The organism is Dyadobacter sp. CY312 (assembly GCF_021390535.1).
Taxonomy (GTDB): domain Bacteria; phylum Bacteroidota; class Bacteroidia; order Cytophagales; family Spirosomataceae; genus Dyadobacter.
In genome coordinates this window covers 115,344-173,014 of sequence record NZ_JAJUXG010000011.1, presented here as the reverse complement: position 1 = coordinate 173,014, position 57,671 = coordinate 115,344, and the positions used below count along the sequence as shown (strand labels likewise).

Sequence of the window (57,671 nt, the reverse complement as noted above, 5' to 3'; positions counted from 1 at the left end):
ACGTTCAAAATGGCAAACTGGTAATTGACTCTCCGGGAGGAGTGAGTGTTTGGTTTAATAAAAAACTGACGGGTGATCTGGTGATTGAATATGACTGGAGGGTGATCGTGGCTGGTGGTACAAATGACCGCTTATCAGATTTGAACCAGTTTTGGATGGCCACCGATCCTAAAAATGAAAACCTCTTTACCCGGAATGGAAAATTTGAAGCCTATGATTCGCTGAGTTTATACTACGTAGGTATGGGTGGCAATACCAACTCCACCACAAGATTCCGAAAATACCATGGAAATGGCAGCAAACCACTTTTACAGGAACATATAGACGAAGCTCATCTGCTGAAAGCGAACCATACTTACCATATTAAAATTGTTGTTGAAAATGGTACAACCAGCTACTGGGTCGATGGCGGACAGTATTTTTCCTACAAAGATCCTGAGCCATTGACAGAAGGGTTTTTCGGATTTCGGTCCACCTGGGCGAGGCATGAAATAGATGACTTTCGGGTGTATAGGCCATGATTATGGTCTGGTGCTGAATTTTTTAGCTATCAAGTGTTCAATTATATAAGCGAATTAAGAATTCTTTGACGAATTTCTATCAGGCTATTGTTAGTGTAAATTCTATTTGTTTATTTTGTCTATCTATTAAATAGATTTATTAATTCGAAATAGCTCTTACAAGTTTTAACATATCCTTTACTCGAACGAATTATGAATTTCTGATACCCTAACGATAGCTTACGCCAGACATACACGATTTTCGGTGGTTGTCAATCAGGTTTGTCTGGCAAGGCTGTCAAGGGGTATCAGGAGTAACTCGTCACGATTGCATGTCGGTCGGTGGTTTTAAAAATTCTTCCCTTTCCTCTGTTACAATTCTGCTCTCTACTTTGTATCACAATCTTGCTTTGAAACATCTATTGGATAAATACTTGTCCTATTGTTTGAGGAGACAAATGGCTTGTTTGCCTTATTAGGGTACACATTTGAAGAAAAAATGAAAGTCAACCAAATACGTTTGTTCCTGTTTCTCAGCTTTGTTCTGCTAAGTCAATTCACAGCTTCTTCACAGACATCAAAAGCAAAACGCCCAAACATCATCTTTATCCTGGCCGATGATCTGGGTTATGGTGATGTTGGATTTAATGGGCAAAAACTGATCAAAACACCGAATATTGACCGTCTTGCCAAAGAAGGTGTGAAGTTCAACCAGTTTTATGCCGGAACCAGCGTTTGTGCTCCTTCCCGTTCCTCGCTGATGAGCGGAAAACATACAGGACACACTTACATTCGTGGAAATAAAGGCGTGGATCCGGAAGGACAGGAACCCATAGCCGACTCAGTGGTGACCATTGCCGAAGTTCTGAAAAAAGCAGGATATGCAACCGGTGCTTTTGGTAAATGGGGACTCGGACCGGTAGGCTCAGAAGGCGACCCGAACAAACAGGGTTTCGATCAGTTTTACGGATACAATTGTCAAAGCCTTGCTCATCGATATTACCCGAATCATTTGTGGGACAATCAGAAAAAGGTGGTGCTGGAAGAGAATCAGAACTTGCTTTACAACAAACAATATGCGCCCGATCTGATCCAGAAACAGGCACTGGATTTCGTGGATTCGAAAAATGATAAGCAGCCTTTCTTTTTGTTTTTACCCTACATATTACCTCACGCAGAATTGCTGGTACCCGAGGACAGCATCTTCCAATATTACAAGGGTAAATTTCCTGAAAAAGCCCACAAAGGTTTGGATTATGGTCCGGATGCGACAGAAGGAGGCTATGCATCCCAGGAATATCCGCACGCTGCTTTTGCAGCGATGGTATCAAGGCTGGACCTTTACGTCGGTCAGATTCTGGATAAACTAAAAGAAAAAGGGTTGGATGAAAATACGCTGGTGATCTTTACCAGCGACAACGGACCACACTTGGAAGGTGGCGCGGATCCTAAATTTTTTAACAGTTCGGGCGGTTTTAAAGGTGTGAAGCGGGATTTGTATGAAGGAGGAATACGCGAACCTTTTGCAGCGCGTTGGCCGGGTGTTGTGAAACCCGGAACAACCAGCGAATACATTGGTGCATTCTGGGATTTACTTCCAACGTTCGCACAGATTGCCGGCACCAAAGTTGCTCCTTCGTCAACCGACGGCATTTCTTTTTTACCATCACTAACAGGTAAAGGCGCTCAGCAAAAACATAACCACTTGTATTGGGAATTTCATGAGCAGGGTGGAAGGCAGGCCGTTCGGCAGGGCAATTGGAAGGGTGTACGTTTGAAAGCTGCCGGTAATCCCGATGCTCCTTTGGAGCTTTATGATCTGACAAAAGATCCGGCAGAAACGAAAGATCTTGCAGCTCAGTTTCCGGATAAAGCCAAAGAACTAGGAAAAATCATGAATAGCGAACATGTGCCATCCACAATTTTCCCTTTTGGCAAAACCGAAGAAAAGTAAGTCGCATTAAGGTTTTGATGCACCTTCAAAACCCAATTTAAGGGCTTGCTTATATTCGTTTTTGTTGTAAACCCCGCTGGGTTGGAGCACAATGTTCCTTGCTTTAAAATAAATAAATTCACCGGATTTGGTGACAGTAACCGTACCTGCGCCATCTTCGGCAGTCCAGTTTTTAATTGCTTTGTTTGCTACGTCTGAGAAAGAAACAATCACTTTTTTGCCAGCCTGATCTGCCTTCTTTCCAACCTGATAGGTCCCGGGGGCAGGTTCCTCCGTGCCAAAATCCAGGTTTAGTATTTGAAGTTTGCCAGATTCGTTGAGTGAGAAAATGTCACTATTGGTGGACAGTCCTCCTTTGTAGGCATATTTAAGTGTAGGAGTTGAAACACCTTCCGCACGAACCTCTCCAAAATTCCACCAGCCATTCGGTCCGGCGTACACGGCGCTTTTGGGGTTGGTATATCTGTCGTCCTGCGATTTGGGCACATTAGACCATGTATCCGCAACTGGTTTCTGAGCCAGACAGGTTATTGAGAAGAGAAGTAAAACACTCAGATTCAGAGCGATTTTCATACAGGTGATTTAGTTAAAGTGTGAATTTTAATGGGTTTGTTTTTAGGTCAGAAAGTTACTGGTTTTGTGGTTAGTTTGTGAGCCGTTGGGTAAAAAATTAAAGCAGATTATGAAGTCACTAGTGGTTGCATAACTAGCTTACAAACAACGCAATGACTTTGTTTCGTAAGTTCATAATCAGGTACAATTTTTGTTTTAATATTCAAAAAACAAAAACACTATGGAACACTCCCATTTTATTGCCTCTGCCAGCAAAGAACTGGAAGCGGAATACAGGGCAACAAGAAAATGTCTTGAGCGTATTCCGGAATCGCTTTATGAGTTTAAACCGCATCCTAAATCGATGAATCTGGGTTATCTGGCCTTATTGGTTGCAGAAATACCAGCTTGGATCACTTACATGATTGAGGAAGGTGAAATTGATGTTGCTACTTATCCTCATTTTGAATTGTCGACAACGCAGGATTTGACGGATCATTTTGAGGAGAATTTCGCCAAAGCGAAGGAGTCGTTGAAAAATGCAACAGAGGAACAGTTAGGCCGGACCTTTGTCATGAAAAACAACGGACAGGAAGTATTTTCGATTCCAACTATTGAGAATATCCCCGAAACTTTGAATCATTGGGTGCACCATCGCGGGCAGCTGACCGTTTACATGCGGTTGAATGACATAGCCGTGCCATCAATTTACGGTCCATCTGCGGATGACAGGAATTTTTGAAACCAAAAAACGGAGACATCGAAAGGTGCCTCCGTTTTTTTGATAATTGTGAGGCTGGCTACCAGCCGGGATTCTGCATTCCCTGTTTTTCGTATGTTGTTAGCGGTCGCCCGCTTTGCTGGATTGCATCTTGCTTCCGACATCTGCACCCGTAATCGGAACTGTTGGTATATAGCCTTTGGTGCCATCAGGCAACTGAATCCGGTAACCTTTGGTAGTTTCTGCCAAGAGTTTTACCGTACTCTGTGCAGGCAGTGATGTGATTTTTCCAGAGGAAAGGAAGAGTGGAGATGTGAACATATTGGCCTGCTTTCTCAAATTTACACTGTCTCCAAGCCATTTTGATTGTTCGGGCAATCCGGGTATTTTTTCTTTTCTGTCATTGACAAATGGCAGCGGATTCACAGCGCCGGAACCGCGGGCATATATCCCAAAATGAAGATGTGGTGAAGTTGTAATCGCATTGCCTGTATTGCCAACCAGTCCCAAGGTATCTCCTGCAATTACCCTTTGCCCGGCAGATACCAACTGACTGTCAAGATGTGCGTAATAAAGTGAATAGGGACTGTCTGCGACGGAGAGGAACACGATTTTGCCGCCAAGGTTATTGGTGCCAACCTGCGTAATGAGGCCACTTTTAGCAGCCACTACCGGTGTCCCTCTTTTGGCACGGATATCTATGCCCTCATGAGAACGCGCACCGGCGTCGCGCTCAGCACCCCAGGCACTGATCACATCGGACATGTTGTGATTTGCTACGGGGAAAATCAGGCTTGGTAGCGTAGTGAGCGATAGGGTGGCTATCAACCTTTCTTTTAAGCCCGTTTGCAGGCGGATGAGTAAGGTGTCATCGTTTTGATTTGTGTATATAAATGGAGCTTCACCGTCTTTCATGTAGTCGATGCGTTGGTGTTTTCCACTTGTTTTGACGCGGTATATTTCAACAAAGAGTTTTGAAATAGTGTCGTTTTGCTCCCGCATTGGTGTGATAACCAGTTTTCTGCCTTCGGGAATTTTGAACCTGAGTGCCTGAGCAGGCGCGGTGCTATCCAGTACCAACCTTTCCTGATACGGAGCTACTGAAAAAAGCGTATCATCCAACACTGTTTTGCCAGCCTGAAACCAGCTTTGTCCGGCCTGTGTTTTTTCGAGTTTTGCCTGATAAAGTTCTTTTTCATAATGTTCCTGAGGTGTCACCGGAAACCAATGCGAGACCGGGACTGGCTTGCAGGAAGTCAGATATATAAATCCATATAATGTAAGTATCAGTCGGGTAGCTTGTTTCACTTGGTTAAACTGTTTAGAATGAACTCGTTTAACAAAGTTGTGCCATGAAGTACTTTTCTGTGTAATAGTTGATATCTTGAAGCTAATTTTTAGCTACTCAGGCTCCTTATACAATGAAAACAATACCTGCTGTTTTAGCAATAATGTTTATTCTAACCTCTTGTAATTCATTCAATAAAAAGCAAAAGGACATAATTTTAGAAATAGAAAGACAAGGGACCTTATATATATCAAAAGATTTATCCAACGATCTCAAAAACAATTTTAATGGACATCAAGCTATGGATCTTACGGGACACGATAATCCCTACGTCCGTTGCCTATTTTTCTCTCTCATAGCTGATCATTATCCTCAAAGTATTTATCAAACGGTAATCAACCATCTTAGCGATACAGCACGAGTCGACGTACAAACAAGTTATGATACAATGGAATATATGACCATAGCTGATTATATGATTTGGAAAACGCAGAAGAGCAAATACATTAGTGAGCAACAGCGAGAAAACTTGAATGATTCGATTATATTCAATTATGATAGGTTCTGGTATTTGAATGACAATGCTTTGACCATATTAATGTTAAGTAAGGAGGCAAAACCTAAATACTACAACTTTATCAGAACAACAGTAATAGAAAAAAGTAAAAATTTTAACATTAATGATTATTATCTACTGTATTATTTGGCAAGGTTTAAAAAACCTGAGGATATAAACATTATCAGCTCTGTTTTGGAAACAATTTTTAGCAATGAATCGATTGGAAACATTTCCGAATCTCCTTTTCTGTTTAATCTGATAAGAAAATATCCATCAGATGAATACTTGCCAATTTTGCTGGATTTTTATTCTAAAAAACTTAGGAATAGGAAAAGCAGGTGTGATGAATATTATTGCGAACTCGAACAATTTATAGAAGCGTTACTTGCTTTTCCTACCCCAGAAACAGAGCAGACCTTATATAATTTGTCTGATAGTAAATTATTTATTAGTCAATGTAATTCAGGGGCAATTACAGAATATATCTGTTTTTGGGCACGGAAAACTGATAATAGTTACTATCAACCCTTACTTGAGAACTTAGAGAAGAGGATTAACAGGAAGGTTTATAACAAAATCTCAAAGACAAATGAAAATCTGAGGGAATTGTAATTTTTACCGGAATGACAGTCTGTGAACTTAATACTACCTTCTTACACGTTACTTACTTCTTCAAAAACTCCCCAATCATCCCAGCAACGAACTCCGGCATTCTGCTTCCGGGAACTGCCGTACAAATCTCCCCAAGCATAGCACCATGCACTCCGGGTAAAACCATCAGCTCGGAATTGGGAATAAGTCGGGACATTTCTATGGTATGCTCCAACGTTATCACATCTTTATCGGCAACGATCAGCAACGTTGGTGCTGTGATGGATTGAATATCACTATCTCGCCAATCCGTAAAGTTGATCATGCGGTCACGGTCTTTGTCGTGCATGATTTGCAGGTTTTCAGGATTTGGTGCCACTTCCAGATATGCGTCTTGCAATGGCTGAGGCATATTTTCCAAAGAAGCAGTTTGCATAAATTCGAAGAACCCCGGAATTAATCCATCTCTTTTAAATACTGCCGAAACGGGAATTAATTTGTGTACAATTTCTACGTGTCGAATGGCGATTTGCAATGCGGTGCTCCCGCCATTGCTGAAACCAAGGAAACTGGCTTTTGCTATGTTTAAATGTGTCAATAAAGCTGCTACGTCATCGGCATCCTGTGCAAAAGTTTCCTGTTCCGGTCGGTCGCCCGAACGTCCATGCGCCTGTAATTCGACTGCGATAATCTTGCCGTCGGCAGCAAGGAATGGAAGGATATTACCAAAAGTGGTGCCTATTGTGGAACCTCCTCCATGAATCAGAACCAGAGGTATATCGCCATCGCCATGGATTTCATAATACATATTCAAGCCGTTCACAACGGCGTAGTCACTAATTTTCTCTGTCATTGTCTTAACTCAATCTGGTGTAAATAGTTTCGGTTGCTTTATCTTCCTGGCCTTCCGGTGAAATGTTGTAAGCCGTTATTACCAGTGTATCCGGTGATTTTAGTTCTGTAACGGTTCGCCATCCCCACGGAACCGGAATGCCTGGTCCGCCGTAGCTTCCCAATACCGATGAACCATTTTCGATAGCATTTCCATTGGATAACATAATGCCCGTTCCCATGTGAAAACTGTCTATCCAGGAACATTGAAATGTATCGTTTGGAATGTCGTAACCATAAATAGCGATTCCCTCGAAAGGCTTTCCGCTCAGGCTACCGCTGTACTCATGCATCACAAACCGTCCGCCAAGCACAGGCCGGAATGTCCCCAACATTTCCGATTCGTCTGCGACAACGCCGGGCTCAAACCAGGTTTTGGTAGTGCCTTTCCAGCTTCCGATTAAAGCGGATAGTTTTGCATGAATGCCGGATTCGAGGGAAGTTTCAAATTTACTTTTGCTCATGGTGTTTGTGTGAATTTTAGCTTTTATCTATGCAGTTTCTTGTAAGTCGTTTTCTTTCAGGAGCTCCATAGAGCTGATTACTGCGCTCCATTCTTTCCCCGTAAAAATAAACCTGATCCACTTATTGTTTCTATTTTCATATTTGATGTTGAAAAATAACCAAACTGCAACGTAAGTAAAAATAGCAGTAATCATTAATTGCAAAACCAGCAACGGCAGAGGGGACGTTTTAAGCATGTTTCCGCTCAGATAGAACGTGGTCCATACCGGTAGTTGTAAAAATAGCAAGCGGTCGATCCATAAGGTAGATAGTTGTAAGTCAACTGTTTTTGCCTTCGCATTAAGTATCGGCTCTGTGATATCGACTTGATGAATCAGGATCAACTGATACAGATAAATGCCGATCGCCAGAGAAGTTAAAAATGACTGAATACCTGCGGAAGCCAGGAAAAACGGACTGGCAACATGCCACAGGTTTACGATTAATACATCCAGAAAACCGACCCACAAAATGCCGCAAACGATGGTAAATATTTTCAGGGGAGTCATGGAGCCTAACAAAGACCTGACCTTTAATTTGGTAATGTCTTCAAGATTCTTCCGGTTTACCAACAGGCTTTCATCCAGTTTCTTATCGTACGATTTCCAGATGTTCAATATTTCGAGATCTTCCATTGTTTATGATTTTATGGTTGAAAATTTCTGTTTCAATGATTCTTTAATTCTGAAAACTTTGACGGAAATGTTTTTGACTGATAATCCAAGAATATCGGCAGTTTCCTGATAACTTTTCCCTTCCAGATACAGGAGAATTACTGCTCGATCTATTTCCTTCAATTCCTTTATAAAACGTTGAAGATGGTAGAGGTCAGCCGTGGTTTTGCCATCGTCATTTTCCTCATACAAATAGACCACTTTGTTCGATAATGGCTGATTGAGTGTTGTTCTGCGGTGTTCTTGCCGGTAAAAGGAGATCGAAACGTTTAGCGCTATACGGTAAATCCAGGTGGTGATTGCGAATTCTGGCCTGTACTTTTCAAATGCCAGCCACAATTGTATAATAATTTCCTGAATCAAGTCTTTCCGGTCTTCTGCATCACGACAGTATGCATTGGCCACCTTGTAAATGATTCCTTTATTGGTCTGAATCACTAAAAGGAATCGGTCTTGTCTGTCTGGTGGATCCATTTTCAGTAAGCTTCTTGTGATGTAAATGATGTTTTTCTAATTATTCGCAGCGGGTGAAGAAAAACTACAGTTGTAGGAAAACTTATTTTGAAATGGTGGAATCCGGTCTACGCAGACCGAGTCACGCAGACCGGTTGCTTTTTATCTTTCCTTTTTCTGATAATGCGCCCAGCGAATTGCGTTTCATCGTTTTTATTTTGTCAACGTTTTTGAATCTCAACGCACTCCAGTCTTCATCAATGGCCACCATACGCACGGGTTCCAAATCAAATTCACCCATAATTTTCCATCCCGTGTCCCGGTTGAAATCACATTTGTATTTTTTTGAAGTTCCTTTTGGATAACACATCCAGAGCACCGCATCTTCTGTCAGTAAGGGCGCTATTGCCGGAACCTGGGCATCAATCTCAGCTTGCTTTGTAGCGAAAATCATGCAAAATCCGGTTTCATCCAAGCCATCCGTGGAGGTGACGATCACAGCCTCATCGCGGATACTATCCAGATTTACATTAAAAGACTCAGGGGCATTGATAACCAGTACTGATTTATGTGCTTTGAAGTTAATTTTTTTGAAAACAGCATCCATGTGGTTTGTATTTTAGGCTCAACCAAAATACGAAAATATAAGAATAGAAGTAAAATATGGTTCTATGTGTAGTGATCAATAAGGGGGAATCAGGACAAAAATATTAACTTGTGGATTCTTTGATGAGAGCTTATTTACACACAAAAAGTTAACGTTACGAAAATGGTACAACTCGCATTATTGGTTACAAACAAACACCGTATGCTCAGCGTGGTGGCTATTTTGGATGTATTTGAGTCGGTTAATCGTTTTTATAAAAGTGATGGACAATCTGATTTTTTTGATATCAGGTTGTATTCACCCGAAGTAACTCCGCTTTCGTATGGAAGCTATATGGTTAGCCCGATATCCGAAGCAGGCGAGCCAGACCTTATTTTTATCCCGGCATTTGCGGCCGAGGACCTGGCTTCGGCAATTGGTGAAAATGGCGTTCTCATTCCCTGGCTTCATAAACAATATGGTCGGGGGGCAGAAATAGCAAGTTTTTGTACGGGTGCATTTTTGCTGGCCGCAACAGGACTATTGAACGGCAAAAGGGCAACTACGCATATGAACGCAACGATACCTTTTTCTGCATCTTTTCCTTATGTGCTGCTCACTGCAGACGCCGTGGTTACTGACGACAATGGGACCTACACCAGCGGCGGAGCTACAAGCAGTTTCCATTTGATGCTTTATCTGATCAGGAATTATTGTGGAAAAGAAATGGCGACACGTATTGCCAAGATGTTTGCGATTGATATGGATCGTGAGAATCAGATGTATTTCGGGACTTTCGAACCGGCTCTGAACCACGGCGATGGCATTGTGAACATGGCGCAGCAGCGTATTGAAAAAGAATATCAAGACGGGCGTACGATCGAAGAACTCATACAGGATATTCCGGCAAGCAGGCGGAATGTGGTGCGCCGTTTCAAACAGGCAACTGGCGTCACACCCATAGAATATCTACAAAAAACAAGAATTGAAGCCGCTAAAAAATTGCTCGAACAAACCGATCAGAGCGTATTGGAAGTGATGCTCAATTCGGGTTACAATGATCTGAAATCTTTCAGGCAGTTATTCAAAAAAAGCGCAGGGCTGACACCGAAAGATTACAGGGATAAGTTTAATGTTGCTAAAATGGATATGAAGCGGAATAACAGGATGATGGCTTTAAACAACACCCTGCAAAACTGATCAGAGGCATTGCAGCATTGACTCCCGAAGTAAATCGTATCTTTGCAAAAAAGTAAAACGTTATCATGCTATTCAAACAAAAACACCTGGAAGGGATAAAATCAGGTACTATTTCGCTGGCTTTTCGTAAATGGAAAAAGCTTTCCGTTGCAGAAGGCAGCCTGATTAAAACGAGTGTGGGTGTACTTAAAATCGTTTCGATTGAAGAAACGGCTCTTTCCAAAATCACGGACGAAGAGGCTATAAGTGCTGGTTTTAAATCCGCTTCGGCTCTTGTGCAATTATTGGAAGAACAAAAGGAAGGAGCTATATATAAAATTGCTGTTGCGTTCGACTCAGAAGATCCACGCATCCAGTTGAGAGAAAAATACGACCTGAGCGACGAGGATTTCGAAGAGATTAAAGAGGCTTTGTTGAATCTGGACAAACACAGTAAAATTGGGAAGTGGACCCTGAAAACTTTGCAGGTAATTCGTGAAAATCCCGAAATGAAAGCGGCAGATCTTGCCGTGAAAGCAAGAAAAGAAAAAGAATGGCTGAAACTGAATGTGCGTAAACTGAAAAATCTCGGTCTGACGATCAGTCACGAACCGGGCTATTCATTGTCACCAAGAGGTGAAGCCTACCTTGAAATGCTGGCATTATAAATGGAAAATGGCCTCAAAAGTTCTTATGCTTTTGAGGCCATTTTTTATTCTTATTAGATTGGATTCGCTGCTCAAACAGAAGAGATTCTGTTTACTTCAAACTACTCCCTGTTAACTCAACCTTAGTTCGCCTTCACAATTTTGCGGAACGCACGATCATTTCCCTGCTTCACTTCAATAACGTAAACACCTGTTGGCAATGACGAAATATTGATCTTTTTCAATAACGTATTGTCAGGTTTTGAAATGGTTTCCTGCTTGTAAAGTCTGCCTGCCCGTGCGTCGAATACCTTTAATTCCACATCGTTTACGGATGTGTTGGCCAGGTCGATGGTGATGTGATCCACAGCCGGATTAGGGTAAACTTCCACCGTTTTTTGTAACGGTACAGCCTCTTCTGCAATCAATACAGTCGGAGTTATAGCGACACTTGCCGCCTTTCGGGCATTGGAAGCCCCAGCCGCTACCACAAACATCGGTGTTTCGCTTGCCGTAACAGTTATTTTCCCATCTACAACAGGTACTTCTTCCAAAGACATATTATCGCTTCCCACCACCGGACGGTATACTTGAGCAAGACCCGCACCTGGTAAATTGAGGGAATAATTTACGGTTCGCCCTACTTCGTCCGGTACTGTTAAAATGAACAATGAGTTTCCATCCAGTTCATACCGATCCACAATCGGGTCGTTGTTTGTGGTTTCCTTATAGCGGTAGTTACCAAACAGTTTATTGATCTGAAACATGTAGTCCGCAGCCGGTCGGCGGGTTTGGTTGGAGTTGAGCAAGCCCGATGACCCAAACATACCGCCTCCTGAATTGTCGTCATACATCTGATAAAAGAATACTTTGTCAATTCCTTTTCTTGCAGAAAAAAGAGAAGTTCTCAGAATCCAGTCGCCCTGTGTTTCCAGCGCAGACTTGTTTCCGATTGGTATTGCTTTAATAGGGCTATCCTGATGTACATCAAACCCAGTTTCGGTAATCCACACAGGCATATCATAACAGATATCATGTGCAACTTTTACAAAATCCTCCACAATAATGTTGGCAGGAGTCATTTCAGCTGACATACCGCGTGTAGACGTCCCGCTTTGGGAAGAAGAGGTATTGTCGGTATACAAGTGGAAGTTGATCACATCCCAGCACAGATTCACCGAGCCGTCCGGATTGTAGCCACGGTATTCCTTACACCAGTCAACCATTCCTTTAATGTAATCGGGACCAGTAACCAGTCCTGCAATTACTACCTGCATTGTAGGATCAGCATTTTTAACACCAACACCTATTCCCATAGTATTTTTGTGACCGTCGTAAAAAGCCGATAAGTTGGCAGCATATTCACGGGCAGTCTGGTAACCCATACGGCCTTTCCACCATTTGTCTCTTTCGTTGTCACATTCGAGATACTTCACCAGATCCAAGCCAATTTTAATGGTGTTTGGATTGTCGCCTGGCCATCTAGGTACACTGTATACGCTTAGTAATGACGGGTCAACGGAAGTATTACGCCCGTAACGAGCCGTAAACTGGAACGCCAGCTTCGCCTGTTCTATGTAAGATAGCGGATCGGCGAAATCCTTACCGTAACGTACGGGAACAAATTCACTTTCACGTTCGCCCACAGGGTAGGTGTTCTGCATCCATGTTGGCTGGGTTTTGATACAGGTCAACACATCAATGTTTTCCAGTTTGCAGCGTTGGTACATCAAGTCGAAATGCCAGCCGCCAGCCATTGTGGGGTTGTATGTATATTGTCCTTCGTTGGATTCCAGTTTGTCCCAATCCAGATAATGCCTCACGCCGGTAAAACTTTTGGCAACGCTGATCATCGATTCGTCATTTTGCCAGGGCGTACTGCCGTGCTGGAAATTCCATTCATAACCATTTACGCCAAACATATCACCGAGCCTTACTGACTTAGCAGGGACAGGAGTTGGTTGAACCGTAGCCGGTGTATGCGTGCCGTAAACTTCCATCTCGGTTGGCATAATTCCGCGAACATCCCAAACCAGATACCGGATGTCACCAACGAGGCTGTCGAGTTTAAACTGTGCCTGACCTGATAGATTCCGATCAGGATAAGGGCCTACCCAGCTATTATAACTTACTCCCGTGAATGTGGCAATCGGGATGCGCTGCCATTGGCTGTTGATAATGGAAAGCACTGCCGGATTGTCGGCAGTTGAACCTTCAAGATCAAAAAATTTAAGACTTTCAATGGTCATTTCTTCGCCTTCCAGCAAAGGATAATAAGCTTCGTATTCGCTGATCACTTTTCCCCAGCCCGTTTGAAGTGATACTTGCGTGTTTCCATCAAAGAGTGCATCTAAACCACTGGTTGCGTTGGTGAGCTGATACCAGCGTTTTGGATCCAGGGTAATTTTCACGGCTGTTGACGGGGCGGTTGCTTCTTGTACTGTAATTGTTCTGGTAACCTGCTGAGCAGCCGTAAATCCTGTGCTTCCTTCCTGAGACGCCGTAATGTCCGCATTCCCGGTTGAAAGAATGGTAGCAACCCAGTTGCCATTCACATTGGCTACCGATACAACACTGGAATTGGACGAGGTATATGTTATTGGTGTTGATGAATTATTGCTGGTTGCAGCAAGATTGAAGCTGTTGTCGCCAACGGTATAAACAGGGAATTCGGGAAAGCTGATTACTGATGCAACGAGTTGAGGTGCCAAACCGCCTTCATTTACCTCAAACCAATTGAAATTAAATGTTCCTTTTTTTGTAAAAAGCCTGATCACCTGATCGCCTGCTGTAAGATTTACAGTGGTACTGGCTGTGGCGTAAGTTTGCCATCCGCCAGTTCTGGGAACGTCAACCTGCCCGAGAATGACGCCAGTTTTATCTTTTATCTCAATAATTCCATTACCATAACTATTGGCAACCCTGAAACCAAATGTATGGAGCCCCGTTGAGGCAACCGATACGTGGTAATCCATCCAGTCTTCGTCATCAATATTGCTTACGTTGATTCCGCCATCTGTATCTCCGGCTGATTCAGTTCCGACATTTGATGCAACATCAAAATCTTCGGCTTCAATCCGGCCTGCAAGTGGTCTGGGTAAAACACATTCAAACCAGTTGACACTGAAAATCCCTTTTTGTGCATAAATTCTAACCGTCTGATTGCCTGCCGGAAGCTGTGCAAAGATGGAAATGGTTTGCCAGCCCTGCATACCACCGGTACGAGGGACAATTCTACTATCTAAAACATTACTTCCGGATCTTATTTGTATTTCGGCATTGTCACTGAATCCATTAGCGATTCTGAGTTTGAAAGTGTATCCGCCGGCAGTTGGGACATTGACGCTGTAGTCCATCCAGCTACCGTCATTGATCCAGCCAATGTCGAGTCCGCCACCTACATCTTCACACGTTTCCGTGTTGGCACCGTAAATAGCACTATAATTTTCGGCTTCTACTTTACCCGGAAGTTGAGTGAAAGTTTGGGCTGCTGCACTGAATGTTACCAATAAAAGGCAATAGAAGAGCAAAAGTTTTTTCATTTAGTATATTGAGCAAAGATGAAGAAATGATGTTATTGTGCTAAATGTAGAAATAATACGGTAGATAAATCGCTATAATATTACTCAATTTGAAATTTATTTATAGAACAACTTTCCATTGAACTCCATTTTGGTGTTGGTTGGTTTTCTAAACAGAAACAGCGGTTGGTTTTAGTTAAAATATGTTCTGTTCAATTTAAATTACTGGCAGATGCAGATCGGTCATGGCGATACCTGAGAGATTATCGTCCAGTCGCAAGGATTCTTAGCAAGATTTGATTTTGGGAAGCAAAACGGGTAGGTGGTATATATATCTTATCCACCACAAAATGTGTGGCTAATAATTTTAGCTCGATGGTAACTGGTTGATGTAGAGTTAATCCAAATCGTTTATTTAAATGCTGGTATTTCCGGCTCTTCTCCGGGAAATTGTATAGGCTCAACTTCCGGAACCACAGGCTCCACGGGTGGAAGTTCGGGCTCTGGTTCTATCGGGGGAGTTTCGGGCTCCTTTTCATAAGGCGGAGTCTCTTCCGGTACATTGGGTACGGGAACTTCCGGACGAGGGTCAAACGGTGGCGTTTCGTCTGGTCCGGTGGGGGTTGGTGATGGAGATGAAACACCAGGCGCGTCGTAGCTCGTGTTGTCATAGCTGTCATCCCAGAAAGCGGTTGCTATTTGATATATATCCATGAGGTTGAGACGTTGATTTATATAAAACGTTACATGTTGTAGAATAAAATAATTGTGCCGCGTTTCCACTCTTAATTTGTCAGTATGTATTTTTCCCGATTCTTTCCGGTTTTGCTTACTAATTTTAAGGCCTATGAAAATATTAATCATTGAAGATGAGACAGATCTGCTGGAAGTAATCCGGCAGTCACTTGAAATAGAAAACTTTCTTGTGGAGTGTGCAAGTACTTATGATTCTGCACTGGATAAGATCATTTCTTTCGATTATGATTGCATTTTGCTTGACATCATGCTTCCGGGGGGCAATGGACTCGACCTGTTACAGGAATTGAAGAATCTGGATAAATCCGATAATGTGATTATTATTTCGGCCAAAGATTCGCTGGATGATAAATTAAAAGGGTTGAATCTTGGAGCAGACGATTATCTGACCAAACCTTTCCACATTGCCGAACTTACCGCAAGGGTGAAGTCGGTGTTGAGAAGAAAATCATTCAAAGGAAAAAATATCATTGAAATTGGAAACCTGAAACTAGACGTCGAGGAAAGGACTTTATTGATCAATAATGAACCTTTAATGCTTAACAGGAAGGAATTTGATATTTTAACTTACATGTTGGTCAACAAAAACAGGCTCGTGAATAAGACTTCCCTGGCGGAACATGTCTGGGGCGATCACATGGACCAGGCTGATGATTATGAATTTATTTATTCACAAATAAAAAATCTTCGTAAAAAGCTGAAAGACAACCAGGCCGGGGTGGAAGTGCAGGCGGTATATGGGATTGGGTATAAACTTGTACAACTATGAGCTTGCTCAACCATACATTAAAATATCTGGCTTTTGCACTGTTTGGTATCATCAGTGTTTGGGCGGTGATATTTTACGTCAACATGTTGGATGAGGTATATGATAGTCTGGACGACGGGTTGGATAATTTCAAAATGCTTATCATTGAAAAGGCGCACAAAGATTCTACCATACTTTTCAGGAATGAATTTGCAGAGGGGAACTACGAGATTTTCGAGGTGAGCAAGGAACGTGCGAAGAGCATTAAGGATGTTCATAAAGACACACTGATGTACATGCCTTACGAAGAAGACCTCGAACCGGTTCGCCTGCTTACCACTGCCTTTAAAATTGAAGATCGTTATTATGAATTAAAGATCATTTCGTCCATGGTGGAAGAAGATGACCTGATTGAAGATCTTTTTTATTCGCTGATCTGGCTATATGTTGCTTTGATTGCCAGTATATTGATCGTTAATAATTTTCTGCTGAAAAAAGTATGGAGGCCATTTTATGATTTGTTGGATCAGCTCAAGAAATTCCGGCTTGGGAAAGACAATTCTATTAAGGCAATTGACACCAATGTAAAGGAGTTCAAGGTGCTGAATGAGTCTGTGGTTTCACTGATAAACCATACTCTGGAAACTTTTAACAGTCAGAAGCAATTTATTGAGAATGCTTCACACGAATTACAGACACCAATTGCGATCAGTATCAACCGATTGGAATTACTGGCTGAGAAGAACGACCTGACGGAAGCGAACATGGAGACGATCGGGCAGGTGATCCAAACTTTGGAGCGACTTACGAGGCTTAACAAGTCACTTTTGCTTTTGTCTAAAATCGAAAACCGGCAGTTTGAGCAAACCGAACCAGTGCTTTTCAACAGCTTATTTACTCAGTTGAAAGATGAGTTTACGGATTTCGCAGAGTATAAAAACGTTGCCATTTCAATAGAAGAAAAAGGGCAGTTAACGCACCTAATGCAGAAAGATCTGGCGATTATATTGATCTCCAATCTGATGAAAAATGCGATTGTACACAACCATACAAATGGAACGGTTGAGGTAGAAATCGGAGATGATTACTTCAAGATTTCAAACTCAGGATCGGCAACTCCGCTGGATCAGGACAAAATATTCCGTCGCTTTCACAAAGATTCGGGAGACAAAAATAATACCGGACTAGGATTGGCTATTGTCAAGGCCATTGTTGATTTGTATGGTTTGTCGGTGAATTACGCGTTTGACGGGCGGCATGAAGTAAAGGTTTTGTGTAATAAAGACTGAAAGATGACCAACTATTAATCCTTTCCCATTTTCTTCCAGTTTTGACTTCTAACATTGTATCAAAAATGTCAGAAGCATGAAACAGCTCATAATCCTTTTAATAAGTTTAACTCTCAGCCTCGGGGTATCGGCGCAGGACGACTCAACGCAAAAAAAGATTCCGGTAAAAATCCGTCATGCTGAGCCATTGTATATGGATCTGATCCGTGATTTGGGAGCGCGACGAGGTGAAAAAGAGTGGAACGTGGGCTATGGAATAGAAGGACACAAGGATTACACTGTAAATCACGCATTTGTGGAATACGAGTTCTCGCCGATAAATCGACTAGGACTTGAAGTAGAAGTTCCTTTCTCATTTTATACATCGTCGAGCCGCGATGAGGGTGCGGTAATTCCCCGTAACCGTGTAGAAGGTCTGAAACTGGCAGCCCAATATACCTTTCTCGTATCACCCAAACACCAGATGTCGATGGCTGCCGGCTATATGCACGAGTTCAGGGCACATTCCTTTTATTCAATTGACCGGGGAAGAGGTATGCTGAAAGGAAACTCCGTAAGTCCATTTCTGATCGTAGCCAAGAAATTCGGAAAACGTATCAATACAATGGTTTACACAGGGCCAGAATGGGAATTTACACCAAGTGAAGGCAAACGGGAGCTCTTCTACCAGCTGAATGCGAGTGCACATTACGTGCTGCCTTCGGGGAATTTTGTTGGGATGGAAGTGAATGATGAGTTTGGTCTGGGCAGCAATCAAATGGTTTTCCGGCCACAGATGAAACTGATTTTGAGTCAAAACCTTGCGTTGGGCCTTGTCACAGGTATTCCGGTGAGCTTTCAGGACAATGGCATGAGCTTTATGGCGCGTATCATTTATGAGCCAAGAAAGAGAAAGTAGAAAGAATATCTGATTCCCAATTCTTTCCGGTTTCCCATATTCTATTTGTATCAGAATTAACAATCAATCAAAAATTTATTAATCATGAAAAAGATCCTTTTGTTAACAACGGCACTGTTTTACTCTGTTATTTCATTCGCACAAGACATCCCCGCAAATGAAGTTCCATCGGTAGTTTTGAATACATTCAAACAGAAATTTCCAAAGGCAATGGATGTGGAATGGGAGCTTAAAAATAAACTATACAAAGTCGAGTTCGAGATCAGTCGTAAAGATCACGAAGCATGGATCAGCAGCGAAGGAAGTGTTGTAAAACACAAGCAGGATTTAAAAGCAACCGAGCTGCCCAAGGAAGTTACCGCCAGCATTGCGGCCAATTACAAAGGATACCGGATTGACGACGTCGACAAAATTGAAACCGGAGCCAAAACTTTATATAAGGTAGAGCTAAAAACAAGTTCTCAAGAACAGGATGTATTCTTTGATCAGAGTGGAAAGGTAGTTGAAGGAGATGTGAAATGAGACAGTGATTTAGTTTGAAATGAATAAATCCGGCGCTAGCCCTGGTTGTAAACGACTGGGGTTGGTGCCGGATTTTTGTTGGTAAGCATATAAATTGGGGTTTCTGCCTTCGTTTGTGTCCTCACAAACGAACTAGCAGAACGCCAGGTTTAAGTATTGTGAATTTGTTGATACTGAGAGTCAAATGGTTGGCTAGTAAAGAAATCTGCACAAGATTGTTTGTGGGGACACAAACAATGGCAGAAACTATGTTACAATCTCTCGCCTATATGTGTAAGAAATCCAAATTCATCAACTCCCTTATCATAGTAATTTGCGGAGGAAAACCTGTATTCTTCGGGACTTCTCGCAAGTTGCCATTTTTCCTGAAGAGGATTGTTATGGATGTAATGAAGCTTTTGGTAAACGACTGTTGGAGAATAGAGAAGAATAGGCAAAGCCTCGCGTTGCCAGAAATGATACCTTCTTGTTTCTAAGTCAACTCTAAATAGCTCCAAAGTCGTAGGGTGATTTATACGAAGGTCTTTCTGGATTTGATGGCTGGTATATTTCATAAAGCTCGAGTGAGGTGATTCTTTGCCATTCATTTCTGTTAGCTCCCAAATCAGATGAATGTGATTTGGCATAATTACGAAGCCATAAACTGCTATTTTCTTTCTGGAAACGAGGTTTGAGAGACTTTCAATTATTATGAATTTATACTGGTCTGGCTCTAAAAGTTTACGCCAGAGAGTTATTGTCGCAGTAAAAAAGTAAACTTGACCAAGCTCCATAAAGTTTTTTTTATCTATTTGACGATCACTGGACTATAAAGTTTCTAATCGATCTCATAAGCCCTCGTTTGTGTCCTCACAAACGAGTAATGCGCAGACGGTTGCAAACCAATTATACCATGGATTTAGGCTTCCGGATGGGTGCAAATGACACTTGTCAAGAATGTTTGTGAGGACACAAACAATGGCTCCTTTATAAAATGACTACTCAAATGCCCTCGTTTGTGTCCTTACAAACGATTAGTGCGCAGGGTTGCAAACAATTTTATACTTGGATTCAGGCTTCCAGATAGGTGAAAATGGCGTTTCGCAAGCCGTTGTTTGTGAGGACACAAACAACGGCTTGCGAATTGGTTTATTTGATACAAATAACAGGGCTGCACATTCCCCAAGCAACAACCACAAAAAAAATCTCCAACCCGGGAATTATTTTGAACCTGCATTTGTAATACCCCTGAATTCAAACATATCAATACATTTATATTCATCAATAAATAAGAAGTCATGGATGTCCGGAAAGTGGAAAGAATTTCCAAAGCGTTGAGTGACCAGAGCAGGATTACCATTTTGAAGCAATTGCGAGAGAAAGAGGACTGTTTATATTGTCATGAGATATCCGACTTCATCGACCTTGCCCAGCCTTCCATTTCTCACCATGTAAAACAACTGGCAGATGCTGATTTGATCATACCGGGAAAAGAAGGAAGGAATGTAAAGTACAGACTTAACAAAGTGGTGCTGGATGAATATGTTACCTTTTTGAATACTTTGAAAAGTTAAAATTTTTTAGCTTGATATATTGATACATTTGAATATATCAATTAAATAACTAGCGGTTACATTTAACAACCAACACTACTGAATAGTACATCAGATCAATTAATCAAGAATCACTCCTGTTACTTATATTCAAATATTTAAATTAATCAATTTATGGAAAAGACGATACAGTCTGCAAAAATCGTGTCAGGGCTTATTTTGGCCGCACTGATACTGGGAAGTGTGCTTCTGAAAGGGTACAGTTCAAAAGGCACCGCGCCTGAAAAAGCGGAGGTTAAAGAAGTGGCAAGCGGAATACCCGTGGATGGCCAGGTGATTACATCGGGTTCATTAAATGAAGAAATGACTGTCTCAGGAACACTGATGGCGTTTCAGGAAGTAAGTATTATGAGTGAACTAAATAGAAAAGTGATTTCGGTTCAGGCAAGGGAAGGCAAATTTGTAAATGCAGGAGCTTTACTATTCAAGTTGGATGATGCGGATCTGTTGGCCGAACTGGAACAATTGAAACAGCAGGAGAAATTGGTTTTGCTTAATGAGGGTAGGCTGAAAGACCTGGTAGACCGTGAAGCAGCGGTACAACAGGATTATGATCAGGCATTTACAAATCTGAAAGTAATTCAGTCGAAGATTGAGCAATTGAAAGTGATGATTGCAAAGACGAGTATCAGAGCTCCTTTCAGTGGAAATCTTGGAATTGTGAATGTGTATACCGGGGCTTACGTATCGCCCGGAACTTCTCTTGTGCAACTGACAGATAACAGTCGCCTTAAAATTGATTTCGCTGTTCCTGAAAAACACGCCAATACTCTAAAAACGGGTGATGCGGTGCAGTATCAGGTTGAATCCAACGACAAAGTACAAACTGCCAGAATCGTGGCGCACGAGTCGAGCCTGGATCCCAAAACCAGAACTTTGTTGATGCGTGCTGTTGGTAACAACGCAAGCCATGAACTCTTACCCGGACAAAGCGCCCGCTTGACATTACGTTTAAACACCTCCGGTAATGCGTTAATGATACCAAACCAGGCGCTTATTCCTTCTTCAAAAGGTTACGGTGTATTCGTAGTGGATGGCAATAAAGCTAGTTTTAAAAACATTGAAATTGGTCAGCGCAATGCGGCTACTGTGAATGTAATCAGTGGACTAGCTACTGGAGATACGCTCATTACCAGCAACATGCTACGTCTGAGCCCCAACGCGCAGATACAATTGGTGACGGTTAAGTAAATGATTTTAAGTTACTAAAATGATGATTATTGTGATGCTTTGGGTGGTGTCACCCTGAGCGGAGTCGAAGGGTAAGCAATAAAGATTGAGTTATAGAGTGACCACGCAACACTTAGCTGAATGTGCTTGGTTGCCCTGCCTTCGACTCCGCTGACAAAGGCCATACCCAGTTTGTAAAATCTTTTTACAATAAAAACTATTAAAATCTACAAGATCGAAGATATCTCTATTTTTTTCGAGCTACAACAACACAAAAAATGAGTTCTATTTCACAAACAAGCATTTCCCGACCTGTTATGGCCGGGGTGATGTCCGTACTGCTTATACTTTTCGGGATTGTGGGTTACACCTTCCTCGGAACCAGAGAATATCCCGTAACCGATTCGCCCATCGTCATGGTAACCACGGTTTATCCGGGAGCCAGCGCCGATATCATTGCCTCGCAGGTTACCAAACCACTCGAAGAAGCCATCGCCGAAGCCAACGGAATTCGTTCTGTTTCTTCCACTTCCCGTGAACAGGTGAGTATTATTACTGTTGAATTTGAGTTAAATGCCGATCTCGAAGCGGCTGCAAATGACGTTCGTGACAAGGTTTCAAAATCCCGTCAGCAATTACCAACGGACATTGAACCAACGATTGTAGAAAAAGCCGGTCCGGCAGATTTTCTCGTGTTTCTGACTGTTCAGAGCAAAACCAAAAGTCTGGAAGATGTTACGGATTTTGTCAATATCAATGTCAAAGAAAAGCTGCAATCTATTTCGGGAGTTCGTTTGGTCGATTCATATGCTGGCCGTAAACGTGCCATGCGGTTACGGATGGATCCTGTAAAATTGGCTGCTTATGGACTGACGCCCATTGATATACAAAATGCCCTGCAAAAGGAAAACGTTGATTTGCCAAGCGGACGGATTGAAGGTGCCAATACTGAGGTGACTTTGCGTACGCAGGGAAGACTGGTTACCGAAGACGATTTTAACAACATGATCCTTCGGGAAAGTGCCGGTGCTATTGTCCGGTTCAAAGATGTGGGCGAAGCGATTATGTCGTCCCAGAATGAACGGACCGCCATGATTATTTACAGTGGAAAAACGGCTGAATATGGAGTTGGTACGGGTGTGAGTCCGCAGCGTGGCGCCAATTCGCTTGCCATTGTGGATGAGTTTAAAAAACGTTTTGAAGAAATAAAAAGAACCGCTCCGAAGGAATATGAAATCGCTTTGGGTAAAGACTTTACGGTTCCTGTACGAAACTCATTGTCAGAAGTTGAAGAGACTTTATTACTAGCATTCGCGCTCGTTTCGCTGATTATATTCATCTTTTTGCGTGACTGGCGAAGTACCATCATTCCACTTGTGGCGATCCCGGTTTCGATCATATCGTCCTTTTTTATCATGTACATCGCCGGTTTTTCGATCAACGTACTGACGTTGCTGGGATTGGTTCTGGCGATCGGGCTTGTGGTCGATGATGCGATTATTGTACTGGAAAATATTTACGCAAAGGTGGAGCAGGGCATGTCGCCTATCATGGCAGCGCGGCAAGGTTCGGCAGAGATTTATTTCGCTGTTATTTCCACCACAATTACATTGGTTGCAGTATTTCTGCCGATTCTGTTTCTGGGAGGATTAACCGGGCGATTGTTTAAAGAATTCGCCATTGTTGTCGCCGGATCGGTATCCATTTCAGCCTTTGTTGCTCTCACGCTGACGCCAATGATGAGTGCCTATTTGCTCAAATCGGGTACTTCTCACAATTGGCTTTACAAGAAAACCGAGCCTTATTTTGTGAAACTCAATAATGCTTATGGCAATTCATTGGCCGCTTTCATGAAGGTTCGCTGGCTTGGATTTGTATTGCTGGCCGCTTCATTCGGCGTAGCATATTGGCTTGCGCCTAAGTTGCCGTCGGAATTGGCTCCGCTTGAAGACCGTTCGATGATTGGTCTGGCGGTGATGGCTCCCGAGGGAACTTCGTACGAAAGTATGGAAGCGAGTATGAAGGAAATCGGGAACTTTATCAGTGATTCTATTCCGGATTTGAATGAAGAACGTACCTATACTGCCGTTGCAGCGGCGGGTGGAACTTTGGCTCAGCCTGTAAATGGCGGTTTTCAGTGGATATTTCTGAAAGAACCAAAAGATCGAAAAAGCGGACTCACTCAGCAACAGATTTTCATGAAACTGGTGGCTGCTTCGGGCAAATTCAGGAATGTGCTGATCATCCCCGTTCAAACGCCGACAATTGGAGGATACGGAAATACGCAGCCGGTTCAGTATGTGGTGCAGGCGCCGGGTTTGAAAGAATTGATCGACGTGATGCCAAAATTGATGGGACAGGTTGGGAGTAATCCGAAACTGAACTTTGCTGATGCAGATTTTAAAATCAATCGTCCTGAAATCAGTATTTCCATTGACCGTCAGCGTGCTGCTCAATTGGGAATTTCAACACAATCAATCGGGCAAACTTTACAGCTTGCATTAAGTAGCCGTCGTTACGGATATTTTATCCACAACGACCGTCAATATGAAGTTATTGGTCAGCTGGATCGGGAAGACCGCTCTGCGCCTTATGACCTCCGATCGCTTTATTTGAAATCAGGAAGTGGCGAAATGGTGTCGCTCGATAACCTTACCAAATTGAATGAAGGTATCAGTCCGCCAGCGATTTACCGATACAATCAGTCATATAGCGCAACCATTTCAGCGACGCCGGCTGCGGGAGTAAGTTTGGGTGAGGCAATCAAAGAAATTGATAAAATCACAGCCAAGGAACTTCCCAAAGGTTTCAGCACTGCCCTGGCCGGACAAAGCCGTGATTACTCCGAAAGTAGTGACAGTCTCATTTTTGCATTCATTTTCGCTATCGTGCTGATTTACCTGGTTCTGGCTGCACAGTTTGAAAGTCTGATCGATCCGTTTATCATTCTTTTAACAGTTCCAATGGCATTGACTGGCGCATTGCTAAGCTTATGGTTTACAGAGCAAACGATCAATATTTTTAGCCAAATCGGAATCATTATGCTCATCGGTTTGATAACTAAAAACGGTATCCTGATCGTGGAATTTGCCAACCAAAGTAAGGAAGAAGGCAACAGCATTATCGAGTCAGCCAAGATCGCTGCGGTGTCCCGTTTCCGACCGATTTTGATGACAACCCTGGCCATGATTTTCGGTACACTACCCATCGCTTTATCGCTCGGAACAGCATCGGGCAGTCGCCAGTCACTGGGAATTGTGGTAGTAGGAGGGCTGATCTTCGCCGGGATATTGACGCTCTACGTCATTCCAGCCATTTATTCCTACTTCTCACGACCACATAAGGGACATGCGAAAGAGGAAAGTGGGGAGTTGGTTGAAGAGTTAGTGCATCATTAAAATATAACCACGGAGTTTAAGAAGAGTTTAGGTGGAGTTTCACAGAGTTTTATAACAAATCTCCGGGAAGCTCTGTGTAAACCTCCGTGGTAAATCAAACATCACAGAAAATGAAAAATTATATAAATATAAAAACAGGGTTATGGCTGGTCATTCTAGCCGTAATACCGACCATTGCCGACGCCCAAAGTCAGCCACTTTCCCTGAAACAGGCGATCGAACAGGCCAAATCACACAACCGTGATTTGCGGATTGACTCCCTCAATATCTCCAAATCCAGACAGCAAACGGAGATAACAAAGGGGTTGCTTTTACCAAGTATCGGCCTCACAGGGCAATTTCAACGTTATTTCCAACGTCCCGTTTTCTTTGGATTGAACTCAAGTTCGTCGTCGGAAGGAGTAGGTTATGGGCGTATTGGTGGATCGGAAGTGACAGGTGCGCAGGTTACTTTGGCGCAGCCGCTTTACAATGCCGGAGCCAAATACGAAATCCAGCGCAGAAAGCTTTTGGAAAAGCAAAGCCGACTCTCGTACCAGGAACGGGAAGTGGATGTGGTTGCCCAGGTGAAGCAAAATTATGTGCAATTTCTTGTATTGCAGGAGCGACTAAAACTGCAAAAAGAAAGCATTTCACGTAACAAAAAAGCACTTGCAGATTCCCGTTCGCTGCTTGCGCAGGGACGGGCCCTTCGGGTAGATACGTTGCGGGCATATACATTGGTGAAAAATCTGGAACCAGATGTTTTGAGACTCACTTATGCCTTACAAATCAGTCAGCAACAACTGAGTATTTTAGTTGGAAATGATGCAGAAACCGAGCTTGTTCTGTCCGATTCCCTGCAATTCAATGCAACGGATTCCATTCCAACGGAAACCGGCACATTGCGCAGTTCTTTGTCGCATCGTCCCGATTTTCAGATTCTCACTTTGAATAAGGAAATCAATGATAAGGAAATCGACTTATACAAATCCGCGCGATTGCCGGTGGTAAGTTTCGTAAGCCAATATCAAATTCAGACACAAACGAACAAATTTCGCTACGACCAGGCTGGCTGGCCGCCGGTTTTTTACGCAGGTATTCAGTTTTCTATTCCGTTGTTCAGCGGTATGCAAAATGTGAACAAAATCGCCTTGGGTAAAATCGAAAGACAACAGTCGGACCTGATATTCAACAATGCTCAGGAACAACTAAAAACGGAAGTTAAACAGGTAATAGCCAGTTTATATGAAGCGTCCGAACGCATTAAAACACAAGCAAATGTATCCGAAACAGCAGAATTGAGTTATTCGATAACCAAATATCGTTACGAAAAGGGTGTGGCATCCCGACTGGAACTGACTGACGCGGAGTTGGCCTTAACGACTGCCAAATCAAATTATCTGGAAGCAGTGTTCGACTATCTGTCGGCCAAAATTGAGCTGGATCGGACGATGGGGATTGTTAATGATTAATTGTGAGTTGTTTGTTAGATACTACTGATAATCGTTTCAAGTCGACTGTCGTAATCTCCTTATTTTAGGATGTTTACGACAGTTTTTTGGTTTTTAGGATTTAGCAACTTTCGTGTATATTTGATTTTTCACTTTCAGGTTAATTCCACAAAATTCTATCCAATTTCATGAAATTTTTAAAGGATGTTTTCGGTAAGAAGTCTAGCAAAACATATTCTAACAAGGACTTTTGGAATTGGTTTCTGAAAAATGAGAAGTTATTTTTTAAAGTGTTACAAGAAGGTAACAATATCGAAAAGAGCTTTTTTGATAAGCTTTCTCCAAAATTGGATCAATTAAGAGAGGGCTTTTTCTATCTGACAGGCATGTATGATCATAATACGGCCGAATTAGTGCTTACCGTGGATGGATCTGTAAAAAACATAGTTTTTGTGGAAGACCTAGTCAATTCGGCTCCTGAAATAAAAGGATGGAAATTTACCGCCCTCAAACCTGCTTCAGATATAAAAGACGCTTCTATCGAAATGTCAGACTACAAATTTAATGTTGATAATTTGAGTTTCTACTCCAACGAATTTTCTGAGTATCCGGATGAAATTGATATTGTGGTTGTTCATCAAGATTTCAGCAAAGAAGACGAATCTACTATAACTAATGGAACCTACATATTTATTGACACTTATTTGGGAGAGTTAGATTCCGTAACTGTTATCGATAATATGAGGATTGTTGGAATGGAAGACATTCAACATGATCTAGTTCCTATTGAAAAACTTAAAGATTTCCTACATTGGAGACAAAAAGAATTCATAGAAAAGTATGAAGGTGTTAGAGCGAATACTGAAGAGGATAACTTTTCAATTATGGAAGCGGAAATTGAAAATGGGAATGTGTTAATAGCCGTGATCAATACCGACCTTTTGAATTGGGATAGTAAAGCTTCACATCCTTGGATTTTAACAGTAGAAATAAAGTATGATGGCGAAAATAATAATGGGATGCCAGACGATAAAACATATAAGTTGCTTGAGGAGATTGAGGATAACTTTTTGGATGTGCTGAAGGATTTCGATGGATATCTCAATATTGGTAGGCAGACGTCGAATAATTTGAGAGAGATTTTCTTTGCCTGTAAGGATTTCAGGAAACCTTCAACTGTTGCAAATAACATTCAGAAGACTTATTCTGACAAAATTGAAATAGCATACGACATTTATAAAGACAAATATTGGCAATCCTTCGAGAGATTTAATCGCAATTGATTGAGTAAATTCATCTTTTGTCAAGTTTATTTCTTAGGGCAACCGTTCAATAAGTTTCCCTCTCTCATGACTGTCAATTAATTATCTTTGGAGAAATAAAACTAATTCGTCAAATAAAATTGAACGATAGGTTATCCTCTAAGCTAAAAACAGCGATGTTTCACATTATCGTGATCGGAGAAAGTGGCAGGGTGATTACCGAAATGGATGAGGACGACTACGAGTCTTTCATCATAAAATGCTATAATTTTCGGGAAGATAATAGTCTGGATATGCTTCGGGTTTCTTATACCGATAAGAGCGGAAAAGGTTACCTAATCACCACGGAAACACTTAACGAAATGATCGATACCTGGCTGGATCCGGGTTTTATGTTTACGATTGGTTATCCGTTGCAGTATTAATCTTAATGTTGTGAAAGAGTAAAATTGTGCTTGAATCGGTGACACAGAGTTTCACAGAGGAATCTGGAGAGACACAGAGCTATTAATTCTCACTGTCTCCTTGCGTCGACCGCTCTCTTTTTTATCTGTAAAACTCTATGTAATTTTATTTGAACTCATTTCGGACCGAACAGATCAAATGGCATTTACATATCGCACCGCAACTATTGCAGATATACCTCAGCTCAAACAGCTTGGTTTGGATTCATATGGGACATTTCAAAACGTATTAACAGAAGATAATTGGGCGAAACTGCATAGTAATTTGAGGAATGAAACTGTCTATACCGATTTGTTAAATAAGTCAACCTGCTATGTGTGTGTATACGACGAACAAATTGTCGGAATGGCATTTTTCATTCCCAATGGCAATCCCACAGAAATTTATGATGCAGGTTGGAGCTACGTTCGGATGGTTGGTGTTCATCCCGATTTTGGCGGACGTGGAATTGGCAGGGAACTGATGCAAACTTGCATTGCTGTGGCGAAAGAAACCAACGAAAAAGTGGTTGCATTGCATACATCAGAATTCATGGACGCCGCCCGGTACATTTATGAGAGTATGGGTTTTGTGAAAGTGAAAGATCTTGAAAGTCGATTTGGCAAACGATATTGGTTGTATCGGCTGGAAATATAAACACTGCTGGAGTATTTACTCTCTTGTTCACGCATCCTTAAAATCTTTTACGTAATTATCGTCTTTTATCTTTAGTGTTAAACATCTTCTAAGTCAATTAGGTAGATATTTTAACTACAAATGTTGTAAATATAAAATCATATTAACTACATTTGAGTAAATAATAAGATCATGAACCAGTATCATTTAGGGGAATTTGAGGAAGTAGTGCTTTTAACCGTAGCTGTGCTGTTTAATGAAGCCTACGGAATAGCAATTATTGACGAAATGGAAAATCGTCTGAATCGTAAAGTCAGCATCGGAGCCTTGCAGACTGTTTTGCGGAGGTTGGAAGACAAAGGATTATTGACGTCCATGTTTGGAGAAGCCACCAAGGTAAGGGGAGGGAAGCGCAAACGGTATTTTACGGTGACGCCAGAAGGACAAAAGGTTTTAAATGATGTAAAAAATCAACGGTTGGCGCTGTGGAATGCTATTCCTGAAATCGCTTTTAACTGATATTCAACATGGACGAATTCAAAAATGATGTGCCACCTAAACTAGCCCTGACTATTTTCAGATGGTTTTGCAAAGCAGAATTTCAGGAAGATATTGAAGGTGATCTGTTTGAAAGATTTTACCGACATATCCAGGAGAAAGGCATCGGTAGGGCGAAATGGTTGTTTGTCAAAGATGTTTTCCTGCTTTTTAAACCCATACTCATTTCCAATCCTTTTGAATCAGCACAACTCAATTTATCAAAAATGAAAAGGCATCATTTCACGAGATTCGCCATGATAAGTGTTCTGGCTATTGGGGCAACACTATACATTTTAAAAAATGATAGAAATCCCAAACCGGAGGAACACTTATCAGCTACATCTGTGGACTCTGACAGGATTGTCCCTGTTTTTGTAACGGCATCTATTTCAAAACAATCTGTTACGAATAAAGAATGGTCGGAATTTATACATTTTATAGAAGCGGATGCAGCCTTTTCCCATGAATATGTACAATCCATGTTACCCGATAACTGGAAAATGCAGAATGATGACAAACCGGTGTATGGCGTAAGTTGGCATCAGGCTCAGGAGTTTTGCGAATGGCGAAGTGTGCTTACAACTTATAAAAACTCACATTCTGAAATAGCTATTTTCTCCAAAATGCTGGAAAAGAATAAGTCAGCAAAGGAACTTGTTACGTATCGGCTTCCTACCGAATCAGAATTTAATGAGCTGATTACGAGTAAAAAGGTAAAAGGAAATGAAGGCTTTATTTGTGTTTATTCGGTAAAGAGAATGATATGAAGAGAAGCAGAGCGTTGTCGGGATTTTATACTTTCATGATGGAATCTAATCCCTTGATTCGTTGCGTTGTAATGATATTATTTTTTGTTAATTTGTTGAAAATCAATGTTTGTGTTGGTTGCCGCATATAAAACAAATATAAAGTCATGAAAAATCTGATCTTTTCTATTCTGATGATGAGTTGTTTGACTGCTCTGGCTCAAACCAAAAAAGTAGGAGGCCCTTGCGAAGGTTGTGAGGCCATATATGAGAATACAATTCCTTTCGAGAAACTACCTGCCTTTACAACACTTCCGGACGTAAGCTGGGATGGTAAAAAACCTTTGGGAATCAATGGAACTGTGTACAAAGCGGATGGGAAAACTCCTGCTCCCGATGTTGTACTGTATGTTTACCACACCAATGAAAAGGGTGTTTACCCCAAAAAAGGAGATGAGAAAGGCTGGGCTAAACGGCACGGATATATTCGTGGCTGGGTGAAAACAGATCAAAAGGGTTTTTACAAATTCGGGACTTTACGGCCTGCTCCTTACCCCAATGAAGATGAACCGGCTCACATTCACATTACGGTAAAAGAACCCGGTATCAACGAATACTACATCGATGAATTTTTATTCTCGGACGATCCTTTACTTACGCCGGAAAAAAGAAACAAACTTGAAAATCGTGGCGGAAGCGGTATTGTGAAACTGATAGACGTTGGTAATATGTACAAAGGCGAACGCAATATTTATCTGGGCAGAAATATTCCGAATTACCCGGCAGCAAGATGATAAGTAATTCAGTTTACCGACTTATGGCATTGTTTTTGTGGTTGTATAAGTCATAAAACAAACATAGCTAACGGCTAATTGCCAATAGCGTAAAGCCAAAACTATGAAAGCACTTACAAAAGAAGGTCGGCAAGCTATAAGCGAAATTGCTCAAAAATACAGTCTCGACCAAAGTACAGTGGAAACACTGGCAAATGCGCTAGTGAGAGGCAACGGAACCATGGCTCAGTTTAATATCCCGGAACTCGGAGGAGCCGGTCAATGGATGCGGGGCGGAATGACAATGGTTGGCGACATGTTCAACCATGGCCTGAAAGTAAAAGTGGAACAAGTTGCCGCCGAGCTTTCGGATTTGGTCTCTACAAAAATAATATTTGTGGCTGATGACGACGAAAGGCCAGTTTCGGAAGAAGTAAAGCCGGATAAATCCTGGCCAACAATTTTCGGAAGTCCTACATCCAGCGGTTCCCAGAACAATTTCAAATATGCCTACTTTGGTCCGGCGCGCCGCCTGGTTATTGAAGAAGACGGTAAACGCTATATTTACGATACGAAACATCATCAGATTTCGGGTGTATCGCAACAACAGGGGAGTGGACGCTCCTATCAGTTTACGAGCAACGATGGCACCGTGAATTTGAACGATCTATCTTTGATTTCAGAACCGGGTATTCATCAGCAGGAAACCCCTGAACTGCCTTACGACGTAGTCCATAGCCACACAGTTCAGGACGATGTCAGGCAGGCTTATAGTTCGGGAGTGGAAGTACCAACGCGTACTCCTCAGGACATCATCATAGAAACAATTGAAAAACTCAATGTGCTATTGGAGAAAGGACATATTACGGAAGAAGATTTCAAAACCAAAAAACAAGAACTTCTTGCAAGGTTATAAGTAGCTAATAGCAATTAGAGTTTAGCCGGGCGGCGCTCCGCTATTGGCTTTTAAATCAGTAAAATACAAGTTGAAATTATAGCATTTTTTTAGTACTAGTTTTTTTAAAAAGCATGGGTTGATAACGTAAATAGGGCTGCCTGAAATCAATCGGGCAGCCCTATTTGTGTAATAGTGGTGTAAGTGCAAACGGGAATTATGGCATAAGTACTTTGTCGATCACATGTATCACGCCGTTCGACTGGTACACGTCTGTAATGGTTACCTGAGCTGTATTTCCTTTGGAGTCAGTTACCCACACATCTTTTCCTTTTGTAGTGAATGTCAGTTGCTCTCCCTGAACAGTTTTGGCCATTGCTTTGCCATTTCCGTCCTTGATCATTTTTAAGACTGACTTGGAATCAACTTTACCGGGAACAACGTGATACGTCAGTACAGATGTTAAAGTCGATTTGTTTTCCGCCTTCAAAAGATTATCAACCGTACCTGCCGGAAGTGCAGCAAATGCTGAATTAACAGGAGCGAAAACGGTAAACGGACCAGCCCCGGACAATGTCTCTACCAAACCAGCGGCTTTCACAGCTGCAACCAATGTGGTGTGATCTTTGGAATTAACTGCGTTTTCAATGATGTTTTTTGATGGGTACATGGCCGCTCCGCCAACCATTACTGTTTTTTCTTTTTGGGCAAATACTCCAAAACTGGTAAACAGTGCAAATGCCAGAAGTGTGCTTTTCAATTTCAAGGATTTCATAATAAAAATAGGTTTGTGTGTTATTTTCCTGATATACGCCCCTTTGTTCCCGGCGGATTGGACGGGACAGAAAATAGATGAATTGTAAAATGAAAAACGCCTCATCCAGAGGCGTTTTAGTACTTAAAATAGAAGTAAAAGTTTTACAACCAGATGTTATTAACGCATCAGGGAAGCGGATCTCCCGGCGTTTTTGTTTTCGGGTCAAAAATGGCAACACCTACTTTCGAGTCTGCACAGCCATAGTATAGCAGCCATTTGTTTTTGAAATAAACCATACCTTCAATAAATACAGTTCCAGCGGCATACTGGCCACTTTTTTCGAACGCTTCCATCGGCCTGAAAAACGGAACATCCATTCTTGCCAAAACTTTTGTAGGATCATTTTTATCAAATAAAACCTGGCCGGCACAATAGCTGTTCGGCGTAAAGCGCAAATCTCCGTCGGCCCCCTTATCATTTTTTCCATTGTACATGAGTACAATTCCCTTGTCGGTTAATATCGCCGGAGGGCCACATTCGGTAAGATTGCTGTCGAAAAATCCTTTTCTCGGGGAAATAAGATTAATCAGGTTTCCGCTATTATCAACCACAGGCTCCCAGTTGACAAGGTCTGTGGAAGTAGCTACATTCACATGCGCTTCACCAAAATACAGCCAGTATTTTCCATTTATTTTAGCAATGACCTGTTTACCTTTTTCAAGTTTGGTCAGTATCGATCCCGATTTCGTCCATATATTATTGAACTTGCCATCGTATGCTTTTTTAAAAGCGGGGCCGTGTTTCTCCCATTCTATCAAATCTCGTGAAGTTGCCACCCCAATACGCGCTTTGTCCTGGTTCCATTGGGTGTAAAAAATGACGTAAAGGCCGTCTTCCGTAACCGCCACACGCGGATCTTCACATCCACCGGGCCATTCATTGTCTTTCTGGCTGTCGTCGGCTGGGAAGAGTACAGGTGTTTTTCTACGGGTGAAATTAATTCCATCGGAGCTTTGCGCATAGCCGATCCGGGAGGTTCTCTTACCTATTGCTTTGCCGGCTTTATCTTCGGCACGATAGAGCACCACGATTTTTCCATCTTTGATTGTAGCAGCCGGATTGAACGTGTCGTTGGACTCCCAATCAATATTCCGTTGTGTCATCGGGCACAGGAAGCTGGAAGTACTGTCAGGTGAAATAACAGGATTCACGCCCGCAGGTCTTACAAACCCACCAAACGCCCAGTCTGGCAAGGCGTTATTAGTCTGCGCATTTGCATTGCAGGCAAGGAGTGAAATCAAAAGAAGGCAATAGCCAGTAAAACGTCTCATGAATAGTCGGTTTAGTTTGAAGAACTCAAAGTTAGGTTCATTTCACTATTCATGGGTTTTTTATTGTTATTTTGTTTATAAACTGGTTTGAAAACAAAAAATCCTGCACAGGTTAAACCATGCAGGATCCTATTGGAATCAAAACATATCCGGAGCTTATTTGTTGGCAACAAGACTTACATCAAGCGTAAAATCATTGTCAATCGCTTTATCCCCCAGATTTTCGAAGAAATTAGATGAGCGGAATTTGATATCGTATTTCGTACGATCCACTACAATTTTTGCATCAGCAGTTACCTTTTTCGCGTCAGCTTTTACAGTTGCAGGAAATTTGATATCACTTGTAATTCCTTTGATAGTCAGTTTGCCAGCTACATCATAAGTACCAGCTGCTTTTGGAGTTACCGAAGTGATCACAAACTGCGCCTGTGGGTGCGCTTCTACGTCAAAGAAATCCTTATTTTTCAAATGTCCCGTTAGTTTTCCATTCATGTCGGCATCTTTCACGTCTGTTACCGTCAGGTTTTTAACGTCAAGTACAAAGCTCCCGCCTTTAAGTTTGTCTCCGTCGAGAATAAGCGTTCCGCTGTTGATGGGTACATTACCTGCATGTGTGCCAGTTACTTTTTTTGCACCCCATTCAATTTTACTGCTTTTAGTATCCACAGTCAGTTTTTTGTCTGCCTTACCCGGACCACCTGCAAATACAGCAGAATTGGCTAATACGCCTGCCAAAAGAAACACAAAGATTTTTTTCATAATTGTCCTGTTTTTTTGATTTTGAATTGTAAAGAGACTGAATACTAAATTAAACATATATTAAACTCTGAAATTGTATTCGCACGTAATATAATAGCGATCAGCCAACCGGCACCTCCGCAAAGTTTACTGAACTCAGCCGTTGCAGGATTTGCTTGCCTTCCGGCCAGTCTTCCAGCTTGGAAACTGCATTGATATGACCTTTCTTGCCCAGATTCACAAATTCACTTCCCCAGGTCTCTGCAAAGTGTTGGGACCTGGCTATGGAGGCATATATATCGTTTGTACTGGCAACCACAATACTTTTAAATGGTAAAGGTTTGGCAGGAATAGGGCGGAAGCCAACCACAAAATTTAGCCTTTTCGACAACTCTGCATCAGCAGGAGCCACCAACAATGCACCTTTTATATATTCCGACTGAAACTCCTGAGCCCAATGCGCTACGGTAATACAGCCTAAACTATGTGCAATGAGAATCGTTGGTTCGGTAAGTTTACTAACGGTTTCCTGTAATCGGGGTACCCACTCATCTTTTACAGGCCAGTCCCAGTTTTCCTGCTCAGCCCTGTTGAAAAGGTGTGGATATTGCGTTTCCCATATCGTTTGCCAATGATTAGGCCCCGAACTTGCCAGCCCCGGAACCGTCAGAAAGCGCTTGCTCATATTTTATATTTAATTGGATGAAGTTGTCGAATTCTAATTTTTTAACTTTTAAGCTATTAGCCCCCATCAGCTAATTTACTTTCTATCCGCTACGCAGCGAAAACCAAGATTGTTACTCCCGCTTGTCACTTCCCCTTTTCCCCGGCTACCTGCTTTATAGCGTATACAATAGTCATCACTACATAAAAACGACCCGCCACGCTGCACCCGTTTCACAGCACCCGGTTCGTCCGGATCATAACTGTCCGACGGACCTTGGGGGTTTTTCGCACTGCTTTTTTGGTAAGCGTCAGGACGATAAAAATCTTCACACCACTCCCACACATTACCGTCCATGTCATACAATCCGTAGCCATTAGCAGGAAACGATTTTACCGGAGCCGCGCCAATGTAGCCATCTTCGTTTGTATTCTTATCCGGAAAATGTCCCTGATAAATATTGGCAACCCATTTTTTGCCCGGTTTTAGCTCGTTGCCCCAATAATATTTCTGCTCGTTCTTTCCGCCTCTGGCAGCATACTCCCATTCGGCCTCGGTAGGTAATCGTTTTCCAGCCCATTTGGCATAAGCGGCTGCATCTTCATGCGAAACGTGGACTACCGGATAATTTTCCCTGCCTTTAATTGAGCTGCCTTTTCCTTCCGGCTGTGCCCAGTTTGCACCGGGCACGTAACTCCACCATTGCAGCGGATTGTTCAACGAAACCTGCGTGGGGGTTGGGGTAAAAACCGCCGAGCCCGGTACCAGCTTGTCAGCAGGTACATCCGGATAATCTGCCGGATTGAGCGGTCTTTCGGCTACCGTTTTGTAATTCGTCGCAGCAACAAATTTCGCAAACTGAGCATTTGTTACTTCGTGTGCATCAATATAAAAACCATTTATCGTTACTTCATGAACAGGGCGGGAATCCGGGAACTCATCTGAGCCCATCAAAAATTCCCCTCCATGTATCCACACCATTCCGGTGGTATCTGTTTTTCCTGCAACAAGGGAAGCATTCTGAATGGCAGATGCTCGTGAAGGAATACCTTCCGCAATGCAGTGTGCCAGACTGTCTGCTGTCTTTTCCGCTGCTGTCTTTTTAGTATCACAACTTATGCCAATTGCCGCTGTCAATGCTAGCAGACATGTAAGCTTCAACTGTGGAAAAAATGATTTTGAATGAAACTGCATATTACTTTTTTGCCTTTGCTAAAATCTCCAACGCCTCATTGTCCTCATATTGAACCATAGATTGTTTCAGCCGCGTTTTGAGGTCACCGACTATTTTATCAGTATCTGCCTGACCATATAAATTTTTCATTTCTGATGGATCCGTTTTTAGATCATACAACTCCCACGAATCTGCCCCGCCGTAGAAATAAGCCAGTTTATAACGTTCTGTTCTGATACCAAAATGAGGATACACATGATGTGGCTCAGGGAATTCGTAATAATGATAATAGGCATCCTTGCGCCATGGCGTTTTTGCCGTTGCTGTATTTGTTTTAAGCAAAGGTAAAAACGATTTTCCCTGAATATCAGTAGGTATTTTTGTGCCGGCGATGTTGAGCACAGTTGGAGCCCAGTCTATATTTAAAACGAGTTGATCTACCTGGGAGCCAGGTTTTACAACGCCGGGATAACGAATTACAAAAGGCGTTTTGAGCGATTCTTCATAAATAAACCGTTTGTCGAACCAGCCATGTTCGCCCATGTAAAATCCTTGGTCGGAAGCGTATATCACCACGGTATTTTTAGCCAGACCTGTTTTGTCAAGATAGTCGAGCAGTTTGCCGATGTTGCGATCCAGGGAATTGGCAGTGGAAAGGTAATCTTTAATATACCGCTGATATTTCCATTCTGTAAGCGCCTTACCTGTTAATTTTTTAGCCTCAGGTTCTTTGGAAATCTTATCGTAATAGGCTTTAAATACCTTTTGCTGTTCCGGGCTGAACCGGTTGTATGTCCAGTCTTTCTCATAATTGACGTTTACTTTCAGATCCTGTTGCAGTCGCATTGTTTTTTCAATGGTCATGTCCTGATCTTTTGCAGCAGCCCGTCCCTGATAATCGTCATAAAAGTTTACAGGCAAAGGAAAGTCTACATCATCGTACGCGCCAAGGTCCTGCAAGTCGGGCAGCCACTCGCGATGGGTAGCTTTGTGCCCAACAATGAGGAAAAACGGTTTGGCATTATCCCGCTTTTCGAGCCAATCTGTTGAAAACTGCGTAATCACATCCGATACATATCCATTGTAACGGGTGGTGTCATTGGGCTGGCTTATGAAATCAGGGTTATAGTAATTCCCTTGTCCGGGCAGAATGTTCCAATAGTCGAAGCCCTTGGGCAGGCTGTTGAGGTGCATTTTCCCAATCCAGGCTGTCTGATAGCCGTTTTGTTGCAGAAGCTCGGGGAATAAAGTTTGATTGGTGTTAAATTTTGTGTTGTCGTTACGTTTATAGCCGTTTTTGTGGCTGTACTTTCCGGTAAGCAAGGTCGCACGGCTTGGCCCGCATATCGAATTCGTAACCACATTATTGGTTAACAAAGCACCTTCTCTCGCCAAACGGTCAATATTTGGTGTCTTTGCATATTTGTTTCCGTAAGCACCAATAGCCTGATAGGCGTGATCATCGGAGAAGATGAAAATAATATTGGGTTTTGCAGCAGATTGAGCTCTGATTGCGGTTGGTACTAACAATAAAACCACGGCCATTAGCCGGACATATTGTGGGAAAAGTAAAATCCGGAATTTCATATAAGTACCTTTATAGTGGGCCGCTGCCTGAGTTTAGTAGTCTATAAGTTTAGTAGACAAATTACGCCTTTCTTCATATCAATACCAAATATAAACACAGCATCAGGAATAAATAAAAGTAAACATTGGTCTGAAGCAAAAAAAGGAAGTATGCGCAAGCATACTTCCTTTTCGGTTATAAAATTCCAATCTTATTTGATTGAACTTTTCAACGACTGTGCCATTTCAAGATGATGTTGCAGCGTTGGAACCTTACCAGCTGCCCAGGCCTTAATTTCAGGATCTTTTGCATCTTTTGCAACCTCCTGGAAATCATCTACGTCTTCTTTGTGATCATCGACCATAAACGCAGCATAGGCTTTATCGAAATCCTTCCCTTTCTTGGAAGCCATATCGTCTACTTTCTTTTGTTTGTCATCGCTCAAAGACATTGGCAGGGAAATGTTTTTCGTTTTTGCCAATGCAATTAGTTCTTCATTTGCCTTACTGTGGTCTGTAACCATTGTTTTACCGAATTCCTTTACAGCCGATGATGCGCCGTTTGTCTGGGCGAGTTCACCAAGCTTTACCTCCATCATTCCACCGTCAGCGGCAGCAACTGCAAACTCTGTATCGTCTTCTACCTTGGTGTCTTCAAATTTTTGTTCATTCTGTTCCTCAGCAACGTCTTTGCTGTCCTCAGATTTGTTGGAATTACAAGATGTAAATGCCATCATAGAGGCTATTATCATGGAACTTAATATGATCTTTTTCATAATTTTTAAAACATTTAATGTGAATGTTGAGGGAACTTTTTAAAAAATTATGCCAGCAGAACTTTCTGGAAGCTCAAAATGAAGTCGGACAATTAATTCATCTGCTAAATCCTTTAAAGTTCGATTATAGTAAATGATGTAGGAAAGATGAGAAGGATTACCATTTGGGTAAAAGAAATACTAAATTTGGGCAAAAGAATTTGCTGCTATCTGGTGCAAATATCTTTGCTAGTATACGAATCACATTTAAGAGGTGTTTTTAGTACCAATGGAAGAAAATAGACCCGTTCATATCTTATTGGCGGACGATGACGATGATGATACATCTCTTTTTAAAGAGGCGTTGGAGCATATACAGATTCCCAGCAGGCTTGATGTAGCCGAAAACGGGATGGAGCTTATGAATAAATTGCAGGGCTGCCCGGATAAACCTAATCTGATATTTCTGGATATGAACATGCCGGTTAAGAATGGGTTGGAGTGCCTTATCGAGATCAGAAATTCTGCTGTTTACAAGGAAGTTCCGGTAGTCATATTGTCTACTTCGGTGGCTGATTATTTACTAGAAGCAGCGTTTGAAGCAGGAGCAAATCTCTACATTCAGAAACCCAATAGCTTCTCAGGATTGGTAGATATTATCAAAAAATGCCTTACAGAAAAGGATTCCATGAATAAAGCAAAGGGGCTGGAACAATTTTTGATAAAGTTTAACAGTTAGCCAAATCCCAGTTTTAAGCATGAATGAACTGTCTGTTTCCATAGAGGATCAGGATTCTTTTTTAAATAGCCTTCGAAACAATACTGCGGACAGCCATAAGCAGTTGGAAGAGAATGAAATATCCGCAGCGATACTCTCACCTGAGGTTACCATAGCGGATTATCAAGAATATATCAGCAGAATGTATGGTGTAATTGCGGGGTGTGAGAGAAAGGTGTTTCCTGCGTTGTCGGGCATATTTGCAGATTTAAGCGAGCGCGAAAAATCTTCTTTAATTATAAATGACCTTTATAAAACAGGTTTACAGCAGGCAGAAATTGAGCAGCTTCCTGTATGCGATTTTGACTTTTCTACCACAGGAGAGGCGCTTGGAATCATGTACGTTCTGGAAGGATCAACACTGGGAGGCAGAGTTTTATTGAAGCATATTCAAAAAACACTCGGTTTAGGTGAATCTGATGGAGTGTCGTTTTTCTATGGATACGGATCCGAAACAGGAAAAATGTGGAAGAGTTTTATTACTCGCTTTTCCGAATATGCAATTACAAATAACTGTGAGCAGGAAGTAATATCAAGTGCTGCTCAAACATTTACGGTTATAGATGGTTGGCTTAGCCACGGCAAATCTCTTTAAGAACGCCGTGTTGAATAACGTTTGCTACATGAACATCAAAGATATAGTTAACCGCGATATTGTTAATCTGACCAACTGTGAAAGCGAACCCATTCATATTCCGGGAAGCATTCAGCCTCATGGGTTTTTGTTGGGTCTGAAAGAAGACGATCATATTGACTTTTGCAGTAATAATGTAGTTGACTTCATAGGTTACACTCCGGGGCAGCTGTTGGGGAAACCTCTTTCGTTGGTTTTCGACGAAGCACAATATAACAGCTTTCTCACCTACAAAGGCGGTGAACGAACCAATTCTGCAAGACCATTCGTATTTTCCCATAACGAAACAAACTACAACACAACTGTACACAAAAGCGGAGAAACGCTGATTCTCGAGTTTGAGCCGTTTCCGGATGGCATACTCGATCTGCCGGATTTGTATAACCAAACCAGGAAGTTCGTTTCCCTGATGGAGAAGAACAATCATCTGGTGGATCTGTGTAACGACATAGCAGTGGAAACGCGGGCCATCACCGGTTATGATCGCGTGATGATCTACCGGTTCGATCCCGAATATAACGGGGAAGTGATAGCAGAAAGCAAGAGAGAAGATCTGAATTCATTTTCTGGACAAAAATATCCGCATACCGATATTCCGGTACAAGCAAGAGAGTTGTACATCAAAAATCCGGTGCGGATGATCGTGGATATGGATTATGTTCCTGTTCCCGTGCTTACCCTGGATCACCAGAATAACAGGAGCAATCAGTCGCTGGACCTGAGTCTTTCTGTGTTAAGAAGCGTGTCGCCCATTCATGTAGAATATCTCAAAAACATGGGTGTCGGAGCAACGCTCACGATATCATTATTGCAAAACAACCGGCTGTGGGGACTGATCGCCTGCCACCATTATTCTCCCAAAATACTGCCTTACTATTCCCGGTTAACTGCTTTGCTTCACGGGCATTTCCTTACATCTCAGATCGCCGTGCGGGAAGTTGCGGAAGAGTTCGAAGTGGCACAGGCTGTGGATAAAGCACTGTCGGATTCGCTTCTGATTCTCGATCAGAAGGAAAATTTTATTGAAGAAAACCATAACCTTCCCTCATTGCTGGAAATGGTCAACGCAACGGGGTTTGTGATCTATTACAGAGGAAAGCTTTACAAAAACGGAAATGTTCCGGAAAACGAAGATCTGATCCCGCTTTTAAAGACACTGTCGGAAAAATATCCTACCGCCAGTTTCCATACGGAACGCCTGATGGACATTTGGGATGAGGGTGAGAAATTATCAAAATATGCTGCCGGAATAGTTTATCATTCGATTGCAGCCGGTACTCCCGATGGCATCTTGTGGATGCGTGCCGAACGGAGGGAAACGATCAACTGGGCAGGTAATCCGTATAAAACTACCGGATTGCCGGAAGATGCAGGAAAGAGACTTTCGCCGCGTAAATCGTTCGAGTTTTGGTTGGAGGAGGTGAAAAATAAAAGTGCGTTGTGGAGAAAATCCGAAATTCATGCTGCTGCCAGTTTCGCATACGCCTTACAGAAGCACATCAATTTGCGTTATGTGAGAAGTCAGGAGAGTAGTAACAGAATATTGAATGAGGAGCTGAAAGCAGCGAATAAAGAACTGGCTAACCTGAATTGGATCAGTACGCACGACTTGAAAGAACCTTTACGGAAAATACAGATTTTTGCATCGAAGATACTGGACAGAGAGCATGTCGATGTATCGGCTCAGGTTAAAGACTCTGTACAGCGCATGCGATTTGCAGCTGAAAAAATGCAGTTGCTTATTGAAGATATTCTAACCTATTCCAAGGCGGGTAACATGGATAAGGTGTATGAGTACATCGACATGAACGTGATATTGAAGCGCGTCTTGGAAGAATTGTGTGATACCATCGAAGATAAGAAGGCACTTGTTACCTCTTCATCGCTACCCACTTTAAATGTTATTCCATTCCAGATCCACCAGCTGCTCGTGAACCTGATCAGTAACGCTTTGAAATTTTCAGTTGACGGTGTACATCCTGAGATAGAAATTGGAGTACAAACTGTTTCTGCATTTCAGGTTCCGGATGTTAAAACTGATTCGGTTCGTGATTTTTACGCAATTTCAGTCAGGGACAACGGTATTGGTTTTGAAAAGGAATATGAGGGAAGGATATTTGGTGTTTTTCAAAGACTTCATCCTGCTAACAAATATCCGGGAACGGGTATCGGGTTGGCCATTTGTAAAAAGATTATGGAAAATCACAACGGATATATAGTTGCTGATTCCGAGTTAGGAAAAGGTTCTACCTTTACGATTTATTTTCCCCGGGAAGAGACCAACTGAATGTATCTCAGCTGAGTACATTGTTCCTCATCAATTCGCCTTCTGGTTTAGTTGATGAGGTTTTTTTTGACTGAAAAGCGCTTTCTTTTACAATAGCTGCGGTATCGGTCAGGAACTGACTTAGGACGAAAGGTGCTGGTATTGGTTTTATTCGAACTTTATAAAACCTTTTTGATCACCAATTATGTCATCAGCACCAGTGAGCACAATGGTTACCGAGCCGCCGGTAATCTCTGCCCGAATCATAAAAAAACTTAGAAAAGACCCGGAACTTACCGCAGCAGCCGCGGGCCTGGTTTACGTAAAAGGAGATGCCCCGGGATTTTTAAGAAAAGGAAAATCACCGCGTTTTTATTATGTCGACTCTGCCGGTGTCCGCTGCCGGGATAAGGAAACGATAAAAAGAATTAAGTCGCTTGTTTTACCACCGGCATGGCGCAACGTATGGATCAGCGAAGACGCAGACAGTCACCTGCAGGCAACCGGAATTGATGAGGCGGGGCGCAAGCAATACCGCTATCATCCATTCTGGAATCTGATCAGAAATGAAACGAAATACTATCGGTTGCTCACATTTTCGGAAGTGCTGCCACAGCTACGGGCGCAGGTGGAGCATGATCTTAGGAGGAGAAACAATGACCTGGCCAAGGTAACGGCTCTGGTTATCAAATTGATGGACAAAACCTGTATTCGTGTGGGCAACCAACAATACAAATTAAAACACGGCTCGTCGGGAATGACTACCCTTGACGCCCGCTGTACTACCATACAGGGAAAAACGATTCGGTTTAAATTTACAGGTAAAAAGGGCATTAAGCAGGATATTGTCCTTCGCGATGCGGCTTTGGCAAGGCTGGTAAAACAGTTCAAAGAAATGCCCGGGCGACGGCTTTTTCAGTACCTTACGGACGCTGGGACAAGGTGCTCACTCAATGCAAATCAGGTAAATGACTACATCAGCACACATACGGGAGGCAATTTTTCAGCGAAAGATTTCCGGACCTGGATGGGGACTGTCACTGCATTTGAATATCTGGCTGGTCAGGAAAAATACATGACCCAGCGACAGTATACTAGAACTGTAAATTCCTGTCTGGATGTGGTGGCTGCCCACCTTGGTAACACAAGAGCCGTTTGCAAAAAGTATTATGTACATCCGGTTATATTCAGAGCTTATGAGAATAATCGTATTCAACAATTTGTAAATAAGGAAGTTAAAGAGGTGGATCATCTGTCTGCAAATGAGGAACGTGTAATAATGCTTCTTGAAAAGCAGTCGCGTATGTGAAGAATTTCAGACTCATATACGTTTTAGAAACACTGAAATTTAGTTTCAACCGGGAAAAAACGGCAACATTTTTTATCATGGTAAGCTAGTTCTCGTACGCTTGGTAAGTTGGCACAGAGTTTTAACGTAACCATTCAAATTGTATAAATCACAACAAAAACAAAGACTGTCATGGAAACGAATGAAAATCTTGTAGAAGTTCTGAATGACCTGATTAAGATAAACAATGACCGTATTGACGGTTATGAAAAAGCACTTGAAGAAGTAAAAGATATAGATGTTGATCTGAGGGGAATGTTCCAGAAAATGGCAAATGAAAGCCGTGAAAACGTGGCTGAACTTAGCCGGGAAGTTGCCAGCCTTGGAGGTGAAATTGCAACTGGTACCACGAACTCAGGTAAAATTTACAGAGTGTGGATGGATATTAAAGCCACTTTCACAGGACATGACAGAACTTCGGTACTGGAAAGCTGTGAATATGGAGAAGATGCCGCTCAGGAAGCGTATGAAGATGCCTTGTCAACAGATGCTGATCTTTCAGTGGAAATTAGACAGATCATTACTGATCAGAAATCGTCGCTTAAAGAGTCGCACGATCTGATTAAAAAATACAGAGATATGCATCAGGCTGTAAACAGCTAAGCATCATTAAGGTTCTTAGAAATGGGGTTCGATTCAATTCGAATCCCATTTTTTATGGTAGATCTATGGCAAAACAGGATTCTCTACTGCGGTCTGATATATTTTCTGCTGATTTCGCTCAGATCGGGAGTGCACTGTTATTACCTTTGTTGGAGTAAGTGATACATACAATAATTAACAAAATGGCACCTTCTGTATTCCCAGAATATTGAAGATTATACATCCGGTAAATACATTTTTTTGCGATCAGCAATGACACGATCAACCATTCTCCATATTGGCGCTACAAAGGAAGTGCTGACCAAACAGCAAAAGGAATTCAACAGGTTGACAAAAAAGATTGAGCAGCTCGAAAAAACATTGGCAGAGTTTCGTAGGGGAAGAGACATTTTAAATGAGCGGCATGGTAAAGAAATGGCTCCTCTTTTCAGGGAGATGCATGCCTGTCAGGTAGAAATTGTGAAAGGGATGGACAAGGTGTTTCCGGACAAAATTTTTAAAAAGACAGATCATAAGAAACTTTCGTATCTGATTACAGATACATCGTTTGATTTGATTAGCAAACATGGTTATGAGGATCTGAAAATCATTTTTAATAAATACAATGAGCATGACTACGACACTGTAAATGCTGAGGTAGATCGTCAGGCGGCGGATATGGCGAAGGGTATGGCTTCTTTTTTCGGAGTGGAATTTGAAGATGATGTTGACATTTCTACGACTGAGAAGTTTCATGAAAAAATGTTTGAAAAGATTTCTGAGCAAGAGGAAATTTTGGAGGAAGAGCAACGCATTTTTGACGAGAAAAAAGCCGCAAAGAAGAAAACGCAAAAGCAACTGGATCGGGAGGAAGAGCAGAAAAATGAGGAGCTGCGAGTGACTAAATCTGTGAGGTCAGTATATATGGATCTTGTAAAAGCGTTACATCCTGACCGGGAAAAGGACGAGGCCGAAAAGCAACGAAAGACGGAAATTATGCAACGTGTTACCCAGGCCTATAATGACAATAATCTGATGGCGTTGTTGAAGTTGCAAATGGAGTTTGACAGGATAGATAAGGAACATTTGGAGCGATTGGCCGATGAGCAGCTTTTATACTACAACAAAGTACTGAAACAGCAGGTGATAGATCTGGATTTTGAGAAGGCGGAGATTGTAGAAGAGCTGGGTGAATTTAGCGGTTTGGAGCCGTACTATGTCAGGTCTGCGGAAATCCTGATATTTAAGTTCAATGATGATCTTAGGTTACTAAAAAAGGAACTGAAAGATACAAAAAAGGAAATAGAGCTCTGGAATGATCCCTTAAAGGTTAAATCTTACCTGAAAACTTATAAAATACCGAAGGAGGAAGATTTTGACTTTTATTGGTAGTTAATGCATAACGCTAACAGAAGTAAATAGTATTTGATTGTACCTTATAGTGTGCATGAGAAATTTACTTCTGTTGCTCCTACTTTTCTTAGCTGTCCATTGCACAGGACAGGTGGCGTTGTACCCGGGAACTATCCCAAACAGTACAAATGCCGAAAATCTGGAAGAGATTAAATTCAAACCAGGTGGCGATTCTCTCGCTTACAAAGTCTCGGTTCCAACCATTTCCGCTTTTTTACCTCCTAAAAACATAGCCAACGGCACCGCAGTGATCATCTTCCCGGGAGGGGGATACCACACGCTTGTGCTGAAAAGAGAAGGGAGCGACGTAGCACGGGCATTTAACAAGCTTGGCGTAGCAGCGTTTGTGGTGAAATACAGGCTGCCCGACGACAGAACAATGGTGGACAAATCAATAGGTCCGTTGCAGGATGCACAGCAGGCCATCAAAACGGTGAGAGACCGCGCACGGGAATGGAATATTGACCCGGAGAAAATCGGACTTATGGGATTTTCTGCCGGAGGACACCTTGCAGCCACAGCCGGAACGCATTTCGATAAGGACTATATACCCAATAAAGAGAAGACGGCTCTTCGTCCCAATTTCATGCTACTCGTTTATCCGGTGATCAGTTTTTCGGATAGCATAGGGCATACCGGGTCGAGGCAAAACCTGATTGGGGACAAACTTCCAAAGGGAAAAATCGCCTTGTTATCTAACGAAAATCACGTCTCAAAAAACACGCCGCCAACTTTTCTGATACATTCAGGAACCGACATAGTAGTCCCGGTCGCCAATAGTTTAGTATTTTATCAAAACATGCTTAAAAAAGGAGCATCTGCCGAAATACATCTTTACTCCAAAGGAGAGCACGGTTTCCTGACTTACCCCTCGTATGAAGAATGGTTTGGAAGATGCCTTAACTGGATGAAGAGCCTTCATCTTGTCGCAGAGAAATAGTTTTTTGATAAAATTTAAACTTTTAATTTAACTAAAACAGGTTAGTACAGGATAGTAAGTCAGATATTTTTAGGAATTTTTGGATATTATTTTCATCTTTTTGGGGAAGATCGTTCTTTTAAAATCGCATGTTTAGTAAGTAAATTGGTAAGGGTAATTAATCATTCAGAAGTCTAAAAAATATAATATGCTTTCAAAGTTCTTTTCCGCAGCCCTCGTGGTTGCCATGATCTCCACCAGTCAGATTTCCTGCATCGCGCAAAAGACTGAAAAAGGGTTTAAGTCGATTTTTGACGGCAAGTCGCTGAAGGGATGGGATGGTGACACCAAGTATTGGAGAGTCGAAAATGGGAATCTTGTAGGTGAAATCACCCCGGAAACGCTGCTTAAAACAAATTCATTTGTTGTGTGGCAAGGCGGAGAACCTGGCGATTTTGAATTGAAGGGCTCTTTTAAGATCACTGAAAAGGGGAATTCAGGGATCAATTACAGAAGTGATAAGGTAGCAGATGTGCCCAATGCCTTACGCGGATATCAGGCCGATATAGATGGTGCAATACGTTATACGGGACAAAACTATGAGGAGCGCAAAAGAACGACTTTGGGTTATAGAGGTGAGGTTGTGACGGTGAACAATCCTACAGATAAGTCTCCGGAGGCTTTTAAAGCAAACCTGAAAAACAATGCCTGGCTTGGCAGAACTGTAACAGGTTCGTTGGGAACAACCGACGAGCTTAAAACAAAAATTAAAAGCGAAGACTGGAATGAGTTTCACATTGTGGCGAAAGGGAACCGTCTTCAGCATTATATCAACGGCGTGCTGATGAGCGACGTAACGGATAATGACAGCGTTAATGGCAAGAAAAACGGTTACCTGGGTATTCAGGTACATGTAGGACCACCAATGAAAGTAGAATACAAAGACATTCGTATCAAACAATAGGTTGCAGGTTTAGGGGTTTGAAAAGGCCAGCCGTACGACGGATAGAGCCAATTGCTAACAGCTAAAAGTTTTATTAATGAATAAGATTGGATTTAATGTGCTTGCCTGGACGGCGGCAGTATCGGATGATTTGTTTCCGGTAATCGACAGGTTGAAACAGATTGGCTACGACGGGGTAGAATTTTACCTTGGCGCGCCGGATATGGCAGCCTATCAGCGCATGGGAAACTATACGAGAGATGTTGGCCTGGAAACCACGGCTGTAATGACTTTGGGAAAGGATGAAAATCCAGTAAGTGAATCTTCGGAAGTACGTGCCAGGGCATTGGACAAAATAAAATGGGGCGTTGATCGCGCACATGCTTTGAATGCCAAAATCATTTGTGGCCCTTTCCATTCTGCTCATACGGTTTTTGTAAATCGGCCGGCAGAGGATCAGGAGTATGCACTTGCAGGCGAGGTGCTAAATGCTGCTGCCGAATATGCTGCCCAAGCCAATATCACATTTGCGCTCGAAGCACTGAACCGTTTCGAATGCTACCTGTGCAATACCATGGAGCAGCTGAACAAATTAGTAAAGGCTGCAAACCATCCCAACGTGCGCGCGATGTTCGATACGCACCATTCCAACATTGAAGAGAAAAGTTACGTTACTGCATTGGATACCATTGCGCCTGTTTTGGCTCACGTTCACATCAGTGAAAACGACCGCGGAACTCCCGGTGACGGACAAGTTTTGTGGGATGACGCATTTTCTTCTCTTGCCAAAATCAATTACCAGGGCTGGCTTACAATCGAAGCTTTTTCCCGGAATGATCCTGATTTCGCCAATGCCATCGGCGTTTGGCGTGAATTTTCCGATCCGTGGGACATTGCAGAAAATGGCTACAAGTTCATTCGTGAAATGAGTTTGAAGCACGGGTTGGGGAATTGAGAATTCGGTCTGGACGCATTTTTAGCGGACTGGACGAACTATAGTATATAATCTTGTCGTGCCAGTAAGCCGAATGCTGATGGCCGACAGCTAATCGCTTTTTTTAATGTCACAAAAGCTTCCATTCAAATTCGGCTCAGAGGTATACACCTGGTTCATGAGCGGTAATGGGCAAACGCATCAGGGCCGTCTGGGTCACATGATTGAAATTATCTCCAAAGCTGGATTCAGCGGAATTCAACCTATTTTTACCTGGATGGGTGATCTGATTGATCCCGATCTTTTGGAGGCGAAACTGAAAGAACAGGGTATTGAGCTGGCCGCACTGGCTCTTGCTTTGGACTGGAATAATCCTGAGGAAACTGAGCGGGAACGAGAAGTTGCAGATCACGCTATTCGCGTATTGGAAAGATTTCCAGGTGCCGTTTTGAATACAGTTCAGATTCCAAGCGGTCGTCACGACATAGTTCAGCGTCAGCAGAATCTGATCAATATTGTTAACACAGTTTCACGGCGGGCTGCGGATAAAGGTGTTCCATGCAGCTACCATCCCAACTCACCGCATTCATCCATTATCCGGACGGAAGAAGACTACAAAATCGTACTCGAATCTCTGGATCCCTCGGTGACAGGCTGGACGCCGGATGTGGGTCATATTATAAACGGAGGCATGGATCCGCTGGCGAAAATGAAAGAGTACCAGTCGTTGATCAACCACGTTCATTTCAAAGATTGGAACGGCGATCCTGAATTTGCCCTGATGGGAAAAGGGAAAGTTGATCTTTTGGGTGTAACGCAATGGCTGAAAGATATTAATTATTCGGGCTGGATTATCTGTGAAGATGAAGGCGAAGAAGCATTGGAAGATCCTGATTTCGTAACGCTGCATGACGGTAAATGGATTCAGGAAGATTTGATTCCGGGATTGCGATAGCTGACGGCTTTCGGCGGTCAGCTATCGGTTTTTGATATCCGGAACTCAACTAGCCGCCTTCGTTTGTGTCCCCACAAACGAATATGCAGGATTAAAGACGAGTTGTTTTGCGGGGGGTAGTGAAGTGGTTTGTGGAGACACAAACCACGGCGTGGTAGAGACAACAACAGCGGAAATTTAAAATGTAACAAGGAAGCATTTCGCAGCTAAAAGCCAATAGCTCATCGCTAAAAGCCAAAAATATGCCAACAATAAAAACCAACGGAATACAATTTCACTACGAAGAACGTGGATCAGGAAAATCACCAGATGATATTCCTGTTTTGCTGATTATGGGTATCACAGCTCCCGGCTCAGTATGGAATGTTCATTTGGCCGACTGGCAGCATCATTTCAGATGTATTATTGGAGATAACCGTGGAGTTGGTTTGACAGATAAACCGGCTGGTCCGTATTCCTCGGAACAAATGGCGGATGATTATGCTGGTTTATTGGATGCCATTCAGGCAAAAAAAGTGAAGGTTGTGGGTTGTTCGATGGGAAGTACCATTGCGCAGCAATTAGCGATTCGTCATCCGGATAAGGTACATTCTTTGGTGTTGATGTGTCCCTGGGCGAGGTGTGACAATTATGCCAAAGGACTTTTTCAGCACATTATGAATGCAAAAGCCCGGTTCCGACCTGAGGAATTTAGTCTTTACATACAGCTCCTTATTTTCTCAAAATCATCCTGGGACAATTCAGAAAAACATGCTGATCTTGAAAAAGGGAGAAATCAGGATGCGTTTGGCGCTTTTCCGCAACCGTTGCATGGACTGGAAGGGCAGGCTGCTGCTTGTATCAACCACAATGCACTGGATGATTTGAGCAAAATTCAAAAACCGACATTGGTGATCGGAGGCAAAGAAGACATTTTTACACCAGTCTGGATGGCAGAAGAGGTTGCGAACGGGATTCCCGGTGCGGAGCTTTTTTTATATGAAAAATTGGGACACGCTTTCCATTTTGAAAATACGGACGACTTCAATCTGCGGGTTCGGGATTGGCTGTTAGCGCATTGATTTTACAGATAAAATAGAAAACAAGGTTAAAAAAGCCGCAATACGTTCTTTTTTGATTTGGATAATATTCTTAATTAATACAAAATAATGAAGGAAGCGGATTCAATAAATCAGGATTGGAGGGACAAGGTTTCGAATCGTGCGCAATTGGGTGGGATTGAAACCTCGGTGATTGATAACGGAGTAGGACGCGGAACCAGAATCGCCTGGATTAATACCGGTACCGGCTTAAGATTCAAAGTAGTAATTGATCGTGCGATGGATATTGCCGAAGCTTTTTATAATCAGCATAGTCTGGCCTGGCTGAGTCATGGAGGCATTACGCATCCGCAGCCATTTGCTGACAAGGGAATCGACTGGCTCCGAACTTTTGGCGGAGGTTTGCTTACGACCTGCGGACTTTCCCACGTGGGTGGACCTGAGTCTGATGAATTTGGCGACAGAGGTTTGCATGGTTTGATCAGCAACACACCTGCGGAAGTCATTTCTATCATCCAGCCAGATCCAAGAACGGGACAGTTGGAAATGAGCATTACCGGCATCATCAGAGAAACCAAACCATTTGGTCCTAGTCTGGAATTGAAAAGAACAATTTCAGCTACGCTTGGAAAAGCTACCATTCGAATTCATGATGAGGTGATTAATAAAGCCAATACTGCTGCGCCACACATGTTGCTATACCATTTCAATTTCGGATATCCGCTTGTTGACGAAGGAACTGATCTGCTTTGGAAAGGGAAATGGTTTCCAAGACATGGTGAAGAAAATGCGAAGATTTTCAAAGAAGGGAATGATTTTAAAAAATGTCCAGGGCCTATTGAATCTCACCTTGGAACGGGGGAAGAAGTTGTTTTGGTAGATATTGAGGCGGATATTTTTGGGGACAGTGTTGCAGGTTTATACAATTCAAAACTTGGTATTGCGGTCGCGATGAAGTTTAAAAAAGAACAATTACCCTGGTTTGCGAACTGGCAGCATTGGGGAAAGGGCGAATATGTGACGGGATTGGAACCAAGCACACATCCACTCTCAGGACAAGCAAAAGCCCGTGAAGATGGAACCTTGATATTTATTGAGCCAGGGGAGAAACGGGAGTATGACGTGGAGCTGGAAGTTATTGTGGATGAGGAGTTGATTAAGGAGTTTTTGGTTGATTATAATATTTAGAAAAGAACTTTTACACTTTTAATCGGAATACTCGACCAAGTTGTCAGGTTGATTATCCACTGTGTTCGACAAGCTCTGCCGACCTTGTCGGATGCCGAAGTGACGGTCATCCTGAGCTCTGTCGAAGGATAGTTTACAGTATGCTTAAAGCACTTCGATGAACTATCATTAATGTTATAAAAAAAATGATTGGCTAATCATGACAAATATCAGCCCCGGATTTCGACAGGCTCAATCTGACAACCGCATTAACCGTCTCGCATATTTTTTTTATTGTAATGTAAATTACGCGTGGCTCTGACAGCATCTTGGCATTTAATAAAAAGACTAAAATTAATATTAATAACTAAACCAAATTTCAAAAATTAACCAATGGGACTTTCAAGTATAGCCGAAAAGGCATTAGAACAGGGAAAAGGAATATTGCGTTTGGCGCCGACTTGGGTGCCGCGTTCATTTTGTGTACCTGGTCGTAGAATAAAATTACATCCGGATGATTATTATGTCCTTGGTGGAGAGCGTGGAGGTATTGATGAACGTTGGTTGTCTTCAACAACTCCAGCAGAAAACGGCCCGCTTACCGGCGAAAATGAAGGTTTGAGTCAGATCGTTTTTGAAGATGAGTCGGGTGTTCAAAAAGTGACTTTGAGGGATGCGGTAAGTGAGCTGCAAGGTGAAATTATCGGTGATCGTCTTTGGGATGAATACAAAAGCTGGCCGATGTATTCCAAGTTTTTTGATAACATGGGTCCATTGCCTCACCACATTCACCACAGAGATGAGCACGCTGCGATGGTTGGTCAGAACGGAAAGCCGGAGGCATATTATTTCCCGCCACAACTCAACAACCACGGAGGAGATTTCCCGTACACATTCATTGGTATAGCTCCCGGCACCTCGAAAGAACAGATCAAGGAGTGTTTGATGAACTTCACCAAAGGTGACAACAAAATTACCAACTACTCGCAGGCGTTTCGTCTGGAGCCTGGAACAGGCTGGGATGTACCTCCTGGCATGTTGCACGCACCTGGTAGTTTGTGTACATACGAACCTCAAAAAGCATCTGATATTTTTGCAATGTATCAGTCGCTTGTCAATGAGGCTATTATTCCGGAAGAACTGCTTTGGAAAGGAACGCCGCAAGACAGAATTGGTGATTACGACTTGTTAATGGAAGTGATCGACTGGGATTTGAATGTAAATCCTAATTTGATGGAAAAACACTTTATGCGTCCGAAACCGGTAAAAGATGTGGAAGAGATGGCTGCGGAAGGATATAGTGAAAACTGGATTTGCTATAAAAACGAGGCTTATAGTGCCAAGGAACTTACCGTTTTTCCAGGACAGACTGTCACCATTACAGATGCAGCTGCTTACGGATTGATTGTCATGCAGGGTCATGGCAAATTAGGGGTTTGGGATATTGAAACACCTGCCTTGATCCGCTACGGACAGTTGACAAATGACGAATTCTTTGTGAGCGAAAAAGCGGCACAAGAAGGAGTCGTGATCAGTAATCCATCAGCAAATGACCCTATTGTGATGTTGAAACATTTTGGTCCGTTGAATCCGGATCTGGTTCTTTGAACAGCTGTGAGTTATCGCATTTAAGATATTTTGATGCATAATAATGTCAGGCTGAGCTTGTCGAAGCCTTAGTAAGCGCCCTTCGACAGGCTCAGGGTGACAGTAAATTTCTATTAGTTTTCATAACCAGCTGACGGCTAATCGCTAACAGCTATAAGCTAAACCAATCCATGCCAGAAAATAATTATCCAAAGCTGCACAATGCCACATGGCCTGGTATTGTGGGCAAAGGTTCTGATTCCGAACCGATTATCCCATTTGATACATTACTTGAAAAAACCGCAGCTGCTGAGGTAAACGGCGTGAAGTTTGACGGCGTTGATATCGGTCTTTTTGATGATCATCTTGGCTCATATTTGCATAGCGAAGACGGAGCAGCCCGCCTTGCAGATAAAGTGCGCGGATACAATCTTGAAATTGGAAGTCTTGTTGCCAATGTGTGGGCCGGTTCTGCACTGGGTGCCAAAGAATCGCGCGATGTATTTGTAGAGCAAGTACGTAATGCATGTGTATTTGGTCAAAAACTTCGTGAAGCAGGTGTGCGCAATGGCGGTGTAATCCGTATTGACTCGGCTGTTTCGCCGGAAGTTTGGGCAAAAGATCCTGCTGCCAATACCAAACAAATTGCTGAAACTTTCAGAAAAGCCTGCGATGTAGCGGCTGATTTTGGCGAAAAACTTGCTGCCGAAGGTGAAATATGCTGGGGCGGTATGCAGAGCTGGAAAACGATGATCGATACAATGGAAGCTGTGGATCGCCCTAATATGGGTTTTCAGGCGGATATGTCTCATACGTTCCTTTATCTGCTTGGTTACAACAGTCCTGAGGATCGGATTTTACCTCTTGATTTTCAGTGGAGCGACCGTGCAGCGTTGGAAGAAGGGCTAAAAACGATGACTGCAAAACTGCGTCCATGGACATTCGATTTCCACGTTGCGCAGAATGATGGTACCGTTCACGGAACTGGTTCTCATGATAAAACGGGACGTCACTGTCTGGCAACGGATCCAAATGGTAAACTGGATATTACCCATGACGCGGGCTACTGGCTGCGTAACGAAAATGGTGAATTGACCAAAGCTTTCCGTCACATCTGCTGGGATGGATGTATGTTCCCGAATTCTGTGATGGGCAATCAGCAAACATGGAATGATATCCTTGCTGCAATGGTGAAAGTTCGCCAGGCGCACGGCTGGTATCAGGAATCGTAATATGGATTAGCCTTACACTAATCCAATTTTAGGGGAGGCGCAAGTGCCTCCCCGACATCATACCCAAACCTTTAAACATATGTCAAACAAGAAAGAGATAAGAATTGCGCTGATCGGTACCGGATTAATGGGCCGTACGCATTCCAACGGATATAACAGAATTACAAACTTTTTTCCTGAACTGGAATATACACCGGTTTTGAAAGTGGCTTGTTCGCGTAACGCCGAAAAAGCGAAAGCATTTGCTGAACAATGGGGATATGAATCCTTTGAAACAGACTGGAAAAAGGTGATTGCAAGAGACGATATCGACGCGGTTGACATTTGCACTGCTAATGACACCCATGCTGAAATTGCTATCGCTGCCGCTGCCGCAGGTAAAATGATTCTTTGCGAAAAACCATTGGCAAGAACTTTGGCAGAGGCGCAAACGATGGTGGACGCAGTTGAAAAAGCAGGTGTGAAAAATACTGTTTGGTACAACTATCGTCGGGTTCCTGCGGTTACGTTGGCAAAACAAATCGTGGATTCTGGTAAGTTGGGTCGCATTTTCCATTATCGCGCCAATTTCCTACAAGACTGGACCATCAATCCTGACGTACCGCAAGGTGGTGCTGCAACCTGGCGATTGGATGTGGATGCTGCCGGTTCGGGTGTGACGGGTGATTTGCTTGCACACTGTATTGATACTGCGATGTGGATCAATGGTGGAATTAAAGATGTTTCTGCTGTTACTGAGACTTTTATTAAAGAGCGCGTTCACTCGGAGAGCGGTAAGGTACAGAAAGTTGGTATTGACGATGCTGCCATATTCCATTGCCACTTCGACAATGGGTCTTTGGGGCTTTTTGAATCCACACGCTACGCACGTGGCCATAAGGCACTTTATACTTTTGAGATCAACGGTGAACATGCGTCAATCCGCTGGGATCTGCACGATTTGAACCGGTTGGAATATTTCGATCATTCTGACGAATCGATAGTTCGTGGTTGGAGATCAATTCTGGTTACGGATAGCGATCAGCCTTATATGAAAAGATGGTGGATTCCGGGAACCAGCATTGGTTACGAACATTCATTTATCCATCAGGCTGCTGATTTCTTCGAGAGTCTGCAAACTGGAGAGGATTGTGCTCCAACTTTCAAGGATGCGCTCGAAACACAAAAGGTTTGTGAGGCGGTGATTGATTCTGCAAATTTAAGGAGCTGGAAGGATACCGGGGTTGAGTGGACTGGGTCTTGATTCTTTTTTAACGAATATCCGACAATTCAACGAAAACCCGGATCATATGAACGAAAACCCAGGGCGGTGCCCTGGGCTAAGTTATGGAACCCTTTCAGGGTAGGCAGGTTTTGTCTAGCTGCCTTGTAGGGTTTCATATTTCAGAATGGGGCATTGCCCCGTGTATTGCCAGAATATCACTTCATCATCATACTATGCCTCAATCTCTAGCTAGGGTCTGCACACATATCGTGTTCAGTACCAAAAACAGACAGCCTCTAATAGATGAGAGAATTGAAAACGAGCTTCATGCATACTTAGGCGGAATTTGTAATGATCTGGAATGTTTGCCTATCCAAGTTGGTGGCTACGTAGATCATGTACATATTTTATGCGTTTTGTCACGAAAAATTGCAATTATGAAGCTTTTGGAAGAAGTAAAACGAAGGTCGTCAAAATGGATCAAGACTAAGGGACGAGATTATGAAGAGTTTTATTGGCAGGATGGATATGGCATATTCTCAGTTAATCCTTACGAACTGGATGTAGTTATCCGATACATAGCCAATCAAAAAGCACATCATGAGAAAAAGACTTTTAAGGAAGAGTATCGAGGCTTTCTCAAAAAATATAACGTAGAATACGATGAACGGTATGTCTGGGATTGATTTCGCACGCACGTTATTTTATAGCTTGTATAAAGTCTAACACCATTCAGGGTAACAGAGAATCGGCTAATCCTTACCCTGAAAGGGTTATATATCTCAACATAGGGCATCGCCCTGTGACTTGCCGGTGATACCTCCCCATACTAAGTCCACCACCATGCCCATCCTCCAAGTCACAAACCTCACCAAATCCTACTCCGGCATAAAAGCCCTGGATAACGTGCAGCTGACGCTGCAACGCGGAGAGGTACATGCATTAATGGGCGAAAACGGAGCGGGCAAATCAACCTTCATGAAAATACTGATCGGGCTGATTGATGCGGATTCCGGAGAGATTTTTTTTGAAGGAAATGAGCTGAAACGAGGAGGCGTAAATAACGTTCAGCGAAAAGGAATCTCGATGATTCACCAGGAAATACTGATTATTCCTGAATTGACAGTCGCTCAAAATATTTTTCTGGGAAGAGAAAAGGAGATCACAAGTTCCAAAACGGGCTGGTTGAACGATGATCGCATCAATTCAAAAGCAAAAGAACTTTTGGAACAAATGGGCGTTGATATTTCACCCTATATCAAAATGAAATACCTGAGTGTCGCGCAAATGCAAATGGTAGAAATTGCCAAAGCTATTTCAAACGACGCAAAAGTCATCATCATGGATGAGCCAACTTCGGCCATATCCGATAAAGAAGTTTCCACGCTCTTCAGGATTATTCGAGACCTTAAAGTCAAAGGTGTTGCCATCATCTACATCTCGCATAAAATGGATGAGATTTTCAAGATCTCCGACACCATTACTGTTTTGAGGGATGGGAAATACATTGGTACAAAAAGTGCGGCGGAACTCGACAATGGTAGTTTGATTAAAATGATGGTCGGACGAGAGATTGAAAGTATGTTTCCCGAATCGAATACTCAAAAAGGAAAACGGGTGCTTTCCGTTAAAAATTTAAACAAAAAAGGAAAATTTACCGACATCAATTTTGAAGTCCACACCGGAGAAATTCTCGGTATTGCAGGATTAATGGGTGCCGGCCGGACAGAAGTTGCCAGAGCTATTTATGGTTTGGATAAACTGGATAGTGGCGAAATATATATTAACGGCGAACATGTTAAAGTTAAATCGGCCGACGAGGCCGTAAAAAAGGGCATTGGCTACGTGAGTGAAGACCGGAAAGGTTTGGGTTTTATTCCACAAATGTCGGTTTTAAAAAACATGACATTGGCAAGTTTATCAAACCATCGTCAGGGAATTTTTATTAACCCAAAAAGTGAA

General features: G+C 42.5%; 55 protein-coding genes (2 of these 55 cut by a window edge). 38 read left to right on the top strand and 17 right to left on the bottom strand.

All coding sequences use genetic code 11. The annotated features are described in order from the left end of the window. Both LZG71_RS15750 and LZG71_RS15745 read left to right on the top strand, forming a co-directional pair. Positions 1-521: the 3' portion of a DUF6250 domain-containing protein gene (locus LZG71_RS15750; protein ID WP_233821925.1), read on the top strand. It extends 211 nt beyond the left edge of the window; only the last 521 of its 732 coding nucleotides appear in the window; its start codon lies beyond the left edge, outside the window; its stop codon occupies positions 519-521. Between the two features lie 478 nt (positions 522-999). Next, the gene (locus LZG71_RS15745) at positions 1,000-2,454 is read left to right on the top strand and encodes an arylsulfatase (RefSeq protein ID WP_233821924.1); all 1,455 of its coding nucleotides are present in this window, start codon (positions 1,000-1,002) and stop codon (positions 2,452-2,454) included. A gap of 6 nt (positions 2,455-2,460) precedes the next feature. Here the strand turns inward: LZG71_RS15745 and LZG71_RS15740 are convergent, their stop codons facing one another. Then, a complete protein-coding gene (locus tag LZG71_RS15740) occupies positions 2,461-3,027 on the bottom strand; it encodes a hypothetical protein (RefSeq protein WP_233821923.1) in 567 nt (188 codons plus the stop codon). Positions 3,028-3,247: 220 nt separating this feature from the next. Here LZG71_RS15740 and LZG71_RS15735 point away from each other — a divergent pair, with 220 nt between their 5' ends. Continuing rightward, positions 3,248-3,748: a DinB family protein gene (locus tag LZG71_RS15735; protein ID WP_233821922.1), complete on the top strand. Its 501-nt coding sequence runs from the start codon at positions 3,248-3,250 to the stop codon at positions 3,746-3,748. Positions 3,749-3,847: 99 nt separating this feature from the next. Here LZG71_RS15735 and LZG71_RS15730 read toward each other — a convergent pair whose 3' ends face one another. Then, positions 3,848-5,035, bottom strand: coding sequence for a M23 family metallopeptidase (locus tag LZG71_RS15730; protein WP_233821921.1), 1,188 nt, complete (start codon positions 5,033-5,035; stop codon positions 3,848-3,850). Between the two features lie 113 nt (positions 5,036-5,148). Between LZG71_RS15730 and LZG71_RS15725 the strand changes: the two genes are divergently transcribed. After that, positions 5,149-6,186, top strand: a complete 1,038-nt coding sequence (locus LZG71_RS15725) for a hypothetical protein (RefSeq protein ID WP_233821920.1) — start codon at positions 5,149-5,151, stop codon at positions 6,184-6,186. 52 nt (positions 6,187-6,238) lie between these two features. Here the strand turns inward: LZG71_RS15725 and LZG71_RS15720 are convergent, their stop codons facing one another. The 5 genes from LZG71_RS15720 to LZG71_RS15700 form a co-directional block, all read right to left on the bottom strand. Continuing rightward, on the bottom strand, positions 6,239-7,018 hold the full coding sequence (locus LZG71_RS15720) for an alpha/beta fold hydrolase (protein ID WP_233821919.1): 780 nt from the start codon (positions 7,016-7,018) through the stop codon (positions 6,239-6,241). Positions 7,019-7,022: 4 nt separating this feature from the next. Then, positions 7,023-7,520 carry a DUF1579 domain-containing protein gene (locus LZG71_RS15715; protein ID WP_233821917.1) on the bottom strand — a complete coding sequence of 166 codons (498 nt, stop codon included), beginning with the start codon at positions 7,518-7,520 and terminating at the stop codon, positions 7,023-7,025. Positions 7,521-7,547: 27 nt separating this feature from the next. Then, positions 7,548-8,195, bottom strand: a complete 648-nt coding sequence (locus tag LZG71_RS15710; protein WP_233821916.1) for a hypothetical protein — start codon at positions 8,193-8,195, stop codon at positions 7,548-7,550. A 3-nt stretch (positions 8,196-8,198) separates the two neighbouring features. After that, positions 8,199-8,708 (bottom strand): RNA polymerase sigma factor, encoded by a 510-nt coding sequence (locus LZG71_RS15705; protein ID WP_233821914.1) that lies wholly within the window; start codon positions 8,706-8,708, stop codon positions 8,199-8,201. 121 nt (positions 8,709-8,829) lie between these two features. Beyond that, positions 8,830-9,294 (bottom strand): hypothetical protein, encoded by a 465-nt coding sequence (locus tag LZG71_RS15700; protein ID WP_233821912.1) that lies wholly within the window; start codon positions 9,292-9,294, stop codon positions 8,830-8,832. Between the two features lie 162 nt (positions 9,295-9,456). Here LZG71_RS15700 and LZG71_RS15695 point away from each other — a divergent pair, with 162 nt between their 5' ends. Both LZG71_RS15695 and LZG71_RS15690 read left to right on the top strand, forming a co-directional pair. Beyond that, entirely contained in the window at positions 9,457-10,473 is a 1,017-nt protein-coding gene (locus LZG71_RS15695; protein ID WP_233821910.1) for a GlxA family transcriptional regulator, read from the top strand. Positions 10,474-10,538: 65 nt separating this feature from the next. Then, on the top strand, positions 10,539-11,120 hold the full coding sequence (locus LZG71_RS15690) for a hypothetical protein (RefSeq protein ID WP_233821908.1): 582 nt from the start codon (positions 10,539-10,541) through the stop codon (positions 11,118-11,120). 122 nt (positions 11,121-11,242) lie between these two features. Here the strand turns inward: LZG71_RS15690 and LZG71_RS15685 are convergent, their stop codons facing one another. Together LZG71_RS15685 and LZG71_RS15680 are read right to left on the bottom strand one after the other, a co-directional pair. After that, on the bottom strand, positions 11,243-14,641 hold the full coding sequence (locus tag LZG71_RS15685; RefSeq protein ID WP_233821906.1) for a carbohydrate-binding protein: 3,399 nt from the start codon (positions 14,639-14,641) through the stop codon (positions 11,243-11,245). Positions 14,642-15,031: 390 nt separating this feature from the next. After that, a complete protein-coding gene (locus tag LZG71_RS15680) occupies positions 15,032-15,334 on the bottom strand; it encodes a filamentous hemagglutinin (RefSeq protein WP_233821904.1) in 303 nt (100 codons plus the stop codon). Between the two features lie 133 nt (positions 15,335-15,467). On the opposite strand from LZG71_RS15680, the gene LZG71_RS15675 reads away from it, so the two are divergent. The 4 genes from LZG71_RS15675 (at position 15,468) to LZG71_RS15660 (ending at position 18,833) form a co-directional block, all read left to right on the top strand. Further along, positions 15,468-16,145: a response regulator transcription factor gene (locus LZG71_RS15675; RefSeq protein ID WP_233821902.1), complete on the top strand. Its 678-nt coding sequence runs from the start codon at positions 15,468-15,470 to the stop codon at positions 16,143-16,145. Continuing rightward, complete coding sequence (locus LZG71_RS15670) at positions 16,142-17,413, top strand: HAMP domain-containing sensor histidine kinase (RefSeq protein ID WP_233821900.1); 1,272 nt, start codon at positions 16,142-16,144, stop codon at positions 17,411-17,413. The genes LZG71_RS15675 and LZG71_RS15670 overlap by 4 nt, the downstream gene beginning before the upstream one ends. A gap of 76 nt (positions 17,414-17,489) precedes the next feature. Then, the gene (locus LZG71_RS15665) at positions 17,490-18,311 is read left to right on the top strand and encodes an HAEPLYID family protein (RefSeq protein ID WP_233821898.1); all 822 of its coding nucleotides are present in this window, start codon (positions 17,490-17,492) and stop codon (positions 18,309-18,311) included. Positions 18,312-18,395: 84 nt separating this feature from the next. Beyond that, positions 18,396-18,833, top strand: a complete 438-nt coding sequence (locus LZG71_RS15660) for a PepSY-like domain-containing protein (RefSeq protein ID WP_233821896.1) — start codon at positions 18,396-18,398, stop codon at positions 18,831-18,833. Between the two features lie 251 nt (positions 18,834-19,084). On the opposite strand, the gene LZG71_RS15655 is transcribed toward LZG71_RS15660, so the two are convergent. Then, complete coding sequence (locus LZG71_RS15655; RefSeq protein WP_233821894.1) at positions 19,085-19,459, bottom strand: transposase; 375 nt, start codon at positions 19,457-19,459, stop codon at positions 19,085-19,087. 651 nt (positions 19,460-20,110) lie between these two features. Between LZG71_RS15655 and LZG71_RS15650 the strand changes: the two genes are divergently transcribed. From LZG71_RS15650 to LZG71_RS15600, 11 genes are all read left to right on the top strand, one after another. After that, entirely contained in the window at positions 20,111-20,386 is a 276-nt protein-coding gene (locus tag LZG71_RS15650) for a helix-turn-helix transcriptional regulator (RefSeq protein WP_233821892.1), read from the top strand. Between the two features lie 153 nt (positions 20,387-20,539). Continuing rightward, the gene (locus LZG71_RS15645; RefSeq protein ID WP_233821890.1) at positions 20,540-21,616 is read left to right on the top strand and encodes an efflux RND transporter periplasmic adaptor subunit; all 1,077 of its coding nucleotides are present in this window, start codon (positions 20,540-20,542) and stop codon (positions 21,614-21,616) included. A 257-nt stretch (positions 21,617-21,873) separates the two neighbouring features. Further along, positions 21,874-24,993, top strand: coding sequence for an efflux RND transporter permease subunit (locus LZG71_RS15640; RefSeq protein ID WP_233821888.1), 3,120 nt, complete (start codon positions 21,874-21,876; stop codon positions 24,991-24,993). Between the two features lie 110 nt (positions 24,994-25,103). Then, a complete protein-coding gene (locus LZG71_RS15635) occupies positions 25,104-26,447 on the top strand; it encodes a TolC family protein (protein ID WP_233821886.1) in 1,344 nt (447 codons plus the stop codon). 167 nt (positions 26,448-26,614) lie between these two features. Continuing rightward, positions 26,615-27,709 carry a DUF695 domain-containing protein gene (locus LZG71_RS15630; RefSeq protein WP_233821884.1) on the top strand — a complete coding sequence of 365 codons (1,095 nt, stop codon included), beginning with the start codon at positions 26,615-26,617 and terminating at the stop codon, positions 27,707-27,709. Between the two features lie 155 nt (positions 27,710-27,864). After that, a complete protein-coding gene (locus tag LZG71_RS15625) occupies positions 27,865-28,113 on the top strand; it encodes a hypothetical protein (RefSeq protein ID WP_233821882.1) in 249 nt (82 codons plus the stop codon). Positions 28,114-28,291: 178 nt separating this feature from the next. After that, positions 28,292-28,789, top strand: a complete 498-nt coding sequence (locus LZG71_RS15620) for a GNAT family N-acetyltransferase (RefSeq protein ID WP_233821880.1) — start codon at positions 28,292-28,294, stop codon at positions 28,787-28,789. Between the two features lie 171 nt (positions 28,790-28,960). Next, positions 28,961-29,287 (top strand): PadR family transcriptional regulator, encoded by a 327-nt coding sequence (locus LZG71_RS15615; protein WP_233821878.1) that lies wholly within the window; start codon positions 28,961-28,963, stop codon positions 29,285-29,287. Between the two features lie 8 nt (positions 29,288-29,295). Beyond that, on the top strand, positions 29,296-30,075 hold the full coding sequence (locus LZG71_RS15610) for a permease prefix domain 2-containing transporter (protein WP_233821876.1): 780 nt from the start codon (positions 29,296-29,298) through the stop codon (positions 30,073-30,075). A 146-nt stretch (positions 30,076-30,221) separates the two neighbouring features. Continuing rightward, positions 30,222-30,848, top strand: coding sequence for an intradiol ring-cleavage dioxygenase (locus LZG71_RS15605; protein ID WP_233821875.1), 627 nt, complete (start codon positions 30,222-30,224; stop codon positions 30,846-30,848). Positions 30,849-30,951: 103 nt separating this feature from the next. Beyond that, positions 30,952-31,743, top strand: a complete 792-nt coding sequence (locus LZG71_RS15600) for an SHOCT domain-containing protein (protein ID WP_233821873.1) — start codon at positions 30,952-30,954, stop codon at positions 31,741-31,743. Between the two features lie 196 nt (positions 31,744-31,939). Here the strand turns inward: LZG71_RS15600 and LZG71_RS15595 are convergent, their stop codons facing one another. The 7 genes from LZG71_RS15595 to LZG71_RS15565 all read right to left on the bottom strand — a co-directional run bounded on the left by LZG71_RS15595 (position 31,940) and on the right by LZG71_RS15565 (position 38,728). Beyond that, the gene (locus LZG71_RS15595; RefSeq protein ID WP_233821871.1) at positions 31,940-32,497 is read right to left on the bottom strand and encodes a fasciclin domain-containing protein; all 558 of its coding nucleotides are present in this window, start codon (positions 32,495-32,497) and stop codon (positions 31,940-31,942) included. A 167-nt stretch (positions 32,498-32,664) separates the two neighbouring features. After that, positions 32,665-33,810: a glycoside hydrolase family 130 protein gene (locus LZG71_RS15590; RefSeq protein ID WP_233821869.1), complete on the bottom strand. Its 1,146-nt coding sequence runs from the start codon at positions 33,808-33,810 to the stop codon at positions 32,665-32,667. 156 nt (positions 33,811-33,966) lie between these two features. Beyond that, complete coding sequence (locus LZG71_RS15585; protein ID WP_233821867.1) at positions 33,967-34,569, bottom strand: YceI family protein; 603 nt, start codon at positions 34,567-34,569, stop codon at positions 33,967-33,969. Between the two features lie 100 nt (positions 34,570-34,669). Then, positions 34,670-35,233 carry an alpha/beta hydrolase gene (locus LZG71_RS15580; protein ID WP_233821865.1) on the bottom strand — a complete coding sequence of 188 codons (564 nt, stop codon included), beginning with the start codon at positions 35,231-35,233 and terminating at the stop codon, positions 34,670-34,672. A 75-nt stretch (positions 35,234-35,308) separates the two neighbouring features. Further along, positions 35,309-36,406 carry a formylglycine-generating enzyme family protein gene (locus LZG71_RS15575; protein ID WP_233821863.1) on the bottom strand — a complete coding sequence of 366 codons (1,098 nt, stop codon included), beginning with the start codon at positions 36,404-36,406 and terminating at the stop codon, positions 35,309-35,311. Position 36,407: 1 nt separating this feature from the next. After that, on the bottom strand, positions 36,408-37,931 hold the full coding sequence (locus LZG71_RS15570) for a sulfatase (protein ID WP_409013637.1): 1,524 nt from the start codon (positions 37,929-37,931) through the stop codon (positions 36,408-36,410). A gap of 233 nt (positions 37,932-38,164) precedes the next feature. Next, positions 38,165-38,728 (bottom strand): DUF4142 domain-containing protein, encoded by a 564-nt coding sequence (locus LZG71_RS15565; protein ID WP_233821859.1) that lies wholly within the window; start codon positions 38,726-38,728, stop codon positions 38,165-38,167. Positions 38,729-38,996: 268 nt separating this feature from the next. Here LZG71_RS15565 and LZG71_RS15560 point away from each other — a divergent pair, with 268 nt between their 5' ends. The 17 genes from LZG71_RS15560 to LZG71_RS15480 all read left to right on the top strand — a co-directional run. After that, a complete protein-coding gene (locus LZG71_RS15560; protein WP_233821857.1) occupies positions 38,997-39,446 on the top strand; it encodes a response regulator in 450 nt (149 codons plus the stop codon). Positions 39,447-39,465: 19 nt separating this feature from the next. Beyond that, complete coding sequence (locus LZG71_RS15555; protein WP_233821855.1) at positions 39,466-40,080, top strand: biliverdin-producing heme oxygenase; 615 nt, start codon at positions 39,466-39,468, stop codon at positions 40,078-40,080. 28 nt (positions 40,081-40,108) lie between these two features. After that, positions 40,109-42,406, top strand: coding sequence for an ATP-binding protein (locus LZG71_RS15550; RefSeq protein ID WP_233821853.1), 2,298 nt, complete (start codon positions 40,109-40,111; stop codon positions 42,404-42,406). 184 nt (positions 42,407-42,590) lie between these two features. Then, complete coding sequence (locus LZG71_RS15545) at positions 42,591-43,694, top strand: DNA topoisomerase IB (RefSeq protein WP_233821851.1); 1,104 nt, start codon at positions 42,591-42,593, stop codon at positions 43,692-43,694. A gap of 171 nt (positions 43,695-43,865) precedes the next feature. Further along, a complete protein-coding gene (locus LZG71_RS15540) occupies positions 43,866-44,336 on the top strand; it encodes a PA2169 family four-helix-bundle protein (RefSeq protein ID WP_233821849.1) in 471 nt (156 codons plus the stop codon). Between the two features lie 252 nt (positions 44,337-44,588). Further along, positions 44,589-45,707: a hypothetical protein gene (locus LZG71_RS15535; protein WP_233821847.1), complete on the top strand. Its 1,119-nt coding sequence runs from the start codon at positions 44,589-44,591 to the stop codon at positions 45,705-45,707. A gap of 55 nt (positions 45,708-45,762) precedes the next feature. Further along, positions 45,763-46,668, top strand: coding sequence for an alpha/beta hydrolase (locus tag LZG71_RS15530; RefSeq protein WP_233821845.1), 906 nt, complete (start codon positions 45,763-45,765; stop codon positions 46,666-46,668). A gap of 187 nt (positions 46,669-46,855) precedes the next feature. After that, positions 46,856-47,611, top strand: coding sequence for a DUF1080 domain-containing protein (locus tag LZG71_RS15525; RefSeq protein ID WP_409013634.1), 756 nt, complete (start codon positions 46,856-46,858; stop codon positions 47,609-47,611). Between the two features lie 76 nt (positions 47,612-47,687). Further along, on the top strand, positions 47,688-48,545 hold the full coding sequence (locus LZG71_RS15520; protein WP_233821844.1) for a sugar phosphate isomerase/epimerase: 858 nt from the start codon (positions 47,688-47,690) through the stop codon (positions 48,543-48,545). Between the two features lie 106 nt (positions 48,546-48,651). Further along, positions 48,652-49,479 carry a sugar phosphate isomerase/epimerase gene (locus tag LZG71_RS15515; RefSeq protein WP_233821842.1) on the top strand — a complete coding sequence of 276 codons (828 nt, stop codon included), beginning with the start codon at positions 48,652-48,654 and terminating at the stop codon, positions 49,477-49,479. Between the two features lie 242 nt (positions 49,480-49,721). Beyond that, the gene (locus LZG71_RS15510) at positions 49,722-50,540 is read left to right on the top strand and encodes an alpha/beta fold hydrolase (protein WP_233821840.1); all 819 of its coding nucleotides are present in this window, start codon (positions 49,722-49,724) and stop codon (positions 50,538-50,540) included. Positions 50,541-50,627: 87 nt separating this feature from the next. Further along, the gene (locus tag LZG71_RS15505; RefSeq protein WP_233821838.1) at positions 50,628-51,707 is read left to right on the top strand and encodes an aldose 1-epimerase family protein; all 1,080 of its coding nucleotides are present in this window, start codon (positions 50,628-50,630) and stop codon (positions 51,705-51,707) included. Between the two features lie 372 nt (positions 51,708-52,079). Then, the gene (locus LZG71_RS15500; RefSeq protein WP_233821836.1) at positions 52,080-53,294 is read left to right on the top strand and encodes a hypothetical protein; all 1,215 of its coding nucleotides are present in this window, start codon (positions 52,080-52,082) and stop codon (positions 53,292-53,294) included. A gap of 170 nt (positions 53,295-53,464) precedes the next feature. Next, positions 53,465-54,505 carry a sugar phosphate isomerase/epimerase gene (locus LZG71_RS15495; RefSeq protein ID WP_233821834.1) on the top strand — a complete coding sequence of 347 codons (1,041 nt, stop codon included), beginning with the start codon at positions 53,465-53,467 and terminating at the stop codon, positions 54,503-54,505. A 79-nt stretch (positions 54,506-54,584) separates the two neighbouring features. After that, entirely contained in the window at positions 54,585-55,748 is a 1,164-nt protein-coding gene (locus LZG71_RS15490; protein WP_233821832.1) for a Gfo/Idh/MocA family protein, read from the top strand. Positions 55,749-55,831: 83 nt separating this feature from the next. Beyond that, positions 55,832-56,395 (top strand): IS200/IS605 family transposase, encoded by a 564-nt coding sequence (gene tnpA / locus LZG71_RS15485; protein WP_310587760.1) that lies wholly within the window; start codon positions 55,832-55,834, stop codon positions 56,393-56,395. Positions 56,396-56,552: 157 nt separating this feature from the next. Then, positions 56,553-57,671, top strand: the 5' portion of a protein-coding gene (locus LZG71_RS15480) for a sugar ABC transporter ATP-binding protein (RefSeq protein WP_233821830.1). The gene runs 369 nt beyond the window's last position; the window shows 1,119 of its 1,488 coding nt (coding positions 1-1,119); its start codon is at positions 56,553-56,555; its stop codon lies off the right edge, out of view.

Bases quoted from the DNA above. Each gene is read 5' to 3' on its own strand.
- LZG71_RS15745 (WP_233821924.1), top strand. From the start codon at position 1,000: ATGAAAGTCAACCAAATACGTTTGTTCCTGTTTCTCAGCTTTGTTCTG.
- LZG71_RS15740 (WP_233821923.1), bottom strand. From the start codon at position 3,027: ATGAAAATCGCTCTGAATCTGAGTGTTTTACTTCTCTTCTCAATAACC.
- LZG71_RS15735 (WP_233821922.1), top strand. From the start codon at position 3,248: ATGGAACACTCCCATTTTATTGCCTCTGCCAGCAAAGAACTGGAAGCG.
- LZG71_RS15725 (WP_233821920.1), top strand. From the start codon at position 5,149: ATGAAAACAATACCTGCTGTTTTAGCAATAATGTTTATTCTAACCTCT.
- LZG71_RS15720 (WP_233821919.1), bottom strand. From the start codon at position 7,018: ATGACAGAGAAAATTAGTGACTACGCCGTTGTGAACGGCTTGAATATG.
- LZG71_RS15715 (WP_233821917.1), bottom strand. From the start codon at position 7,520: ATGAGCAAAAGTAAATTTGAAACTTCCCTCGAATCCGGCATTCATGCA.
- LZG71_RS15710 (WP_233821916.1), bottom strand. From the start codon at position 8,195: ATGGAAGATCTCGAAATATTGAACATCTGGAAATCGTACGATAAGAAA.
- LZG71_RS15705 (WP_233821914.1), bottom strand. From the start codon at position 8,708: ATGGATCCACCAGACAGACAAGACCGATTCCTTTTAGTGATTCAGACC.
- LZG71_RS15700 (WP_233821912.1), bottom strand. From the start codon at position 9,294: ATGGATGCTGTTTTCAAAAAAATTAACTTCAAAGCACATAAATCAGTA.
- LZG71_RS15695 (WP_233821910.1), top strand. From the start codon at position 9,457: ATGGTACAACTCGCATTATTGGTTACAAACAAACACCGTATGCTCAGC.
- LZG71_RS15690 (WP_233821908.1), top strand. From the start codon at position 10,539: ATGCTATTCAAACAAAAACACCTGGAAGGGATAAAATCAGGTACTATT.
- LZG71_RS15685 (WP_233821906.1), bottom strand. From the start codon at position 14,641: ATGAAAAAACTTTTGCTCTTCTATTGCCTTTTATTGGTAACATTCAGT.
- LZG71_RS15680 (WP_233821904.1), bottom strand. From the start codon at position 15,334: ATGGATATATATCAAATAGCAACCGCTTTCTGGGATGACAGCTATGAC.
- LZG71_RS15675 (WP_233821902.1), top strand. From the start codon at position 15,468: ATGAAAATATTAATCATTGAAGATGAGACAGATCTGCTGGAAGTAATC.
- LZG71_RS15670 (WP_233821900.1), top strand. From the start codon at position 16,142: ATGAGCTTGCTCAACCATACATTAAAATATCTGGCTTTTGCACTGTTT.
- LZG71_RS15665 (WP_233821898.1), top strand. From the start codon at position 17,490: ATGAAACAGCTCATAATCCTTTTAATAAGTTTAACTCTCAGCCTCGGG.
- LZG71_RS15660 (WP_233821896.1), top strand. From the start codon at position 18,396: ATGAAAAAGATCCTTTTGTTAACAACGGCACTGTTTTACTCTGTTATT.
- LZG71_RS15655 (WP_233821894.1), bottom strand. From the start codon at position 19,459: ATGCCAAATCACATTCATCTGATTTGGGAGCTAACAGAAATGAATGGC.
- LZG71_RS15650 (WP_233821892.1), top strand. From the start codon at position 20,111: ATGGATGTCCGGAAAGTGGAAAGAATTTCCAAAGCGTTGAGTGACCAG.
- LZG71_RS15645 (WP_233821890.1), top strand. From the start codon at position 20,540: ATGGAAAAGACGATACAGTCTGCAAAAATCGTGTCAGGGCTTATTTTG.
- LZG71_RS15640 (WP_233821888.1), top strand. From the start codon at position 21,874: ATGAGTTCTATTTCACAAACAAGCATTTCCCGACCTGTTATGGCCGGG.
- LZG71_RS15635 (WP_233821886.1), top strand. From the start codon at position 25,104: ATGAAAAATTATATAAATATAAAAACAGGGTTATGGCTGGTCATTCTA.
- LZG71_RS15630 (WP_233821884.1), top strand. From the start codon at position 26,615: ATGAAATTTTTAAAGGATGTTTTCGGTAAGAAGTCTAGCAAAACATAT.
- LZG71_RS15625 (WP_233821882.1), top strand. From the start codon at position 27,865: ATGTTTCACATTATCGTGATCGGAGAAAGTGGCAGGGTGATTACCGAA.
- LZG71_RS15620 (WP_233821880.1), top strand. From the start codon at position 28,292: ATGGCATTTACATATCGCACCGCAACTATTGCAGATATACCTCAGCTC.
- LZG71_RS15615 (WP_233821878.1), top strand. From the start codon at position 28,961: ATGAACCAGTATCATTTAGGGGAATTTGAGGAAGTAGTGCTTTTAACC.
- LZG71_RS15610 (WP_233821876.1), top strand. From the start codon at position 29,296: ATGGACGAATTCAAAAATGATGTGCCACCTAAACTAGCCCTGACTATT.
- LZG71_RS15605 (WP_233821875.1), top strand. From the start codon at position 30,222: ATGAAAAATCTGATCTTTTCTATTCTGATGATGAGTTGTTTGACTGCT.
- LZG71_RS15600 (WP_233821873.1), top strand. From the start codon at position 30,952: ATGAAAGCACTTACAAAAGAAGGTCGGCAAGCTATAAGCGAAATTGCT.
- LZG71_RS15595 (WP_233821871.1), bottom strand. From the start codon at position 32,497: ATGAAATCCTTGAAATTGAAAAGCACACTTCTGGCATTTGCACTGTTT.
- LZG71_RS15590 (WP_233821869.1), bottom strand. From the start codon at position 33,810: ATGAGACGTTTTACTGGCTATTGCCTTCTTTTGATTTCACTCCTTGCC.
- LZG71_RS15585 (WP_233821867.1), bottom strand. From the start codon at position 34,569: ATGAAAAAAATCTTTGTGTTTCTTTTGGCAGGCGTATTAGCCAATTCT.
- LZG71_RS15580 (WP_233821865.1), bottom strand. From the start codon at position 35,233: ATGAGCAAGCGCTTTCTGACGGTTCCGGGGCTGGCAAGTTCGGGGCCT.
- LZG71_RS15575 (WP_233821863.1), bottom strand. From the start codon at position 36,406: ATGCAGTTTCATTCAAAATCATTTTTTCCACAGTTGAAGCTTACATGT.
- LZG71_RS15570 (WP_409013637.1), bottom strand. From the start codon at position 37,931: ATGGCCGTGGTTTTATTGTTAGTACCAACCGCAATCAGAGCTCAATCT.
- LZG71_RS15565 (WP_233821859.1), bottom strand. From the start codon at position 38,728: ATGAAAAAGATCATATTAAGTTCCATGATAATAGCCTCTATGATGGCA.
- LZG71_RS15560 (WP_233821857.1), top strand. From the start codon at position 38,997: ATGGAAGAAAATAGACCCGTTCATATCTTATTGGCGGACGATGACGAT.
- LZG71_RS15555 (WP_233821855.1), top strand. From the start codon at position 39,466: ATGAATGAACTGTCTGTTTCCATAGAGGATCAGGATTCTTTTTTAAAT.
- LZG71_RS15550 (WP_233821853.1), top strand. From the start codon at position 40,109: ATGAACATCAAAGATATAGTTAACCGCGATATTGTTAATCTGACCAAC.
- LZG71_RS15545 (WP_233821851.1), top strand. From the start codon at position 42,591: ATGTCATCAGCACCAGTGAGCACAATGGTTACCGAGCCGCCGGTAATC.
- LZG71_RS15540 (WP_233821849.1), top strand. From the start codon at position 43,866: ATGGAAACGAATGAAAATCTTGTAGAAGTTCTGAATGACCTGATTAAG.
- LZG71_RS15535 (WP_233821847.1), top strand. From the start codon at position 44,589: ATGACACGATCAACCATTCTCCATATTGGCGCTACAAAGGAAGTGCTG.
- LZG71_RS15530 (WP_233821845.1), top strand. From the start codon at position 45,763: ATGAGAAATTTACTTCTGTTGCTCCTACTTTTCTTAGCTGTCCATTGC.
- LZG71_RS15525 (WP_409013634.1), top strand. From the start codon at position 46,856: ATGCTTTCAAAGTTCTTTTCCGCAGCCCTCGTGGTTGCCATGATCTCC.
- LZG71_RS15520 (WP_233821844.1), top strand. From the start codon at position 47,688: ATGAATAAGATTGGATTTAATGTGCTTGCCTGGACGGCGGCAGTATCG.
- LZG71_RS15515 (WP_233821842.1), top strand. From the start codon at position 48,652: ATGTCACAAAAGCTTCCATTCAAATTCGGCTCAGAGGTATACACCTGG.
- LZG71_RS15510 (WP_233821840.1), top strand. From the start codon at position 49,722: ATGCCAACAATAAAAACCAACGGAATACAATTTCACTACGAAGAACGT.
- LZG71_RS15505 (WP_233821838.1), top strand. From the start codon at position 50,628: ATGAAGGAAGCGGATTCAATAAATCAGGATTGGAGGGACAAGGTTTCG.
- LZG71_RS15500 (WP_233821836.1), top strand. From the start codon at position 52,080: ATGGGACTTTCAAGTATAGCCGAAAAGGCATTAGAACAGGGAAAAGGA.
- LZG71_RS15495 (WP_233821834.1), top strand. From the start codon at position 53,465: ATGCCAGAAAATAATTATCCAAAGCTGCACAATGCCACATGGCCTGGT.
- LZG71_RS15490 (WP_233821832.1), top strand. From the start codon at position 54,585: ATGTCAAACAAGAAAGAGATAAGAATTGCGCTGATCGGTACCGGATTA.
- tnpA (WP_310587760.1), top strand. From the start codon at position 55,832: ATGGAACCCTTTCAGGGTAGGCAGGTTTTGTCTAGCTGCCTTGTAGGG.